Annotated in this window: 51 protein-coding genes (2 of these 51 cut by a window edge); 20 read left to right on the top strand and 31 right to left on the bottom strand. The window is 70.3% G+C overall.

Annotated elements, in window-relative coordinates; translation table 11 throughout:
* A protein-coding gene (locus tag ACIN94_RS04660; RefSeq protein ID WP_400699649.1) for a succinate dehydrogenase/fumarate reductase iron-sulfur subunit crosses the window boundary here: on the top strand, positions 1-588 show its 3' portion. 174 nt of this gene lie to the left of the window's left edge; 588 of the gene's 762 nt are visible here — the last part of the coding sequence; the start codon falls outside the window, past its left edge; it ends in the stop codon at positions 586-588.
* Between the two features lie 75 nt (positions 589-663).
* On the opposite strand, the gene ACIN94_RS04655 is transcribed toward ACIN94_RS04660, so the two are convergent.
* The 11 genes from ACIN94_RS04655 to ychF form a co-directional block, all read right to left on the bottom strand.
* A complete protein-coding gene (locus ACIN94_RS04655; protein ID WP_400699646.1) occupies positions 664-2,004 on the bottom strand; it encodes a hypothetical protein in 1,341 nt (446 codons plus the stop codon).
* Between the two features lie 78 nt (positions 2,005-2,082).
* On the bottom strand, positions 2,083-3,477 hold the full coding sequence (locus tag ACIN94_RS04650) for a hypothetical protein (protein WP_400699643.1): 1,395 nt from the start codon (positions 3,475-3,477) through the stop codon (positions 2,083-2,085).
* Positions 3,478-3,542: 65 nt separating this feature from the next.
* Positions 3,543-3,947 carry a (deoxy)nucleoside triphosphate pyrophosphohydrolase gene (locus tag ACIN94_RS04645; protein WP_400699640.1) on the bottom strand — a complete coding sequence of 135 codons (405 nt, stop codon included), beginning with the start codon at positions 3,945-3,947 and terminating at the stop codon, positions 3,543-3,545.
* A 14-nt stretch (positions 3,948-3,961) separates the two neighbouring features.
* The gene (locus ACIN94_RS04640; RefSeq protein ID WP_400699637.1) at positions 3,962-5,050 is read right to left on the bottom strand and encodes a C40 family peptidase; all 1,089 of its coding nucleotides are present in this window, start codon (positions 5,048-5,050) and stop codon (positions 3,962-3,964) included.
* Positions 5,047-5,718 (bottom strand): hypothetical protein, encoded by a 672-nt coding sequence (locus tag ACIN94_RS04635; protein WP_400699634.1) that lies wholly within the window; start codon positions 5,716-5,718, stop codon positions 5,047-5,049. Before ACIN94_RS04635 ends, ACIN94_RS04640 begins: the two co-directional genes overlap by 4 nt.
* A gap of 2 nt (positions 5,719-5,720) precedes the next feature.
* On the bottom strand, positions 5,721-8,099 hold the full coding sequence (locus ACIN94_RS04630) for a type IV secretion system protein (protein WP_400699631.1): 2,379 nt from the start codon (positions 8,097-8,099) through the stop codon (positions 5,721-5,723).
* Entirely contained in the window at positions 8,096-10,588 is a 2,493-nt protein-coding gene (locus ACIN94_RS04625; RefSeq protein WP_400699628.1) for an ATP-binding protein, read from the bottom strand. The genes ACIN94_RS04630 and ACIN94_RS04625 overlap by 4 nt, the downstream gene beginning before the upstream one ends.
* Before the next feature lie 117 nt (positions 10,589-10,705).
* A complete protein-coding gene (locus ACIN94_RS04620; protein ID WP_400699625.1) occupies positions 10,706-12,733 on the bottom strand; it encodes a TcpE family conjugal transfer membrane protein in 2,028 nt (675 codons plus the stop codon).
* Between the two features lie 47 nt (positions 12,734-12,780).
* Positions 12,781-13,071 (bottom strand): hypothetical protein, encoded by a 291-nt coding sequence (locus ACIN94_RS04615; RefSeq protein ID WP_400699622.1) that lies wholly within the window; start codon positions 13,069-13,071, stop codon positions 12,781-12,783.
* A 136-nt stretch (positions 13,072-13,207) separates the two neighbouring features.
* Entirely contained in the window at positions 13,208-14,242 is a 1,035-nt protein-coding gene (locus ACIN94_RS04610; protein WP_400699620.1) for a conjugal transfer protein, read from the bottom strand.
* Between the two features lie 548 nt (positions 14,243-14,790).
* The gene (gene ychF, locus ACIN94_RS04605; protein WP_400699617.1) at positions 14,791-15,879 is read right to left on the bottom strand and encodes a redox-regulated ATPase YchF; all 1,089 of its coding nucleotides are present in this window, start codon (positions 15,877-15,879) and stop codon (positions 14,791-14,793) included.
* Positions 15,880-16,075: 196 nt separating this feature from the next.
* On the opposite strand from ychF, the gene ACIN94_RS04600 reads away from it, so the two are divergent.
* Both ACIN94_RS04600 and ACIN94_RS04595 read left to right on the top strand, forming a co-directional pair.
* Complete coding sequence (locus ACIN94_RS04600) at positions 16,076-17,389, top strand: DNA recombination protein RmuC (protein ID WP_400699614.1); 1,314 nt, start codon at positions 16,076-16,078, stop codon at positions 17,387-17,389.
* 133 nt (positions 17,390-17,522) lie between these two features.
* Positions 17,523-18,044, top strand: coding sequence for a DUF6542 domain-containing protein (locus ACIN94_RS04595; protein ID WP_400699611.1), 522 nt, complete (start codon positions 17,523-17,525; stop codon positions 18,042-18,044).
* Positions 18,045-18,149: 105 nt separating this feature from the next.
* Here the strand turns inward: ACIN94_RS04595 and ACIN94_RS04590 are convergent, their stop codons facing one another.
* Entirely contained in the window at positions 18,150-19,118 is a 969-nt protein-coding gene (locus ACIN94_RS04590) for a 4-hydroxy-3-methylbut-2-enyl diphosphate reductase (protein WP_400699609.1), read from the bottom strand.
* A 109-nt stretch (positions 19,119-19,227) separates the two neighbouring features.
* On the opposite strand from ACIN94_RS04590, the gene ACIN94_RS04585 reads away from it, so the two are divergent.
* Together ACIN94_RS04585 and xseA are read left to right on the top strand one after the other, a co-directional pair.
* A complete protein-coding gene (locus tag ACIN94_RS04585) occupies positions 19,228-20,049 on the top strand; it encodes a hypothetical protein (RefSeq protein ID WP_400699606.1) in 822 nt (273 codons plus the stop codon).
* A 26-nt stretch (positions 20,050-20,075) separates the two neighbouring features.
* A complete protein-coding gene (gene xseA / locus ACIN94_RS04580) occupies positions 20,076-21,284 on the top strand; it encodes an exodeoxyribonuclease VII large subunit (RefSeq protein WP_400699603.1) in 1,209 nt (402 codons plus the stop codon).
* Here the strand turns inward: xseA and ACIN94_RS04575 are convergent.
* A complete protein-coding gene (locus ACIN94_RS04575; RefSeq protein WP_400699600.1) occupies positions 21,262-21,738 on the bottom strand; it encodes a GNAT family N-acetyltransferase in 477 nt (158 codons plus the stop codon). The genes xseA and ACIN94_RS04575 overlap by 23 nt on opposite strands.
* A 67-nt stretch (positions 21,739-21,805) precedes the next feature.
* Here ACIN94_RS04575 and ACIN94_RS04570 point away from each other — a divergent pair, with 67 nt between their 5' ends.
* Entirely contained in the window at positions 21,806-22,036 is a 231-nt protein-coding gene (locus tag ACIN94_RS04570) for an exodeoxyribonuclease VII small subunit (protein WP_400699597.1), read from the top strand.
* On the opposite strand, the gene ACIN94_RS04565 is transcribed toward ACIN94_RS04570, so the two are convergent.
* Positions 22,033-22,566, bottom strand: a complete 534-nt coding sequence (locus tag ACIN94_RS04565) for a DUF4245 domain-containing protein (RefSeq protein ID WP_400699594.1) — start codon at positions 22,564-22,566, stop codon at positions 22,033-22,035. The genes ACIN94_RS04570 and ACIN94_RS04565 overlap by 4 nt on opposite strands.
* Positions 22,567-22,577: 11 nt before the next feature.
* Positions 22,578-23,210: a TetR/AcrR family transcriptional regulator gene (locus tag ACIN94_RS04560; protein WP_400699591.1), complete on the bottom strand. Its 633-nt coding sequence runs from the start codon at positions 23,208-23,210 to the stop codon at positions 22,578-22,580.
* An 82-nt stretch (positions 23,211-23,292) separates the two neighbouring features.
* Between ACIN94_RS04560 and glpX the strand changes: the two genes are divergently transcribed.
* A complete protein-coding gene (gene glpX, locus ACIN94_RS04555) occupies positions 23,293-24,327 on the top strand; it encodes a class II fructose-bisphosphatase (RefSeq protein WP_400699589.1) in 1,035 nt (344 codons plus the stop codon).
* Between the two features lie 30 nt (positions 24,328-24,357).
* Here the strand turns inward: glpX and ACIN94_RS04550 are convergent, their stop codons facing one another.
* From ACIN94_RS04550 to ACIN94_RS04520, 7 genes are all read right to left on the bottom strand, one after another.
* Positions 24,358-24,960 (bottom strand): DUF1707 domain-containing protein, encoded by a 603-nt coding sequence (locus ACIN94_RS04550; RefSeq protein ID WP_400699587.1) that lies wholly within the window; start codon positions 24,958-24,960, stop codon positions 24,358-24,360.
* A 101-nt stretch (positions 24,961-25,061) separates the two neighbouring features.
* The gene (gene iolD / locus ACIN94_RS04545) at positions 25,062-26,903 is read right to left on the bottom strand and encodes a 3D-(3,5/4)-trihydroxycyclohexane-1,2-dione acylhydrolase (decyclizing) (RefSeq protein ID WP_400699584.1); all 1,842 of its coding nucleotides are present in this window, start codon (positions 26,901-26,903) and stop codon (positions 25,062-25,064) included.
* Between the two features lie 105 nt (positions 26,904-27,008).
* The gene (gene iolB, locus ACIN94_RS04540) at positions 27,009-27,830 is read right to left on the bottom strand and encodes a 5-deoxy-glucuronate isomerase (protein ID WP_400699581.1); all 822 of its coding nucleotides are present in this window, start codon (positions 27,828-27,830) and stop codon (positions 27,009-27,011) included.
* The gene (gene iolC / locus ACIN94_RS04535; protein WP_400699578.1) at positions 27,827-28,885 is read right to left on the bottom strand and encodes a 5-dehydro-2-deoxygluconokinase; all 1,059 of its coding nucleotides are present in this window, start codon (positions 28,883-28,885) and stop codon (positions 27,827-27,829) included. Before iolC ends, iolB begins: the two co-directional genes overlap by 4 nt.
* A 30-nt stretch (positions 28,886-28,915) precedes the next feature.
* Positions 28,916-29,815, bottom strand: coding sequence for a TIM barrel protein (locus ACIN94_RS04530; RefSeq protein WP_400699575.1), 900 nt, complete (start codon positions 29,813-29,815; stop codon positions 28,916-28,918).
* Positions 29,812-30,789, bottom strand: coding sequence for a Gfo/Idh/MocA family oxidoreductase (locus tag ACIN94_RS04525; protein ID WP_400699573.1), 978 nt, complete (start codon positions 30,787-30,789; stop codon positions 29,812-29,814). Before ACIN94_RS04525 ends, ACIN94_RS04530 begins: the two co-directional genes overlap by 4 nt.
* A 124-nt stretch (positions 30,790-30,913) precedes the next feature.
* Positions 30,914-32,356, bottom strand: a complete 1,443-nt coding sequence (locus ACIN94_RS04520; protein WP_400699570.1) for a PLP-dependent aminotransferase family protein — start codon at positions 32,354-32,356, stop codon at positions 30,914-30,916.
* 67 nt (positions 32,357-32,423) lie between these two features.
* On the opposite strand from ACIN94_RS04520, the gene ACIN94_RS04515 reads away from it, so the two are divergent.
* The 11 genes from ACIN94_RS04515 (at position 32,424) to ACIN94_RS04465 (ending at position 45,670) form a co-directional block, all read left to right on the top strand.
* A complete protein-coding gene (locus ACIN94_RS04515) occupies positions 32,424-33,446 on the top strand; it encodes a DMT family transporter (protein ID WP_400699567.1) in 1,023 nt (340 codons plus the stop codon).
* A gap of 23 nt (positions 33,447-33,469) precedes the next feature.
* Positions 33,470-33,664, top strand: a complete 195-nt coding sequence (locus ACIN94_RS04510; protein WP_400699564.1) for a hypothetical protein — start codon at positions 33,470-33,472, stop codon at positions 33,662-33,664.
* A gap of 154 nt (positions 33,665-33,818) precedes the next feature.
* The gene (locus ACIN94_RS04505; protein WP_400699561.1) at positions 33,819-35,471 is read left to right on the top strand and encodes a fumarate hydratase; all 1,653 of its coding nucleotides are present in this window, start codon (positions 33,819-33,821) and stop codon (positions 35,469-35,471) included.
* 43 nt (positions 35,472-35,514) lie between these two features.
* Complete coding sequence (locus ACIN94_RS04500) at positions 35,515-35,931, top strand: TIGR03668 family PPOX class F420-dependent oxidoreductase (RefSeq protein WP_400699558.1); 417 nt, start codon at positions 35,515-35,517, stop codon at positions 35,929-35,931.
* A gap of 241 nt (positions 35,932-36,172) precedes the next feature.
* On the top strand, positions 36,173-37,306 hold the full coding sequence (locus tag ACIN94_RS04495) for a serine/threonine-protein kinase (RefSeq protein ID WP_400699555.1): 1,134 nt from the start codon (positions 36,173-36,175) through the stop codon (positions 37,304-37,306).
* Between the two features lie 34 nt (positions 37,307-37,340).
* On the top strand, positions 37,341-38,783 hold the full coding sequence (locus ACIN94_RS04490; RefSeq protein WP_400699553.1) for a serine/threonine-protein kinase: 1,443 nt from the start codon (positions 37,341-37,343) through the stop codon (positions 38,781-38,783).
* Positions 38,784-38,819: 36 nt separating this feature from the next.
* On the top strand, positions 38,820-40,211 hold the full coding sequence (locus ACIN94_RS04485) for a class II fumarate hydratase (RefSeq protein ID WP_400699550.1): 1,392 nt from the start codon (positions 38,820-38,822) through the stop codon (positions 40,209-40,211).
* 158 nt (positions 40,212-40,369) lie between these two features.
* Complete coding sequence (locus tag ACIN94_RS04480; RefSeq protein WP_400699548.1) at positions 40,370-41,116, top strand: 3-hydroxybutyrate dehydrogenase; 747 nt, start codon at positions 40,370-40,372, stop codon at positions 41,114-41,116.
* A 58-nt stretch (positions 41,117-41,174) separates the two neighbouring features.
* On the top strand, positions 41,175-43,088 hold the full coding sequence (locus ACIN94_RS04475) for a helix-turn-helix domain-containing protein (RefSeq protein ID WP_400699546.1): 1,914 nt from the start codon (positions 41,175-41,177) through the stop codon (positions 43,086-43,088).
* Positions 43,089-43,301: 213 nt separating this feature from the next.
* The gene (locus ACIN94_RS04470) at positions 43,302-44,630 is read left to right on the top strand and encodes an MFS transporter (RefSeq protein WP_400699543.1); all 1,329 of its coding nucleotides are present in this window, start codon (positions 43,302-43,304) and stop codon (positions 44,628-44,630) included.
* Positions 44,631-44,650: 20 nt separating this feature from the next.
* Complete coding sequence (locus ACIN94_RS04465; protein WP_400699540.1) at positions 44,651-45,670, top strand: alpha/beta fold hydrolase; 1,020 nt, start codon at positions 44,651-44,653, stop codon at positions 45,668-45,670.
* Between the two features lie 24 nt (positions 45,671-45,694).
* Here ACIN94_RS04465 and ACIN94_RS04460 read toward each other — a convergent pair whose 3' ends face one another.
* The 8 genes from ACIN94_RS04460 to ACIN94_RS04425 form a co-directional block, all read right to left on the bottom strand.
* Positions 45,695-47,674, bottom strand: a complete 1,980-nt coding sequence (locus ACIN94_RS04460; RefSeq protein WP_400699538.1) for a glycosyltransferase family 2 protein — start codon at positions 47,672-47,674, stop codon at positions 45,695-45,697.
* Positions 47,675-47,734: 60 nt separating this feature from the next.
* Positions 47,735-48,436 (bottom strand): lytic transglycosylase domain-containing protein, encoded by a 702-nt coding sequence (locus ACIN94_RS04455; protein WP_400699535.1) that lies wholly within the window; start codon positions 48,434-48,436, stop codon positions 47,735-47,737.
* Positions 48,437-48,948: 512 nt separating this feature from the next.
* On the bottom strand, positions 48,949-50,292 hold the full coding sequence (locus ACIN94_RS04450) for a PhoH family protein (protein WP_400699532.1): 1,344 nt from the start codon (positions 50,290-50,292) through the stop codon (positions 48,949-48,951).
* 221 nt (positions 50,293-50,513) lie between these two features.
* Positions 50,514-51,281 (bottom strand): isoprenyl transferase, encoded by a 768-nt coding sequence (locus ACIN94_RS04445; protein ID WP_400699530.1) that lies wholly within the window; start codon positions 51,279-51,281, stop codon positions 50,514-50,516.
* 78 nt (positions 51,282-51,359) lie between these two features.
* Positions 51,360-51,836 (bottom strand): hypothetical protein, encoded by a 477-nt coding sequence (locus ACIN94_RS04440; RefSeq protein ID WP_400699528.1) that lies wholly within the window; start codon positions 51,834-51,836, stop codon positions 51,360-51,362.
* Positions 51,837-51,924: 88 nt separating this feature from the next.
* On the bottom strand, positions 51,925-52,557 hold the full coding sequence (locus tag ACIN94_RS04435; protein WP_400699525.1) for a TIGR04222 domain-containing membrane protein: 633 nt from the start codon (positions 52,555-52,557) through the stop codon (positions 51,925-51,927).
* A 75-nt stretch (positions 52,558-52,632) separates the two neighbouring features.
* Complete coding sequence (locus tag ACIN94_RS04430; RefSeq protein WP_400699522.1) at positions 52,633-54,432, bottom strand: phosphoenolpyruvate carboxykinase (GTP); 1,800 nt, start codon at positions 54,430-54,432, stop codon at positions 52,633-52,635.
* 290 nt (positions 54,433-54,722) lie between these two features.
* On the bottom strand, positions 54,723-55,250 hold the full coding sequence (locus ACIN94_RS04425; RefSeq protein ID WP_400699519.1) for a hypothetical protein: 528 nt from the start codon (positions 55,248-55,250) through the stop codon (positions 54,723-54,725).
* A gap of 83 nt (positions 55,251-55,333) precedes the next feature.
* Between ACIN94_RS04425 and ACIN94_RS04420 the strand changes: the two genes are divergently transcribed.
* Both ACIN94_RS04420 and ACIN94_RS04415 read left to right on the top strand, forming a co-directional pair.
* Positions 55,334-56,824: a DHA2 family efflux MFS transporter permease subunit gene (locus tag ACIN94_RS04420; protein ID WP_400699516.1), complete on the top strand. Its 1,491-nt coding sequence runs from the start codon at positions 55,334-55,336 to the stop codon at positions 56,822-56,824.
* Positions 56,802-57,401 (top strand): TetR family transcriptional regulator, encoded by a 600-nt coding sequence (locus tag ACIN94_RS04415; RefSeq protein WP_400699513.1) that lies wholly within the window; start codon positions 56,802-56,804, stop codon positions 57,399-57,401. The genes ACIN94_RS04420 and ACIN94_RS04415 overlap by 23 nt, the downstream gene beginning before the upstream one ends.
* A gap of 142 nt (positions 57,402-57,543) precedes the next feature.
* Here ACIN94_RS04415 and ACIN94_RS04410 read toward each other — a convergent pair whose 3' ends face one another.
* Positions 57,544-57,671 carry the 3' end of a C40 family peptidase gene (locus ACIN94_RS04410; protein ID WP_400699510.1) on the bottom strand. Its footprint extends 1,114 nt past the window's final position, so the window shows 128 of its 1,242 coding nt (coding positions 1,115-1,242); the start codon falls outside the window, past its right edge — the gene reads right to left on this strand; its stop codon occupies positions 57,544-57,546.

Raw genomic sequence — 57,671 nt, 5'->3', positions numbered from 1 at the left:
GGCTCCTGTTCCATGGAGATCAACGGCAGGCCCAAGCTCGGCTGCATGACCCGGATGTCCACCTTCGCGGAGGACGAGACGATCACGGTGACGCCCATGCGGACGTTCCCCGTCATCAAGGACCTGGTCACGGATGTGTCGTTCAACTACCAGAAGGCGCGGGAGATCCCGTCCTTCACCCCTCCTGCGGACGTCAAGCCGGGCGAGTACCGCATGCAGCAGATCGATGTCGAGCGGTCCCAGGAGTTCCGCAAGTGCATCGAGTGCTTCATGTGCAACAACGTCTGCCACGTGATCCGCGACCACGAGGAGAACAAGACCAACTTCGCCGGTCCGCGCTTCCTCATGCGGATCGCCGAGCTGGACATGCACCCCTACGACGTGGCCGACCGCAAGGACTCCGCCCAGGAGGAGCACGGCCTGGGCTACTGCAACATCACCAAGTGCTGCACCGAGGTCTGCCCCGAGCACATCAAGATCACCGACAACGCGCTGATCCCGATGAAGGAACGCGTGGTCGACCGTAAGTACGACCCGCTGGTCTGGCTCGGCAACAAGATCTTCAAGCGCTCCGGCTCGAAGAGCTGACCTCCGCCGACAGCGCCGGCCCGCGTCCACGCGGCCGGCGCTGTCCTTCGGGGCTCCCCCCCGAGGTCGCAGCGGTTACGTGGAGCGGCGGAAGAGGCCGCGCCTCCTCTTGCCCGCGTCCTGACCCGGGAGAGGCTGGATCGCCGTGCTGTCGGGCCCGGGAGGGGGCGGCGGGCCGATGAACGTCTCCTCAGCGTGGCCGCCGGCATACGGCGGTCCCTGCGATTCCCGCAGGAGGGGCGCGCCGGGAAATTCACCGGGCCCCTGCGGGAACGGCTGTCCCGGGGCGGCCGGCGGAACGTCACCGTCGGGGAGGGGGGCCTGCGGTCCGTCCCCGATAGGCCCGTAGGGCGGCTGCCCGTACGTCGGGGAATACCGTTCCGGCTCGTAGCCCGGCTGGGGCGCCTGCTCATGACCCTGGTGGAACGGCTGCTCATGCGTCTGCGGATACCACTCCGGCTCGTAGCCCGGCTGGGGAGCCTGCTCATAACCCGGCTGGGACATCTGCTCGTACGGCTGGGGATACCACTCCGGCGCGTGGCTCTCCGGGTAGACGGAGGGGTACATCTGCATGGGGACGAGGCTGATTATCGGGGCGTACGCCGTACCACCCGGGTAGACGCCGTGCTGGAAACCCGGCGCCGGCCCGTAGCCGGGACCGGCGGGGTATCCCGTCGCGCCCATGAACTCACCGTGCTGCCGGCCCGGGACGCGGGGACCCGCGTGTCGGATGGCCGCGGCGTGGGCCAGCCGGCGCAACCTGCCTTCGAAGATCAGTACGGAGAACAGCACGAGCAGCACGAGGATCAACGCCGGGATGGCGAGCTGGCTGCTCAGCGTGGCCCCGTCGAACTCGGAGCCCGCGTTACGGATCTCATAGGGCACCGGGTCGGGCGTGACGTCCTCGAACGCCGGGGTGCCGCTCGGCACGGGCGAAGCGGTGGGGATCTCCGTCGGAGACTGCTCCGTGCTGGGGAAGACCACCTCCGACTCCTCGGGCGTCGGCTCCGCCGTGACGTCCTGCGTCGGCTCCGCCGTGACGACGGGCGGTGGCTCGACGATGACGGGTGGCGGCGGCGTCAGCGTCGGCGTCGGGGCCGGGGCCGGGGCCGTGGTCTTGGGAGGCTTCGACGGAGGGACGGTGATCGTGGTGGTCACCGTCTTCTGCGGCGCCGGGGGCTCCTCGGGGTACTGGGTAACCGTGACGGTGACGGCCGGTGCGGGTTGCTCCTCACACGGAGCCGCCGGATCGGCGTAACAGCCCGGGATCTCGGAGGGGCTGGCGAGGACCAGCCGTATGGCCGCGTCCGCCGGTGTGGTGGTGGTGAGCGGCGCGACGGCGAGCAGCGCCGCACCAGTCAGTCCCAGGGACATCACAACGGCGGAGACGGCCGCCGTACGCCGTGAACGCGTCACCGGTGCCCTCCGGGGGGATTCTCCGTGCAATAAAGTCAAGGAAAATACTAGTCGGGCAAAGTAACGGCAAAGTGCTTTTTACAACACAGGTCGTGCTTCGCGACGGCGCTGGGCCCTCATCTGCAGCCAGAGCATCCCCAGCAGACCTCCGACCCCGGCTCCCACCACCGGAAGGCCCCGCATGCCGGTCAGGAGCGGACCCGAGTCGGCGATCGACATGATCTCCTGGCTCGACCCGTCCAGATCCCGGGGCAACGGTGCACCCGGCGGCTGCGGTTCCGCCGCCGAGTAGAGCGGGGGCACGGCCGGCGCGGGCACGGCCGGCGCGGGCGCGGCCTGTGGCATCCGGACGGCGGGGTCGTTCCACACCGGGGGGACCTGCCCCTGCCCCTGCCCCGGTCCCTGCCCCGGCACCTGGGGGGCCTGGGGGAACTGCAACGTCTGCGGCATCTGCTCAGGCACCTGCGGCATCTGCTCAGGCACCTGCGGCATCTGCTGCATTTGAGGCATTTGGGGCACCTGTGGCATCTGCTGCATCTGAGGCATCGGTGCGGGGAGCCGGGGCACCTGTCCCGTCAGCCGGGACATCCGCCCCCTCTTGGCCGCCGCCCTCACCCGCGAGAACGACGGTCCGGCCACGACGGCTCGCGTCCGCTCTCCCCGCGGCACCCGGGCCATCCCCCTCGGACCGCTCTGCTTCACGGACTGCGGAGCGCCGGAAAGCTCCGGCTCCACCGGTCCCGCCGGGTGGTCCTCATATATGGAGGCACTCCCCCCGGGCGTCGAGGGCTCCTCCAGGATCATCGACATGCCCTTCTCCTGGGAGGGGTCCTTCGAGTGCTGATCCGGCGGCACGGCCCGCGCCTCCGGCTCTCCCACGACCTGCGGCGCCTTCACGCCCCCCGCGGTGATCCCCGGAGCCCACGGGGGCACGCCGGGAGCGGGCTGGGGCAGGACGGGGCCGGCCGCCTCGACGACCTCGGTCGCCTTGGACGCCGGATTCCCGACCGTGGTCCGCGCCGTGTGGGTGACCCACACGCCCTCGGAATTACGCATCCGGGCCACCGCGGTCAGCTCGACATCCGCGGCCGTCTCCGGCATGGCGAGCAGTACGTCCACGGAACTGCGCGTGTTGACCTCCCCCAGGGAGCACATCCCGGCACCACCGTTGACCGGCGCCTGGGCGTCGGCCTCCTGCGGGCATTCGACGCTCTTGAGCGCCTCGGCGGGCGTCGTCACGACCGCCAGCCGCGCGTCGGTGCCGGATCCCTCCAGCCACACCCGGAAGCGGACCACGTCACTGGTGCTGACCCACTGTGACCAGAAGTTGAGATCCTCGGCTCCGGCCACCCCGACAGGGGGCGTGACGGAATCGTCCGTCCCGGCCGCATGCACCACCGGCCCCCCGCCCAGAATGAGCGCCCCCGTACCCACGGCCGACACGACCCGGGCACGCCGCCACCATCCGGCCACCGCACTTCTCCGATCCCCCGATACGGACGCACGACAACAATGCGTTCAGTAATCGCCATGTTACATCACGTTACCGTCCGCCCCTCATCCAGCTGAACCTGCAGGGCCCGCACGATCGGCAGGTCGGCGGGTAGCCACCCCACCTCGTACAGCTCGCCCATGGACAGCCAGCGCAGTTCCAGATGTTCTTTGGCCTCCGGCTCCCCCTCGACGATCCTCGCCAGCCAGACCCGGAGCACATAGCCGCCCGCCAGCGGCCAGTCGCCGCCGACCTGCTCCCCGGCCTCGACCAGGACGCCGAGCTCCTCCCGGCACTCCCTGATCAGCGCGGTGCGATCGTCCTCCCCCGGATCGACCTTCCCGCCGGGAAACTCCCAGCCACCGGCGAGCTCGGGCGGCTCGGCGCGCTGGGCGGCGAGCAGCCTGCCGGTGCCGTCGACGATGGCGGCTCCTACAACGATCTTGTCCATGACATCCGATTGTGTCAGCCCTGCTCCTTCAATTTGAGTTGCGCGAGAACGTCGGGATTTCGCAGCGGCCGGGTGAACCCCACGATGCCGGTCCGCTCCTTGTACGAGGTGACCTTGATCGGCCCGCACAGGCTGCACCTCGCCTCGACCATCTTGCCCGGCGAGACCACCATGCCCACATGCCCGGGCCGGTCGACCGTGGTGCCCGGACCGGCGTTGAAGAAGACCAGATCCCCCGCCTGCTCATCACCCGGCGCGATCTTCACTCCGAAGGGCCACTGCCCGAAGGTCGTGCGCGGAATGGTCAGGCCGACGCTCCGGTAGGCCATGTAGATGATCCCTGAACAGTCGAAGGCGTCCGGGCCGGTACCGCCCCACAGATAGGGTTTGCCGCGCTGGGCCAGCGCGTACTCCAGGATCCCGGCCACCGTTTCGGTGGGCGCCGCCGCCACCAGAGGCCCGTCGCAGGTGTCCTCCGCCTCCGGCGGGACGCTGACCTCACCGTCCTTGGCGTACTTCTTGGCGATCTCCATGACCTGGTCCACGTACCACCAGGCCCGGTTGTAGACGAACAGCGACCGCCGTACGTCCTCCGGCGCGCCGTTGTGTTTGAGCATCTTCGCCGCGCCCAGGATGGCGTCCGCCGGGTTGTAGACGTCCGCCCAGCCGTCGCCGTCGCCGTCGGAGGCGTAGCCGTTGAACTCCGAAGGAATCTTGATCCTCGCCTTGCCGCCCCAGGTGCTGATCAGGAACTGCATCGGCCCGGCGGCCCCCGCCTCGTTGGTGCCGCTGTGCACCCCGGGAAGATTGGAGCGTCCGTGGTCGGTCTCCCGCTTGCCCACTCCGGCGAGCACGTTCCACTGAACACCGACCTTCTCGGCGTTCTTGCGGTACAGCTTGAGGTAGTCCGCAGGGATGTCCGACACCGCCGTCTCGGACTGCCCCCCCGCTCTCGTGACGGTGTCCTCGCAGTCGGGCAGGCCGCCGCCGGTGAAGGAGGGGAAGACGCTCACCAGCATCAGCGGCGCCATCACCAGCGTGAGCAGGCAGAGCCCCCCGACGGCGAGGACCAGGGCGAGGTAGAGCTTCCTGTTTCCCGTCATCCGACCCCTCCGGCCTGTGCGGACGGGTCATCTCCGTCCTGACCGTCGTCCGCCGGCTGCAGGTCATGGACCCGCCAGTCGGCGCCGACCTCGACGAGCGTGACGGCGTAGTCCTCGACCCGCTCCTTCACCCCACTTCTGGCGGTGACGTTCTGGGTGCCGGTGACCACGAACACCACCGAGGTTCTCTGGATCTGCCGGATCTCCTTCACCTTCGCCTTGCCGACCGAGACGACCTCGTCGGCGCGGTTGGCCTCGATGCTGCCCGGGGAGGTGACCGTACGGAGCAGCACTCCGGCGAACTCGTTCGTGGTGTATCCCCGGAGCCGCTCCCCGTAGGCCGCTGGATCCTCGTCGTAGCTGAAGGTGCCGTACTCGGCGGTGAACCGCTGGGCGTAGTCGGCGGCCGCGGCCAGCTCCCGCTTGGTCATCGGCAGGTAGGAGTAGACGTCGAAGGGCGCGTCGCTGGCCGTCGCCGACGGGCGGGGCGGCTCGACACTCACCGGCGCCTGTGATCCGCGCCCGGTACGGCTCACCCCCACCGGATCGGTCCGGGCCTGCTGCCCGTCGCCGGAGTCGGGCCACATGGTCAGGTAGATCCCGACCAGGGCCAGCACCACGACCAGCACCGCGAAGACGGTTCCCCTGCGGCTGCCCCCTTCGACCATCGTCAGTCCCTGTCGGGGTTGGACGCGCGGAGCCAGAAGGGCGCGGCAGCCTCATCGGCCTGCCTCCCCTGCTCGGGCCGGCTGGGCAGCCAGAGCGGAGGTGCCTCGGACGACCTGTCCGCGCCGCCGCCGTTGTTCCTGCCCCCGCCCGAAGGTCCGCCGAACAGGCTGCCCCCCGATCCCGACGCACTCCGGGAACTCCCGAACAGACCGCCCCCGGATCCCGAGGAGCTGCGGGAGCCGCCACCACCCCGCGAGCCCGAACCCGAGCCCGAGCCGCTCCGCGAACCCGAGCCCGGACCCGAGCCACGTGAGCCGGAGTCCCAGCGCCGGGAACCACCGCCGGGGCCGAAGACGCTCCCGCCCGACCGGCTGCCGCTTCCTGAGGGGGCGGACGACCTGCCACCGGAGGAGGGAGCCGGGGCCGGGCCCGACCCGCCCTGCGGGGTCCAGCCGCCGGAGGGGCCACCGAACCAGCCGCCCCCGCCACCGCGGCTGGGACCGCCGGACCGGGTCGGCGACCCGCCGGCCGCCGACGCACCGCCGGAGAGGTTGAGCGGCGGCGCCGCACCGGCACGGGCGGCGGTGACCGGACGGCCCGTCCCCTTGCGCCGCGCCCCCGGCTGGGCGTCGGTGTCCAGCGGCGCGGGCTGCGCACCGGCCGGGACCCGGGCGCCCGAAGGCGTGGCCGTCGCCCCCGGGGCACTCTCCTCGGCTCCCCCGCGGACCTTGCCCTGGGCGACCGCGGCGGCCGCCGTGGCGACGGAGGCACCACTGGCGAGCGCCGCCGCCTGCAACGCGGGCTCCGCCTTGCGCATCCCCCAGCGGCCCATCCGGGCCGCCGCGACCGGTGGCAGCACTCCCGCCGCGCGCTGCAGGGTCGGCGCGGTGGTCGCGTCGCCCAGCATGCGGGTGGCGAGCGTGTGCCCGTCCATGGAGGCGAACAGGTGCTGGAACGGCCGCCGGTAGAAGAACACCGCGATCGTCAGCAGGGCCATGAACATGACCTGCATACCCCACGGCATCGCCGTGGAGATGATCAGCGCGTAGCCGTACACCAGCACGCTCAGGACCAGCGCCAGCACCGCCTGCCTGAGCAGGGTGCCGATCAGCATCTCCACCCAGCGCATCGCGATGATCCGGCCGGTCCCCGGATGCACGCCGATCAGCAGGAAGACCGGTGCGAGGATCAGCAGCAGCAGGAACCCGACCTTGAGCACCAGCAGCGAGACCGCCACCAGGAAGATCAGCAACCCCGCGACCATCGCGGCCATCAGTGCCCCGATCGCGATGCCCAGCCGGTTTGTCCAATCCTTTCCCTGAAAGAGGAAGAAGACAGGCGTGTTCTCCAGCGGTTTGGCGACCTCCTCCTCATACCTTGCCTGGTGGGCATCTGTATTGAGGACCTGAGAGGACTGGATCTCGGACGCGTCGACCGCCTGAATGTCCAGCAGCTTGGAAGCGTATTTCTGCACTACCGGCGCGGTGGCGTCGGCGGTACCGAACTCACCCATCAGCCAGGGCTTGCACACCAGGGTGGACCAGAGCGCGTCAGCGTTCTGGTCGACGCCCGGGACACCACTCTGGCCGTAACCGCCAGGCTTGACCTGGGGATTGGCGTCGCCCTTGGCCGGCAGACAGGACACCCCGCCCGCGCCTGGCAACCCGGAGAAGGCCGAGTTGACCACCTCGCCGGTCTTGTCCGTGACGATCTTCCCCAGTCCGGTGAAGTCGCCGGGACGGCTGAAGAACCAGACCGCGACGGTGACCGCGAGGACCATCCAGATGACGCCCTCGGCGGTCGTGGTCGCGCGCTTGCGGATGAGGCCGTACCAGGCCAGCCAGATGGCTCCGAGGATCACGATCGGCCTCAGGAAGGGCCAGTACATCGCCTCGGACAGTCTGGTCACGATGTCGTCGGCAACGTCCTTGATCGACTCCAGGGGGCCCTCGGTCGCCGCCGCCTGGTAGGTCGTGATGGTCAGCCGGTCCAGGGCCTTGGCCCAGGAGAAGACCGTGTTCGCCATCATGTTGCCCATCACCGCGGCGACATCGGTGCAGCCGAGCTGGTAGGTGTGCCAGAACTGGCCGCTCATGCCGTAGGTGGCGTAGTTTCCCTGCGGGCCGCCGTCCGGGCTGCCGTCCGGCGCCGGAACGGCCGGCGTCCCCGCCTTGGACGCGTCCGGGGGCGGTGGTTTCAGCAGGCCGTCCACGCCCGAGCCGACGAGCTCGGGAGTCAGGTCCGGCGAGAGGTCACAGGGAGCCGCGGCGGCCGTGGGCACGGCCGCCGGCAGCAACACGGGCAGAGCGAGGAAGCCGGTAAGCGCCACCAGTGTGATGGCGATCCGTCTGAGTAGCCGTCCCTTGCGGGGACCCTTCATGAACGTACCTCCAGCGCCGCGGCCCCCGGCCTACTGACTCTGTCGCCCCCGGAAAGATCATGCACGTTCTCGTCTGGTCTGTCGTGGGTCGGATTCGTGTCGAGCCAGCGCAGCAGCTCGTCGGAGATGAGGTCCACTCCGATACGGCCGGCCCGGCCTTCCAGATCCCGGAAGACGCACTCGCCGTTGCCCAGCGAGCGCAGTATCGCCTTGTGCTCCTCGGAGGGTTCCACCCCGAGCAGCGCCATCACGTGCTCCACCTCGACCCGCTCGGTGGACCGGAACGCGAACACCGACGACAGGCAGTTCGTCACCTGCTCGTTCAGCAGGTCACCGGCGTTCTGCGAGACCAGCACCAGGGCCGTGTTACGGGACCGGCCCATCCGGCTGACCTCGGGCACCAGCTTGGCGCCCTCCGGGGTGGAGGTGATCGCCCAGGCCTCGTCCAGGAAGATCGCCTTGGGCGTCCGCCGGTCCAGGCCGTTCATCAGGCCCCGGGCGAACTGGGCGACCAGGTAGAGCAGCGCCACCGACAGCCGCTGCTCGTAGGAGTAGTCGTCGCGGCCGGTGGAGGCGTCGGGAAGAGTCAGGCCGCCGAGAGTGAAGACCGTGGTCCAGCCCTCGGTGTCGATCTGGTCGCCGCCGGAGGGGTCGAAGCAGAGCCGGGCGAGATGCATGTCCGACATCGAGCGGAGCACCGCGCCCAGGTTCTTGGAGGCGGCGTCCTCGGTCCGCTCCAGGAAGTCGACGACCTTGCCCAGCGAGGGGTTCTCCCCGTTGGAGACCGCCGCGACCGCCTGGATCATCGCCGACTCGCGCTCCTCCGACATGCGCGGGAGCAGCAGCCGCAGCGTCTCGCTGGCCATCGTCTTCTTGGTCGCGAGGTCGTCTCCGAAGGAGAAGGGGTCGAGCAGGCCCGGCGCGGCCGAGCCGAGCGGGATGATCCGCGCCTTCCTGCCGCGCCTCTGCAGCAGCTGGACCAGGGAGTCGGCGTCGCCCTTGGGGTCGATGACCGCGACCGTCACGCCGCGCAACGCCATCTGGTAGATCATCAGCAGTGCCAGCGTGGTCTTGCCGCCGCCGGGCTCGCCGGTGATCGCGATGGCCGTCGGCCGGTTGCGCGTGGCCGCCACCAGCGGGTCGAAGTGCACGATGCTCCGGGCACGGCCCAGGGTCTCCCCGACGTACGGTCCCATCCAGCCGGCCTTGCCATCGTCCGCCCGGTCGCCCAGTTCCACGGTGGCGGTCGCCATACCGCCCGCGATGGTCCGCAGCGGCTGCCGCTGGGCGTAGGCGTTGACCCGGACCCGCTCACCCGGCAGCGCCTCGCAGAACAGCGAGAACTGGTCGCCGGTGGAGTTGACGATGTCAATGCCCATGTCGCGGTAGTGCTCCACGACCGCCTCGACCCGCTGCACGCAGATCTCCTCGGTCGGGGCGGACACGATCAGCCGGTGCCAGCCGTACACGAAGGGCAGGCGTTCCTTGGTGATGCCGTGCTCCAGCATCCGGGCCGCGTCGATCTGCTCGGCCAGCGCCAGCGGTGCCTCCGCACCCGCCTCCCGGATGTGGATGTCCATGTCACGGGCATGGGCGAGCTTGCGAGCCACGTCCTTGCTGGCCTTGATCGGCGAGATCAGCCGCATTCTCGAACTGATCTCCACCGGGAAGGGCAGCTGGTCGGCGAAGTGCATCCACGGCTCGCCGTCGGGGAAGGGCATCATGTCCGGGAACCGGGCGAAGGACAGGTGCGCGACATAGGATTCGCCGTGCGGCTGCTCGATCCGGAGCAACGACCTGCCGTTGTGGATCTGCCCCTCCACCAGGGACTCGATCTCGCCCTGACCCCACCGCCGCTTGGGGCTGGCCGACGCCGGCGGATCGCCGAGGGAGCCGGTCGCGGCGTGCTGGAAGAGCCAGGCGATCTCGGTGGAGGTGGCGTGCCGGGCGTACAGAGCGCTCGCCGACAGCGCCCGGCCCAGCCGCTCGGCCTGCTCGGACCACTTGGTGATCTCCGCCTTGGGGACGTGGTCGTCCTCGATCCCCAGGGCCTTCTCGCTCTGCTGGTAGAAGCCGAAGAGCTGGGCCAGGACCCCGGTGCCGAGCTGCCTGCCGCGCGCGCCGAGCCGTACGCCCAGGTAGACCTCCTTGCTCCAGAAGTCCTTCGCCCAGACGTGCCGGTACATCTCCTCCAGGTAGTCGCGCCAGCCGGGGCCCTCGTCGGAGGTGGCGTTCAGCGCCATCGCCCACTCGGCCGCCGGGTAGGTGCGGTGCGCCACCCGCAGGTGCACCTCGGCGTCCGGCATCCGGATCGTCGCCAGCGCGATCGTGATGTTGGTGGCCAGCGCCTCCCGCTCCTCGGACGTGATGAACTCGTAGCTGACGGTCGGCAGCCGGAAGTAGGCCCAGACCGACGAGTCGGTCAGCAGGATCCGGTCGTCGAAGTATCGGACCGCGAGGCGGCTGCGTGCCCGCGAGGCGCGGCTCACACGACCTCCTTCGCCGGCCGGAGGGCCGGACCGCTGCGACTGACGGCTCGCTCGCCGCGCTCGCTCACACACCCACCTCGTTACGCCCGTTCACCACGTCTCCTCGCGCCCGGGGGATCACTGAGCCAATTCCTCCTCGCTGGATCGAACCGCCTGCGCCGCTCCGAAACCCGCCACCACGACTCCGGCCAGCGCGAGATACGCCCGGCGGCCGGGCGCCCGCAGATGGGACGGCTCCACCCGTTCGGACCTGCCGGGAGCCAGTTCGTCCTCCCAGGGCACCCGCACGATCGCCCGGCACCGGCCCCGCGCGAGCGCCTCGGCCTGTTCCACGTCGCCCATGCTGCGGCGGCTCACCCCGTTGACGACCATGATCGCGCGTCGTCTGAGGTCCGAGCAGCCGTGTCCGTCAAGCCACTCGTAGGTCATCGCCACCGCGTCCGGCCCGTCCTGGCTGGCCGGGACCACCAGGACCAGCTGGTCGGCGTAGGGCAGCACCCGCGCGGCCAGTGCCGCCGCCGGGTCCATGACGATCAGCTTGTAGTGCCGGTCCAGCATGTCCATGGTCTGGCTGAGCCGCCGGTCGGAGAAGAGCGTGCGGTCGGAGAGCCGCTGCTCGGCACCGGAGTCGCTGTCGCCGGCGATGACCTCAAGGCCCGAGGCGCAGCGGCTGGTGTAGGCGCGCATGCCCAGATAGCCGCGGACGTTGTCGAGACCGGTCAGCAGGGAGATCAGGGTCTCGGGCGATTCGCCCTGGATCCGGTTGGACAGGGCGTGAATGCCGACGCCCGCGTCGACCGCGAGCACCCGGTCCTCGCGGTAGCGGGCAAGGGTGTGCCCGAGCATGAGCGCGGTCGTGGTCTGCCCGGCTCCCCCGGTGCATCCCAGCACCACCACCCGGCGGCTGCCGCCGAACACCGCGCTGGCCCGCGCCTCGTCGACCTCCGCCCCGTCCGTACGGCTCGTGCTCCCCGGTCCGATGACCACCTGGGCCAGCCGCCGCCATCCGCCCGAGGAGTCACGGCCGACGACCGACTCCACCCGGCGCACCCTGGTCTCACCCTGGGCGGACCTGGGCACCGCCACCGTGGGCGCCACCGGATCGGCCTTGGCCTCGGCCCCCGAGGGGACCGCCCGGATCGAGACGCCCGCGGGCGTCCCCGCGGGTCGCTCCTGTGGCCAGGTCCGCGATCTCTGTGTCTCGGCGGCCGGTGGAGCGGGCCGGGCCGGAGCCGGAGCGCGTTCGGCCTCGGCCGAGGCGGCGAGCCTGCGCAGGCGCCGCAGCGCCTCGGTGTCGATCGGAACCGCCGGCACGGCGGGCACGGACTCAGCGGGCACGGACGCGACGGGCACGGACTCGGCGGACGCAGGCTCGGGGGACGCAGGCTCGGGCTCAGCGGACGCGACGGGCACGGACTCGGGGCCGGACGGGAGGACCGGAGCGGACGGCTTGGCGGGAATGGGGTCGACCAGGGCCTTGACCAGCGCGGTGGAGGCCGCGGGAGGCGGGGCGAGGGAGACCCGTTCGACCGGTACGGCGGAAACATGTTCCGGGGCGCCACCGGCGGCCACCGCCTGCCCGAGGGCCGGGGCGGTGCCCCGGCGGGGGGCGGGAGCCGCACCCCAGGCGACCGATCCGCGGGCGACCGGGGCCGCGGCCGCCGCCGCCGCTGCGGCGGCCACCGCGGGGCGGACCTCCCTGGAGGACACGGCACGCTTCGACTGCGCGTGCCGGGCCTTGCGTGAGGATCTGACCCGGACCGGGGCGGCCTGCTGGGGCGCGGCCTGCCAGATCCGGCCGGTCAGGTTGATCTCCGAGGGCTCGGCGGTGGGAGCCATCCGGCACCAGGTGCGGGGCTCACCGACGTAGCGCAGCTGCGACTGGAGCAGCTCGGTGAGTCTCTTGCTCTCGATCACCGGCCGGGTGGAGAGCCAGGTGACGATCCCGGGTGGCACCAGGTAGACCACGTGCCAGGGCGCGGCGAGGGGCAGGCCCAACAGGTAGAGCAGCAGCGACCAGGGCACCACCACGCCCACGAACACACCGATCCAGACAATGGGAAGCGGCATCGGTAGCCGTAGGTCGTACAGCTTGTAGAGCCGTTTCTCGATCCGCCAGATATTGGTGTACGTGGGCAGGTCCACGCGCTCCTCCTTTCCGCCTCTCGCTTCTCTGACCGCTACAAGCGATCTCAACCCCCCGTGATGCCCAGTGCGCCCGCGATCGCCTTGGCCGTCACCTCGATGATGTTGGGCACGTAGAAGATCACTCCGATGGCGACCGCCAGGATGATGAACTGCACGAACCTGGTGATCTCACGGGTGAAGAGGAAGAAGAGCGCGACGACGGAGACGACGACAAGGAAGAGCGGGGCGAAGAACTTGCGGAGGAAGTCGGCCAGTCCCTCGGTGTTCACGCCCGCTGGAGGAGCGGCTGGCTGGGCGAGGTCGATCACGCTCAGCAGGATGGTCTTCAGGATCACTTCACGTCCTCCGTGCTCATGATCGCGCTCGGCGGGCGGACACGGGCCCGCGACACGCATGTCCGAACCCGCCCACCGCCGACTCACTGATCAAGGGGGGTCTGTTCACTGCGGCTCGACACCATTCGATCATGTGTTACCCCACAGACCGTTTCGCGCCTCGGATGTCCTTGACATACCACTTGTCGCCCTGCTTGACCACGGTGAGCAGGTAGGCCTGCTCCAGCTTCCCGACGGCGTCCCCGGGATCGGTGGAAGTGGTGTCGGCGGACGGTGCCGTACCCGAGGGCACGCCCCACACGACCGTCGCGGTGACGTCGCGGGTGGCGCCACCCACGAGGGGGACGACGAGGTTCTTGAGCTGCACGAAGGTGAACGCGCCACCGAACCCCTCCAGGGTGACGTCGGGGGCGGCGTAGCGCTGCAGGGAGGCGCTGTCGCTCGCGGCATAGGCCTTGAAGAAGTCCGCCAGCGGCGTACGGAGCTCGGCCTCGGCCGCCTCGTCCCTCTCACCCGCGGGCAACGGGGGCAGGTTCGCCGGCGTCGGAGCCGGCAGGATCCCCGGGCGCCCGGAGACCACGAACCTGTCCGTCCGGCTGTCGTGGAACACCGGTACGGACAGGAGCTGGCGGCGGCTCCCCGACTGGAATGCCAGGGTCACCACGGCGTTCTCCCTGTCGACGATCTCCGTGCCGTACGGCTGGACGGCACCGGCGGCCATCCGGCCGAGACCGTCCCAGCCGAACTGCGGTTCGGCGCCGTCGGGCAGGTAAGGCGCGAGTCTGGACGCCCTTTCCTGGGAACGGACGGCTTCGAAATTCAGATAGACGGCGGCGAACTGGCTGGCGAAAGAGGTCGCCCGGCTGACGGGAAATTCAGTGTCGGCGGAAAGAGGGACCGATCCACCTGCGGCGTTCGGCCGAGTGAAACGTTCAAAAGGTGCACGGACCCCGTTCACCACGATGACTACTATTAACGCCCAGAGAACGGCGCGGCCGGTCCATACCAGCCAGCGCCCACCTCCGCCGGACCAGCGGCCCCGGGACATCACACTCCGCCCACGGGCCGGAGCGCCGTCGAAGCCGGAGTCGTAGGACGCGTCCGCGTACGCCGACGGCTCAGGCTCGCCAGCGATCCGAGGATCACGCTGGACCGTTGCCCTTCGAGCCATCATGCCTCCGCTCGCGCCCATCCCCCGGTCGGCGCGGTGTCGTATTACTTCCGCCCCCGTTAACCATGGTCAAGCACTTACTCTAACCGTCCCGGCGATTGTTCCAGGAAAGCCACGCCTATGCTGCAGGCATCCTCCTGACTGAGCAAACCCGGTCTGGAACCCCGGCGAACCCGTTACCTGGTCACATCCCTAAAAAAGCACGTTATGCCTGGTCGGTGGAGAGCCTGGTTACTCAAACGCCACGCATTGCTGTCCAAACAGCGCCGAGACTGTCGCGACCTGCGCATTTACCAGAAATGCGTCACTCAGCGTAACCAGAAGGGAGAACAGGGCCGATTGGAGGAGGGCCCCAGGGCCTCGGCTCCAGGAGTCCATGAGACGTCGGGGCCGAAGGGCGCGACGGTGGTGTTGACCGGGCTTTCTCCTGTTCCGTTGAGGTTGCCCGTGAAATTGGGGGACAACCCCAGCGGATCAGGAGGCCCGCAGCGGATCGTGTCTCGCGCCTGACCTCTCCGTCGCAGGTCAGGCGGTCTTGTCTGTCATCTTCAGACGTTGAAGCGGAACTCCACGACGTCGCCGTCGCGCATCACGTAGTCCTTGCCCTCGATGCGGGCCCTGCCCGCCTGGCGGGCGGCGGAGATGGAACCCGCCTCCACCAGCTCGTCGAAGGAGACGATCTCGGCCTTGATGAAGCCGCGCTGGAAGTCGGTGTGGATGACTCCGGCCGCCTCGGGGGCGGTGGCGCCCTTGCGGATCGTCCAGGCCCGGGTCTCCTTGGGGCCGGCGGTCAGGTAGGTCTGCAGGCCGAGGGTCTCGAACCCGACGCGGGCGAGCTGGGACAGACCGGACTCCTCCTGGCCGACGGACTGCAGGAGCTCCAGCGCCTCGTCGTCGGGGAGCTCGACGAGCTCGGACTCGATCTTGGCGTCCAGGAAGACGGCCTCGGCCGGCGCGACGATCGCCGCCAGCCGGGCTCGCAGGTCCTCGTCCGTCAGCTCGTCGGCGTCGAGGTTGAACGCGTAGAGGAACGGCTTGGCCGTCAGCAGGTGCAGCTCGCGCAGGTCGGCCACATCGATCCCGGCCCCCTTCGCTCCGGCGTACAGGGTGGTGCCACCGTCGAGGAGCTTGACCGCCGCCTCCGCCGCATCCAGCGTGGACTTGCGGTCCTTGTTGGTCCTGGACTCCTTCTGGAGGCGGGGGATCGCCTTCTCCAGGGTCTGCAGGTCGGCGAGGATCAGCTCGGTGTTGATCGTTTCGATGTCGCGCTCGGGGGCGACGCCGCCGTCCACGTGGGTCACGTCCGGGTCGGTGAAGACCCGGATGACCTGGCAGATGGCATCGGTCTCGCGGATGTTGGCCAGGAACTGGTTACCCCGCCCCTGCCCCTCCGAAGCACCGCGGACCAGCCCGGCGATGTCGACGAACTCGACCTTCGCGGGCAGGATCTTCGCGGAACCGAAGATCTCGGCCAGCTTCTCCAGCCGCGGGTCGGGAACGCCGACGATGCCCACGTTGGGCTCGATGGTGGCGAACGGGTAGTTCGCCGCCAGGGCGTTGGCGGTCTTCGTCAGCGCGTTGAAAAGCGTTGACTTACCGACGTTGGGCAATCCGACGATGCCGATGCTCAGGCTCACATCAGCCGAGTTTACGGGGAATCACCCAGTGCTACCCGCCGCGGGCACGTCACAGGCCGCCGACATCCCCCTCCCGCTCTCCCTGTTCGGAGGGACGCTCCGGGCGACGGAACGGAGTGGCGCGGGAGCGACGCGGAGGCAGGTCCGCAAGGCGTGTCGGGAGGCCAGGATCCACCGGGCCTGCGATCATTCCGGGGTGGACGTCGTGGCACTTGTTTTCCAGCTCGCCGTGGGACTCGCCGCGGGACTCGCGATCGGATTCCTGCTGGGCCGGGCACGTGCCTCCGCGGGAGCGACGGACATGGGGGTGCGCCTGGCCGAGGCCGAGGCGCGGGCAAAGGTCGCCGAGGAGAAGGTCGCCTACGTCGAAGGACAGCTCGCCGAACGCTTCCAGGCCCTGTCGGCTCGCGCGCTCGACGTCAACAACCTGCGGTTCCTGGAGCTGGCCGAGACCCGGCTGGCCGCCAGCCGTACCGAGGCCGCCGGAGAGCTGGAACAGCGCAAGCAGGCCGTCGAGCATCTGATCGAGCCGTTGAAGGACACCCTGGCCCGTGTCGAGACGCAGCTGCGCGACACCCAGTCGGGTCAGCGGGCCGCCCACGCCGAGCTGGCCAAGCACATCGACGTCGTCCGCGAGAGCAACGACCGGCTCCACATCCAGACGGCCGCGCTGGTGCGCGCCCTGCAGCGTCCGGAGGCCAGGGGCCGGTGGGGGGAGCTCCAGCTCCGCAGGGTCGCCGAGATCGCCGGGATGCAGCGGTACTGCGACTTCGACGAGCAGGCGAGCGCCGCCACCGCCGACGGCGTGCTCCGGCCCGACATGGTCGTGCGGCTGGCCGGCGGCAAGAACGTCGTGGTCGACTCCAAGGTCTCCCTGGCCGCCTACCTGGAGGCCGCCGAGTCCGGCGACCCCGACCACCAGGCGGCCCGGCTCGACTCCCACGCCCGGCACGTGCGCGAGCACGTAGACCGGCTCGCCGCCAAGGCCTACTGGCAGGCGTTCAGCCCGGCGCCGGAGTTCGTGGTGCTGTTCATCCCGGGCGAGGCCTTCCTGGCCCCGGCTCTGGAACGCGATCCGGCCCTGCTGGAGTACGCCATGCGGCGGCGGGTCCACATCGCCACACCCACCACGCTGATCACCATGCTCCGCACCGCTCAGTACGCCTGGCAGCAGGCCGCGCTCAGCGAGAACGCGCGGGCGGTCTTCGAGCTGGGCAAGGAACTCTACGAGCGGCTGGGCACCATGGGACGGAACATGGAGGCGATGGGCCGCTCGCTGAGCAGGGCCGTGGAGTCCTACAACCGGACGGTCGGCTCCCTGGAGACACGGGTGCTGGTGAGCGCGCGCAAGCTGAACGACCTGGGGCTGGTCGAGACCGAGCTGGACGGGCCCGGGACGGTCGAGGATCTGCCGCGCGCGCTGACCTCGCCCGAACTACTGGAAGAGGAGAGGTCAAGCTCCTCTCTGATGTCCCGGCTGAACGGTAAATTGACGAACGACCTGCCCTAGAAGCCGTTCTCCTGGGACGTCGACGGCCGGACACTGGAGGCGGAGCGGAGGGGTTGGCGATGAGGGGCCGAGGTCGAGGGGGACGTCTGGTGGGCGAGCGAAGCGACGGGCAACCGCTTGGCGGGGTGATCGCGTGAGTGAACAGAAGCGCAGTGTCGGCATCCGGCTGACCGCTCGGGGCGCCATAGCGTCCATGCTGGTGTTCACACTGGTAGGCAGCGTCCTGCAGGCGTTACTCGGGTCGCCGGCACTGACCGGCGTGGCGTTCGTGGCCGGTTGCGTGGCCGCGGTGTCGCTGGTGAACCGGCGGGACCTGCTCTCGCTGGTGGTCTCCCCACCGTTGGTCTTCCTGGCTGCCACGCTGACCGTCGAGACGGTCCGGGCGCTGGGAGCGGCCTCACTGGTCCAGGCCTTCAGCCTGGGCATGCTCACCAGACTGTCGGCCGGCGCTCCGTGGCTTTTCGGCGGCTCGATCGTGGTTCTGCTCGTCGCGTGGCGCCGCGGCCTCGCCCAGTGCGTCCGCGACCTGCGCGAGGAACTGCGGGCGACCGGCCCGGACATCCCTCGCCCGAGGAGCGGCGGTGCCGGCTACGCCCCCGAACCCGAGGGCTACTTCGAGCCCAAGGTGTACGGCACGCCCCGCGAAGAGCAGTGAGGCCTCCGCGCCGGTGAGGCGCCGCGCCGTCCCCGATCCAACGTTCCGCGGACGGCGGTGAGGCCGTACGGCGACATCCGCCACCGTACGGCCAGGTGGATCGGGTCAGACGGTGGCGCGCAGGTCCTTGCGGAGCTCGTGCGGGAGGGCGAAACGGACGCTCTCCCCGACCGACTCGACCTCTTCGACGTCGTTGAACCCGTGCGCGGCGAGGCGGGCCAGGACACCGACGACGAGCTCCTCGGGGACCGAGGCGCCGCTCGTCACGCCAACCGTGGTGACGCCGTCAAGCCACTCGTCCTTGACATGTGAGGCGTCGTCGACCAGGTAGGAGGCCTCGGCCCCGTGGTCGAGGGCGACCTCGACCAGGCGCTTGGAGTTGGAGGAGTTCTCCGAGCCGACGACGATGACGAGCTGGGCCTCCGCGGCGATCTCCTTCACCGCGACCTGGCGGTTCTGGGTGGCGTAGCAGATGTCGTCGCTCGGCGGGTCGATGAGGTTGGGGAAGCGTTCCTTGAGCCGGGAGACCGTCTCGATCGTCTCGTCCACCGACAGCGTGGTCTGCGACAGCCACACCAGCCGGCTGGGGTCCTTCACCTGGACGGTCCCGACCGAGTCGAGGCCGTCGACGAGCTGGATGTGGTCGGGGGCCTCACCCGCGGTGCCCTCGACCTCCTCGTGGCCCTCATGGCCGATGAGCAGGATGTCGTAGTCCTGGGACGCGAAGCGCCTGGCCTCGTTGTGCACCTTGGTCACCAGCGGGCAGGTGGCGTCGATGGTCTTGAGGCTGCGCCGGGCGGCTTCCTGGTGGACCGCCGGGGAGACCCCGTGGGCGGAGAAGACCACGATGGCGCCCTCGGGCACCTCCTCGGTCTCCTCGACGAAGATCGCCCCGCGCTCCTCCAGCGTCTTGACCACGTGGGTGTTGTGGACGATCTGCTTGCGGACGTAGATCGGCGCACCATACTGCTCAAGGGCCTTCTCGACAGCCTGGACCGCTCGATCAACCCCCGCGCAGTAACCACGGGGCTTGGCCACAAGTACGCGTCGGGTCGCGGGGGTCTGTGAAGTCATGTTCTTATGCTACGTGGAGTGCCCGCTGGGCCGCCCACACGTCCTATGACCTCATACGGCACAGTCTTAACAGACTAGACGCCCAATACAGATCTCCCAGGGAGACGACATGGCAGTCCCGGACATCTTCCGCAACGTCACCAGAAACGTCCGAGAGGCGCTCTCCAGCCGCGAGGAGTTCAAGGAGAAGGCAAAGGAACTGCCGCTCTACGTGCTGCAGTCCACGCTGAGCGGGGTCGGTCAGGCTCTGCTGATCGGCGGCCGCGTGCGGAACTCGATCAAGCGCCTCACCGGCCAGGACGAGAACCCCGACGAGGTCCGCCCGGAGACCGCCGGCAAGCCGGCCGAGCCCGCGGAGAGCGAGAAGGCGGCGGGGAGCGTGGAGGCCGGGGAGAAGCCGGCCCGCCGCGAGCCGGTCATCTTCGCCCCGCGCCCGGAGAGCGCCTCCCCCAAGGAGGTCGCGCCCGAGTCCAACGGCTCCAAGCCCCATCCGGAGCCGGTCATCTTCGCCCCCGCCAAGCCCAGGACGGCCGCCCCCGAGGCCGCCGCCCCCGAGGACACCGGGCCCGCCGAGGCCGCAGGTCCTGCCGAAGCCGCCGAGGCCGTGACTTCCCCGCCCGCGGCCGAGAAGACCGAGGTCGCAGATGTGGAGGCCGCCAAGCCGGAGACAGGTGAGGCCGCGCCGGCGGAGGTCGCCCAGCCGGTCAGCGAGACCGTCAGCGAGCCCGTCAGCGAGCCGGTCAGCGAGCCCGTTGAGCCGATGCCCGGCTACGGCCAGCTGACGATCGCGTCCCTGCGCGCCCGGATGCGCGGTAAGTCCGCCGAGCAGATCCAGGAGCTCCTCGACTACGAGCGGGCCACCACCGCCCGTGCGGAGGTCGTGCGGATGTACGAGAACCGGCTGGCCAAGCTGGCCGCGGCGGCGGAATAGCCGCACCGGCGCGTAGGCTCCCGACCATGACCTCGAAGACCACTCCGGAGCAGCCGCTCCCGGTCCGCACGGTGTTGCAGATGGTCGGCGGCTGGATCGGCAAACTCGGCACCGTCTGGGTGGAGGGGCAGATCACCGAGCTGACCGCCCGCGGCGGCACGGTGTTCCTGACGTTGCGTGACCCGGTGGCCAACGTGTCGGCCCGGGTCACCTGCCCCCGCGGCGTCTACGAGGCGACCGTCCCCCGGCCGGTGGACGGCGCCCGGGTCGTCATGCACCTGAAGCCGGACTTCTGGGTGAACAAGGGGTCCTTCGCCTTCACCGCGCTGGAGATGCGGCCGGTCGGCGTCGGTGAGCTGCTGGCCCGGCTGGAGCGGCTGCGCCAGGTGCTCGCCGCCGAGGGGCTCTTCGGAGTCGACCGCAAGCGACGGCTGCCGTTCCTGCCCGGCACGATCGGGCTGATCTGCGGCCGTGACTCGGCCGCGGAGCGCGACGTGCTGGAGAACGCGCGGCGCCGCTGGCCCGCGGTGCGGTTCACGGTCGAACCCGTGGCCGTGCAGGGGCCGTACGCGGTCGGAGAGGTCATCGAGGCCCTGCGGAGGTTCGACGCGGACGGCGAGGTCGACGTCATCGTGATCGCGCGGGGCGGCGGGTCGATGGAGGACCTGCTGCCCTTCTCCGACGAGTCACTGGTCCGGGCGGTCGCCGCGTGCCGGACCCCGGTGGTCAGCGCGATCGGCCACGAACAGGACAACCCGCTGCTCGACCTGGTCGCCGACCTGCGGGCGTCCACGCCCACGGACGCCGCCAGGAAGGTCGTGCCCGACGTCGGCGAGCAGCTCACGCTCGTGCGCCAGCTCCGCGACCGGGGGCGCCGGGTGGCCGCCGGCTGGCTGGAGCGGGAGACGGCGTGGCTGGCGGCGACCCGGTCCCGGCCCTCGCTTGCCGATCCGGTCCGCGAGATCGAGCGCAGGGCCGAGCAGGCCGAGCAGCTCAGAGAACGGGCGAGGCGTTCCCTCACCGCCTCCCTGGACCGCGCCCAGGACTCCCTGGGGCACCTGCGGGCCCGTCTGGTCGCCCTGTCCCCCGCCGCCACCCTGGAGCGCGGCTACGCGATCGTGCAGCGCCCCTCGGGCGAGGTCGTACGGCTGGCGGGCGACATCGCCCCTGGGGACGAGCTGACGATCCGGTTCCCCGACGACAGGGTGACGGTCAGGAGGGATGCCGCCACGTGAGCGAGGGGTAGAAGTGGCCGTCGGTGACGAAGCCGAACTCGCGGTAGAGCGGTTCCGCGTCCGACGTGGCGTGCAGGTCCACCCTGCGGATCTCGCTGTCGCGGTACCACTGCATGAGCATGGACATGATGGCCCGGCTGTGTCCCCGGCGCCGGTGGCCGGGGTCGGTGGTCATGCCCTGGATGTAGCCGTAGCGGCCGTCGGGGAGGCTGGGGCCGGGGAACCGCTCGAAGATGAGACCGATCCCGCAGGCGGCCAGGCCGTCCTCGGGGGCGTCCACCACGTAGACGGCCGTGTCGTCGCTGCCCAGCCGCTCCCGGAGGCTGTCGGCATAGGCTTCCTGCCAGTGGCCGTCGACAGGGAAGCTGCCGTCCTGGGCCATCCGGTCGGCCAGGATCTCACGTAGACGGACCAGTTCGGGGATGTCCTCGGGGGTCGCGTCGCGAACACTCATCCATGAAGTGTCCCAGTCCTGTGGTCCGGAGCTTTCAACGGAGCGGGCGCACCCTAGGGTGGTGGGTGTGGCCGATGAGAAGACACCGTCGTACGAGCAGGCACGCGAGGAGCTGACCGAGGTGGTCCGCCGCCTGGAGGCGGGCGGGCTCACGCTGGAGCAGTCGATCGAGCTCTGGGAACGGGGCGAGAGGCTGGCGTCGCTGTGCGAGGAGTGGCTCCAGGGCGCCCGGGTGAAGCTCGCCGCCGCCATGGCGCAACGCCGGCAGCCCGACCCCTCCGGCGACGCGCCCTTCTAGGGGGCCGTTTCCGTCTGCTGCTTGATGGATCCGGCCAGGGCCGACAGCTCGTCCCACTGGGCGGTGCCGGTGACGACGACGGTGACGTCGGGCAGGAGCCGGACGAGGGAGCGCTGGTCCTTGTCCTTGCGGAGGCGTTGCTCCCAGGTCACACCGCCGATCTGAACGCTGCCGACGACCTCGCTGGTGTTGGCCATCCGGTTGGCGAACTCGGCCGCGGGCTTCTCGTCGCTCTGGGCGAGCATCGCGTGGGAGCGCTTGGCGGTGGCGAAGCCGAGCCTCCAGCTCACCACGCCCTTCTCGCTGGTCATCCGGGAACTCGTCGGAATCCAGCCGGCGGGCACCGGGTCGGGCGACCACACCTGGTAGGGCGCGGAGTGGCGCATGTTGGCCACGTCGATCGAGAAGTCGACCTGGGGGATGTGCTCTTCCCTGCTCTGCGGTGCGATCAGCAGAAAGACGCCGACACCGGCGAGGCAGACCAGCATCGCGATCGCATAGCCGTAGAGACCCTGAGTGAACCGTTCCACGTCTGTCGACACTAGCCGTTCGTGGGCGCGCTCCCTCCCTCAGGGCGCCGGATCTCCCCGATGATGGCCAGCACGCCCTCGACGAGGTCGCGGGAGGCGGCCTCGTCCTCGGACAGGGCGATCTCGGAGACGGCGGCGGCGAGCGCACCGGTGAGGACCACGACCAGCGCGCCTTGGTCGCCCTCGAACAGGGCGGCGTTGCGCTTGGCCCACTGACGCAGCCGGTCGCGCATGATGACCTCGAACCCGGGCGGTCCGTCGCCGCACAGGAACAGCGCGGAGATCTCCCGCTCGGCGAGGCAGCCCTCCAGGTAGGCGCGGGCGCCGGCGACGAACAGCCGCATCGGGTCGGTCTCGCCCCCGGCGCGGACCTCCTGGACCGCCTGCCTGGTCCGCTGGGTCTGCCGCGTCTGGAACTCGTCGAAGAGCGTCAGATAGAGATCGGCTTTGCCGGAGAAATGATGGTAAAGGCTGCCCACGCTCGCCCCTGCGCGGGAGACCACGTCGGTGACCCCCGCCTCCGCGAAACCGCTCGTGACGAAGACCTCTCGTGCCGCGTTGAGGAGTGCGACGCGCGTGGCGGCACCCCGCTCGGAGGTCCGTGCAGTCACGCCTTTCACCTGCCGATCCATGTCGCTGCTCATGGTGGGCACATTATCCCCCGGTACCCGTGAGAAGGGGGGCAACTACGATCGTTGGAGTAATCCACGAGAGGGGCTCCTCGTCATGTCCGATCAGACATCAGTACCCGCCGCACTCGCCACGGGCGCACACGCCCCTGATCGCAACCTTGCGCTCGAACTGGTCAGGGTGACCGAGGCCGCCGCGATGGCGGCGGCCCGCTGGGTGGGCCGCGGCGACAAGAACGGCGCAGACGGCGCCGCGGTGAACGCGATGCGCCAGTTGATCAACACGGTGTCGATGAGCGGCGTGGTGGTGATCGGCGAAGGTGAGAAGGACAACGCGCCGATGCTCTACAACGGCGAACAGGTCGGGGACGGCAGCGGCGCCGCGTGCGACGTGGCCGTGGACCCGATCGACGGCACCCGGCTCACCGCACTCGGCATGCCCAACGGCATCTCGGTCATCGCGGTCAGCGAGCGCGGCTCGATGTACGACCCGTCCGCGGTCTTCTACATGGACAAACTGGTCACCGGACCCGAGGCCGCCGCGTCGGTGGACATCAACGCGCCGGTGGCCGACAACGTCGCCGCCGTGGCCCGCGCCAAGGGCGGCAAGCCCTCGGACGTGACCGTGGTCATCCTCGACCGGCCACGCCACGACAAGATCATCAGCGAGGTCCGGGAGGCCGGCGCGCGGATCAAGCTCATCACCGACGGCGACGTGGCCGGAGCGATCATGGCCGCCCGCGTGGGCACCGGTGTGGACCTGATGCTCGGCATCGGCGGCACCCCGGAGGGCATCATCGCGGCCTGCGCCCTCAAGTGCCTGGGCGGGGTCATTCAGGGCAGGCTGTGGCCGCAGGACGACGCCGAGCGCCGCCGGGCTCTAGACGCCGGCCTCGACCTGGACGCCACGCTGAGCACCGACGACCTGGTCCGGTCCGACGACGTGTTCTTCGCGGCCACCGGGATCACCGATGGCGAGCTCATACAGGGGGTCCGCTACCGGGGCGGCTACGCGGTCACCAGCTCCCTGGTCATGCGCGGCCGTTCCGGCACGATCCGCAAGATCGAGAGTGAGCACCAGCTCGCGAAGCTGCGCGCCTACAGCGCGATCAACTTCGACAGCGCGAGCTGAGCGGCCCGGGGGTGCCGGTGGCCGGGCCGCTCAGCGGCGGAACCACGGGCGGCGGGGGCGTTTGGGCGGCTTGGCGAGGATGGTGCCCAGGGCGACTGTTCCGGTGATCTCGATGACCGGACCGTCGGGCGAGGGGGGCACCTGGTTCTTCTTGCCCGACATGAAGCTGGAGGCGGGCATCTCGATCCGGACGCCTTCCGGGACGATCAGGGTGAGGGTCGCGGCCACCACGGTGACCTGGAGGGTCACGTGGCCGGACTGGAGCAGCGCCTCGCGCATGTCGAGCGTGACGTTGGCGCAGATCGCGGTGGCGGAGAAGCGGGTGGGCACCACCCAGCGGCCCGAACGCTCGTCCGAGCCGAAGAAGGCCATGACCGGGCGGACGTCGGTCCGCAGTGGCTGAGCCTCGGGCGGGAGCAGGTCGGCGGTGAGCGCGGCGAGTTCGCCCAGCGTGCGGGCGTGGTACAGCGCCGCGACCCGTTCCTCGTGTTCCTCATGGTTCAGCCGGCCGTCGGCGAGCGCGTCGCCCAGCACGGTGGCCACCCGTTCCCGGTCGGCGTTTCCCGCCCGCAGATCGCCGGGGCGCGGCTCGCCCGCACCATTACGCATGGCCGGAGTCTGGAAGCTGTCCACCCTTTGACCATAATCCCCGGAGGGACTCCGGCGGCAGGCCATTGACCGCCGGAGATGGCGCCACGCCGTGTGGAGCGTCCAGTTGGAGCGGGGCTCGCGGATCAGAGGTAGGGGCGCTGGGCCCGCTTGGCGCGCTCGTAGACGAGCCGGGCCCGCCGTGCCTCCGGCAGGTCCGACACCTCGGCCACCGGGACGTCCCACCAGGCGGTGGTGTCCGGTCCCGGACCGGGGACGGTCTCGACGTGGACGACGGTGGTCCGGGCGGACTCGCGGGCGTTGGTCAGAGCCACCCTCAGGGACTCGGGACCATCGGCGCGGAGCACGTCGGCGCCCAGGCTGGCCGCGTTGGCGGCCAGGTCCACCGGCAGGAACGCGCCGTCCAGCTCGCCCGTGGCGCCGCGCATCCGGGAAGCGGTCCCCAGGCGGCGGCCCCCGACCGACTCCGACAGGCCGCCGATGGAGGCGAAGCCGTGGTTGTCGACCAGGACCACGACGAGCTTGACGCCCTCCTGCACGGCGGTGACGATCTCCTGGGCCATCATCAGGTAGGACCCGTCGCCGACCAGCACGAAGACCTCGCGTTCCGGCGCGGCCAGTTTCACACCGAGCCCTCCGGCGATCTCGTAGCCCATGCAGGAGTAGCCGTACTCCACGTGGTAGGTCCCGGGGCCGCCGGCCCGCCACAGCCGGTGCAGGTCGCCGGGCATCGACCCTGCCGCGTTGACCACCACGTCCGCCGGCCGGGCCACCTCGTTGAGCATGCCGAGCACCACCGGCTGGGTCAGCGCGTCCCCAGTGGTGAGCAGGGAGACCTGCTCCTGCCAGTCGTGGGTCAGCTCCGCGGCCCCGGTGGTCCAGCCGGGGTCGGCTGTCCAGTCACCGGGATCCAGGGCCCGCAGCGCCTCGCGGGCGTCGGCGACGAGCGTCTCGCCGGAGTGCTTGGCCGCGTCGAAGGCCGCCACGTTCACGTTCAGGAAGGCGGCTGAGCCGAACAGGGTCCGGGAGGCGGTGGTGAAGTCGGTGTAGCGGGTGCCGACGCCGATGACCAGGTCGGCGTCGCGCGCCAGGGCGTTGGCGGCGGCGGTCCCGGTGTGCCCGACCGCGCCGACCGAACAGGGATGATCGTACGGCACTGCCCCCTTACCCGCCTGGGTCTCGGCCACCGGTACGCCGTGCCGGGTGGCGAAGGCCGCCAACTGCTCCGACGCCTCGCTGTAGATCACCCCGCCCCCGGCCACGACCAGGGGGCGCCGCGACCGTCGCAGCAGCTCCAGCGCCCGGGCCAGCGCGGCCGGTTCGGGCACCGGGCGGGCCACGTGCCACACGCGCCTGCGGAACAGCTCCTCCGGCCAGTCGTACGCCTCCGCCTGTACGTCCTGGGGCAGCGCCAGGGTGACCGCGCCCGTCTCGGCCGGGTCGGTCAGCACCCGCATGGCGGCCAGCAGTGCCGAGGGGAGCTGCTCGGGCCGGTTGATCCGGTCGAAGAACCGCGATACCGGCCGCAGGGTGTCGTTGACGGTCACGTCGTAGGAGCGGGGGTCCTCCAGCTCCTGCAGCACCGGGCTGGCGACCCGGGTGGCGAAGACGTCGCCGGGTAGCAGCAGCACCGGGATCCGGTTGATCGTGGCCAGCGCCGCACCGGTGACGAGATTGGTGGCGCCCGGGCCGACCGAGGTGGTGCAGGCGAAGGTGGACAGGCGGTTGCGCGTCCGGGCGTAACCGACCGCGGTGTGCACCATGGCCTGCTCGTTGCGGGCCGGATAGTACGGCAGGACGTCGGCCGTCCCGGCTCCCTGCTCTGCCAGCGCCTGTCCGATGCCCGCCACGTTGCCGTGGCCGAAGATGCCGGAACAGCCGGCCACCAGCCGCCGCTCGACACCGTCGCGCTCCGACCACTGGTTCCCGAGGAACCGCACGAGCGCCTGTGCCACCGTGAGTCTCATCGAAATCCTCCAGCGTGGAGAGCTCGGGCTCCGGCTCCTACCACCGTGAGTCTCATGGGAATCCTTCCACCGAGGAGATCTCGGGCTCCGGCCCCGGGGAGGATGTCAACGTGGCGCCTCCGTCATGGGGAGGCGGAGGTCGACCACCTGCTCCGCCCAGGAGGAGCGGACCCAGGCGTGCCGGGGGTCGTCACTGAAGGCCATGGACCGCTTCGGGGAGGGCCCCGCCAGCACGTTGAGGTAGTAGAGGTCGTAGCCGGGGGCCGCCATCGACGGGCCGTGGTAGCCGTGCGGGACGAGCACCGCGTCGCCCCCCGCCACCTCGGCCAGCGTGTCGTGCGTGCCGTAGACCCGCTGGTAGCCGGGGCCGCCCTCGAAGTAGTAGATCTCCTCCAGCACGGCCTCGTACCCGGAGGCGGTGTCGTGCTTGTGCGGCGGGTAGGACGACCAGTTGCCGCCGGGGGTCAGCACCTCGACCGCGATGAGCTTGTCGCAGTCGAAGGCGTCCGGGGCGCAGAAGTTGTTCACCTGGCGGCTGGCCTGGCCGGCGCCGCGTATCTCGACCGGGACCTCGCGCGCCGGGCCGTACCGGACGGGGAAGCTCCTGCTCGCCCGGGCCGCGGGGAACGCGAAACGGCCGGTGCCGGTGATCCGGGCGGTCGCGCCGACGGGCAGGTAGGCGAAGTCGCTGACCGCCTGGAAGACCGAGGCCCGGCCGTGGAGCGTGAGCCGTACTCCCTCGCACTCGACCACACAGGATCCCGACAAGGGCAGGACCAGCATCTCCTCGTCGCCCGTGGTGAACTCCACGCTCTCGCCGGACAGGCAGAGCAGCCGGAGCCCGGCGTAGGCCCACCCGGCCGACTCCGGGGTGATCAGTAGCGCCCAGGGGGCCAGCGCCGTGCTGCCGGCGGGAATGAAGGTCATGACCTCTCCTCCTCTCGCGGGCCGCCGGGACGTGATGTTCCGGCACCGTGTCCGCACGGTCGCTCGCTCATGTAGCCTCCAGCATCGCCGCGGCGGTGTCGACGGCGTTGCCACGTCGGCTGCTCCGCGCCGAGCACGGCTCCCACCTCGTCGAGGGTGGGCATCGCGGGCGCGCAGGCCAGCCGTCCCGCGACGATCGCGCCCGCGGCGTTGGCGAAGCGCAGCGTGTCCGCGAGCGGCCAGCCTTCGAGCAGCCCGTGGCAGAGCGCCCCGCCGAAGGCGTCCCCCGCGCCGAGCCCGTTGACCACCTCGATCGGCACCGGCGGCACCTCCGCCGTCTCGTCCGAGGTCATGCCGAGGACCCCGCCGCCGCCCTGTTTGACGACCGCCAGCTCGACGCCGGCCTCCAGCAGCGCCTTGGCCGCCTCGTACGGCCTGCGCGTGCCGGTGGCGACCTCGACCTCGTCGAGGTTGCCGACCGCCGCGGTGACCTGGCCGAGCGCCCTGCGCACCTGGGCACGGGCCGCCGTCATGCTCGACCAGAACATCGGACGGTAGTCGAGGTCCAGCACCGTGTACGGCCTGCGCCCCCGCACCCGCCAGGCGGCGAAGTGCGCGCTCCTGGACGGTTCCTGGGACAGGCCGGTGACGGTCGCCCAGAACAGCCGGGTCGCGGCGATGACGGGAAGGTCGAGCTCGTCGGGGAGGATCTCCAGGTCAGGGGCCTTGGGATAGCGATAGAAGTAGAGCGGGAAGTCCTCCGGGGGCCGGATCTCGCAGAACGTCACCGGGGTGGGCAGACCCGGCACCGCGGTGACGTAGCGGTCGTCGACCCCGTACTCGCGCAGCGCGTCGTGGACGAACAGGCCGAACGGGTCGGCCCCGGTGCGGGTGATCACCCCGCTGGAGCGGCCCAGGCGGGCGGCGGCCACGGCCACGTTGGTCGGGCTGCCGCCCAGATACTTGCCGAAGGTCTCCACCTCCCGCAGGGACAGCCCCACCTGCAGCGGGTAGATGTCCACCCCGACCCGTCCCATGGTCAGGACCTCGATCATCGCGCACCTCCAGTGTGGAGCCCCCGGGCCTCAGCCGTGGGGAGGCTCTCCGGCAGGCCTCTCCGGAGGGGGCGCACCGGCGAGCCCCCTCAGATACGCCAGGCTCGTGCGGACGTTCTCCTTGGGGTCGGCGTCGCTCATGGAGCCCAGGACGACGTCCTGTTCCAGGACGTACCACCCGTCGTATCCGGCGGCGGTCAGGCCCGTGACGATGCCGGAGACGTCCACGTCACCGTGGCCGAGCGGGCGGTAGAGCCCCTTCCCGACCGCCTGGGTGTAGGACAGCTCACCCGCCCCGACCAGCTCGGCGAGCCCGGCGTCGACGTCCTTGAGGTGGACGTGCGCGATCCGCTCCGCGACACGGGCGACCAGCTCGCCGGGGTCCGTGCCGCCGATGAGCAGGTGGCCGGTGTCCAGGCAGAGCGGGACCGCGCTGCCGTCGAGCACCCGCTCCACTTCGCCGGGGCCCTCCACCACGGTCCCCACATGCGGGTGCAGGGTGACCGTGATGTCGAACTCCCCGGCGTTCCTGAGGATCCGGGCCAGGTTGGCCGTCAGGGTCTTCCAGCCTCGCGCCTCCAGGGCGGGTCTGGCGTCGTAGCTCTCGCCGCCGGTGGCGGCGGCCAGCACGATCACCTCGATGCCGCCGTCCCTGAAGGCGCGCATCGCGGCCCGCACCTCCGGGAGCGGGTCGTGGTGAGGGTCGTGCAGCACCACGGGGACGAACCCGCCGACCGCGCGCAGGCCGTACGCGGCGAGCAGGGAGCGGCAGCGTGACGGCGAAGGCGGCAGGAACCCCTGAGGCCCCAGCTCGGTGGCCGTGAGGCCCAGCTCCCGCATCTCTGCGAGAACCTGCTCGCGGTCGAGCTGCAGGCCCCAGTCAGGGGCCTCGCAGACACCCCAGGAGATCGGTGCACCAGCCGTCTTCAACGGACCACCTCCGTCATGTGTACAGGACGTCCTTCGTGTCGGGAGAGTTCGGCGGCCTCCGCGAGGTAGAGCGCGGCCAGCGCGTCCTCGACGGTGCAGGGGCTCTCCGTCTCTCCGCGTGCGGCGCCGAGGAACGCGCCGAGCTCGGCGACGTAGGCGGCCTCGAACCTGCTGGCGAAGTCCGGCCACGGCTCGCCCGGCGGCTGCAGTCCCTCGGCGCTGGTCAGCGGCGTGCGCGGATCGAGGCCGACCGCCTGGGTCCTGCGGGTGCCGGCCAGTTCCATCCGCACGTCGTACCCGGCGCCGTTGTAGCGGGAGCCCTGCAGGGTGACCAGCGTGCCGTCGTCCAGCGTCAGCAGCGCGGCGCTGTTGTCGACGTCGCCGACCTCGGCGAAGATCGCCTCGCCCCGGTTGGAGCCGGTCGCGTAGACGGTGTCGGCCTCGCGGCCGGTGACCCAGCGCAGGATGTCGAAGTCGTGGATGTGGCAGTCGCGGTAGATGCCGCCGGACGTCGGGATGTAGCCGGGAGCGGCTGGCCGGGGATCGGCGGTGATCATGTGTACCCGGTGCAGCGTGCCCAGGTCGCCGCCGCGCAGAGCGTTCCTGGCCTGCACATAGCCAGGGTCGAAGCGGCGCTGGAATCCGATCTGCACGACCGTCCCGCTCTGCCTGGCCGCCTTGAGCACCCGGAGCGTGTCCTCCACGCCCGTCGCGACCGGCTTCTCGCAGAACACCGGCACCCCCTGGGCACAGGCGCGCATCAGGAGCTCGGCGTGGGTGGCCGTGGGGGTGGCGATGACCACGGCGTCGGTGTCGAAGGCGTCCCCCACCCTGGCGCCCAGTCCGGCGGCGACCTCGGCCGCCCGCGCTCCGTCCGCGTCGGCCACCACCAGCTCGTCGACCCAGGAGTGCGCCGCCAGCGTCGCGGCGTGGAACGCCCCGATCCGGCCGAGCCCCAGCAGACCAACACGCATGACACCTCCGAGGAGATAGCGGCTGACCTTCAGTTCTAACAGAACTAAGCGGAAGAATCGAAAGTAGTCATGATTTGTCAGAACATATAGATGATCTATCGGTCCGAGACGCGCGTCGTCGCCGTCAACCGCGTGGGTGCGCCGCGAAGGCACGGATGGCCTGGTCCGCGCGGTGGACGGGGAGTCGGGCGAAGCCCATGACCAGGGCGGGCGGCCCCGGGGAGCTGCGCATCGGGCCCACCGGGTCGGCGGCGAGGCCGCAGGCCTGGGCCGTCGCGGCCTCCGACCGTTCGTCCCAGCCACCGGGCAGCTCGGCGAACAGGTGCAGTCCAGCGGAGACACCGTGCACCGTGACCTCGGGGAGGTGCTCGGCCAGCGCCCGTACCAAGGCGTCGCGCCGGGCGCGGTACTCCCGGCGCATCCTCCTCAGATGCCGGTCGTAACCGCCGGTCCCGATGAGGTGCGCCAGCACGTACTGCTCCAGGACCGGCGATCCCAGGTCCAGTTCGCCGCGGGCCAGCCGTACCGACTCGGCGATCCCGGGCGGAGCCACCACCCAGCCCAGCCGGAGTCCCGGGGCCAGGGACTTGCTCACGCTCCCCGCCAGAACCACCCGGTCGGGGGCGAGCCCCTGCAGACAGCCCACCGGATCGCGGTCGAACCGGAACTCCGCGTCGTAGTCGTCCTCAAGGATCATCGCACCGGTCGCGGTGGCCCACTCGATCAGCTCGGCGCGGCGTCGGGGGGAGAGCACCACTCCTGTGGGGTACTGGTGGGCGGGGGTGAGCAGTACGGCCCGCACCCCGGACATGGCCAGGGCCGCGACGTCGACGCCCTCCCCGTCCACCGGGACCGCGACCAGGTCGGCCCCCGCCGCGCGGAGCAGCGGGAGCTGGCGCAGGCTGCCCGGATCCTCGACGGCCAGCCGGACCCGGCCGGAGGACGGCGCCGGATACGCGATCCGGTCGACGGACCGGTTCAGGTCGTGGCCGGCCCCGCCCTCGGGGAGTTGCCCTGCGAGCGCCCGGACCGTCAGGCTCAGTCCCTGCGCCACCCCGCCCACGATCACCAGGTTGCCGGGGCTGACATCCGCCGCGCGGACCCTTCTCAGGTAGGCGGCCAGTTCCTCGCGCAGGTCCGGGACGCCACCGGGGTCGCCGTAGTCCAGTCCGTCTGCGGGCAGGGTGGCGAGTACGTCCCTGATCGAGGCGAGCCACCGCTCGCGAGGGAAGGCGCCCAGGTCGGGAGAGGTGGGGCGGTGCCCGTAGTAGGGCTCACGGGCGGGCGGCAGGGGATCGCGAGTGGCCGCCACCGGCCTGCCCGCCGCCGGCGCCACGCTGGTGCCGGCGCCGACCCGCGCGACAAGGAAGCCCTCCGCGACGAGTTGTTCGTAGGCCTCCACGACCACGCCGCGCGACAGCCCGAGGTCCCTGGCCAGCTCCCGGCTCGCGGGCAGCCGCTCGCCCGCCACCAGCCTGCCCTGTCGTACGGCCTCCCGCAGCTCACGGGCGATCTGCCCGGCGATCCCCCCCGCCCCCCGGTCGACGGTCAGATGCAGGTCGGCCAATTGGTCCTCTTTTTCAGCGCTTCATTGGACCCGTGAGGGGAGCCATTGCCTTCCTAGCATTGCCGACATGAGCGCGGATGTCAGCACTGCCGCCCCTCGGACACGCACCCGCGGCCTGGTCCAGGCTGCGGGGGCCATGTTCCTGGTGGGCACCCTGGCCGGGGTGTCCGGCATGATCCAGAGCTACCCGGTCTATGGCGGCCAGGCCCTCCGCTACCTGCTCGGTGCCGCCGTCCTGCTCACCGTCACCCGGGTCGCGGGCCTGCGTTCCGTACGGCTCACGCCCCGCGAGAGCGCGCTGCTGGCCGCGCTGTCGCTGTTCGGATTGGTGATCTTCAACATCTGCGTGATCGAGGCCACCCGGCACGGCGGTCCCGCCCTGGTCGGCACCGTGCTCGGCACCGTTCCCCTGGCGCTGGCCCTGCTCGGCGGCCGTCCCTCGCCACGCGTCCTCGGGGCGGCGACGGTGGTGGTGACCGGTGCGACGCTGGCCACCGGGCTGGGCAGCGGTGACCTGCCGGGGCTGATGTGGTCGCTGGGCGCGCTGTTCTGCGAACTCTGCTTCTCGCTGCTGGCCATCCCGCTGCTGCCCAGGCTGGGGGCGGTCCGCGTCTCGGCCTACTCGGCCGCACTGGCCGTGCCGCTGCTGACCGTCGCCGGCCTGCTCCTCGACGGCACCGCGATGCTGCGCGTGCCGACCCTCCCCGAGGCCCTGGGCCTCGGCTACCAGGCGATGATCGTGACCGCCGTGGCTTTCTTCCTCTGGTACGACGCGCTGCCCCGGATCGGCGCCGGGACGGCGGGGCTGTTCGCCGGGCTGATCCCGGTCGGCGCCATCACCACCGGGGTGGTCCTGGGCCTGGGCACGCCGTCCGTGCCCGACCTGCTCGGGGCCGTCCTGGTCGTGGCCGGGATCGCGATCGGCCTCAGCGGCGCCGGTCCGCCTCCGCCTGCGGCAGGCTCGCACGCTGCTGGGGGACGTCGATTTTCTCCGGGGCGTCGTCCTGCGGCGAAACGTCGAGCTGCTGCGGGTGCTGGTGCGCCGGGGGCTCCGGCCAGCTCACCGGCCACTCGGGAGGCTGCCCGTTGATCTCCCTGATGTTCCTTAGCGTGATGACGATCAACGACACGGTGAGGCCGGCGATGATGATAATCCCCACGATCGCAAGCATGACGATGTTGCTGCTCATAATGGTGTTACCGATGTCCATGATGCCCTCCGGCTCCACCGGATACGCGGCCCTGTCTCTTTCCAGCTTCCTCTGTGTCTTCGGGCACATGGGAAGAGGGGACGCCATGGGCGGCTAATGCTTCTCCCAAATAATTATTTTTCATCTCATACCACCCTGCCGTCCGCGATACGAGGCGAGACGCCTCCCCCTCCGGACCTCGGCGACCTCGCGCGATCGGGAGGCCGTACCCTCTAGGGACCGAAGGCTCCCCGCACGGAGGATCGAAGACGATGCCCGAGTTCGACTACACCGACCTGCTCCCCATGGGACCGGATGAGACGCGATACCGTCTGATCAGCGCCGAGGGGGTGCGCGTGGTCGAGGCTGCGGGCCGCAGGTTCCTGGAGGTCGACCCCGAGGCGCTCCGGCTGCTGACCGAGACGGCGATTCACGACATCTCCCACTATCTCCGGTCGTCTCACCTCGCCCAGCTCCGCAAGATCATTGACGACCCCGAGTCCAGCGGGAACGACCGCTTCGTCGCCCTCGACCTGCTGAAGAACGCCTCGATCTCGGCCGGCGGGGTGCTCCCCATGTGCCAGGACACCGGCACCGCCATCGTGATGGGCAAGCGCGGTCGCCACGTCCTCACCGACGGCGCCGACGCCGAGCACATCTCGCGCGGCGTCTACGACGCCTACACCAAGCTCAACCTGCGCTACTCCCAGATGGCCCCGATCACCATGTGGGAGGAGCGGAACACCGGCTCCAACCTCCCCGCGCAGATCGAGCTCTACGCCGAGGACCCCGGCGGCCACGCGGACGAGTACAAGATGCTGTTCATGGCCAAGGGCGGCGGCAGCGCCAACAAGTCGTTCCTCTACCAGGAGACCAAGGCGGTCCTCAACGAGAAGCGGATGCTCCAGTTCCTGGAGGAGAAGATCCGTTCCCTCGGCACCGCCGCGTGCCCGCCGTACCACCTGGCCGTCGTCGTCGGCGGCACCTCCGCCGAGTTCGCCCTCAAAACGGCCAAGTACGCCAGCGCCCGCTACCTGGACACCATCCCCACCGAGGGATCCCCCAGCGGTCACGGTTTCCGCGACACCGACCTGGAGGCCAAGGTCTTCGAGCTCACCCAGAAGCTCGGCATCGGCGCGCAGTTCGGCGGCAAGTACTTCTGCCACGACGTCCGCGTCATCCGCCTCCCCCGCCACGGCGCCTCCTGCCCGGTCGCCATCGCGGTCTCCTGCAGCGCCGACCGCCAGGCCCTGGCCAAGATCACCTCTGAGGGGATCTTCCTGGAGCAGCTGGAGACCGACCCGGCGAGGTTCCTCCCCGAGACCACCGACGAGCACCTGTCGGACACCGTCGTGGACATCGACCTCAACCGTCCGATGCGGGAGATCCTCGCCGAACTCACCAAGTATCCGGTGCGGACCCGGCTGTCCCTGACCGGTCCCCTGGTCGTCGCCCGTGACATCGCCCACGCCAAGATCGGTGAGCTCCTCGACGCCGGCGGCGAGATGCCGCAGTACCTCAAGGACCACGCGGTCTACTACGCCGGCCCCGCCAAGACCCCCGAAGGCTACGCCTCCGGCTCCTTCGGGCCCACCACCGCCGGCCGCATGGACTCCTACGTCGAGCGCTTCCAGGCCGCGGGCGGATCCATGGTCATGCTCGCCAAGGGCAACCGCTCCAAGCAGGTCACCGACGCCTGCGCGACCCACGGCGGCTTCTACCTCGGCTCCATCGGTGGCCCCGCCGCCCGCCTCGCCCAGGACTGCATCAAGAAGGTCGAGGTCCTGGAGTATCCCGAACTCGGGATGGAGGCCGTCTGGAAGATCGAGGTCGAGGACTTCCCCGCGTTCATCGTGGTGGACGACAAGGGCGAGGACTTCTTCGTTGATCCGGCCGGTCCGGTCCTCTCCATCGGGCGCCGATGACCCGCCGGCCGTAACCGGCCCGCCCTGTTGGTTGAATGGCCGGATGGACGAGCTTCAGGCCCGCGCGAGGTTCCAGGCCGCCCGGGTCGCCCGGCTGGCCACGGCGGACGCCCGGTGCACACCGCACCTCGTGCCCGTCACCTTCGACGTGGACGGTGACACGGTCGCCTTCGCGGTCGACCACAAGCCCAAACGCACGACCGACCTCCGCCGCCTGCGCAACATCGCGGCCAACGACCGGGTGTGCCTGCTGGCCGACCACTACGACGACGACTGGTCGCGGCTCTGGTGGGTACGCGCCGACGGGAGAGCCCGGATAGCCGAGGAAGGGGCGGCCAGGGAACGGGCCGTCGCCCGTCTGACGGAGCGCTACCCGCAGTACCGCGACCACCCGCCGCAGGGCCCGGTGGTCCTCATCGAGGTGGAGTCCTGGACGGGCTGGTCCTACGAGGGCGGGTAGCGGCGGACGGCCGCGACGCCGGACGCGCGGGCCCTGCCGGCGGCGGCCTGGCCGGGGTGTCGCACCACCACGGCGGTGCGGTTGCCCCGGCGACATTCCGGGGCTCTGTGTGCCCGTCAACGGGATGAATGTCACGCAGTGCTTATCAACAGTTACGAGCATGAAAATCTGACTGAAGAACGCAAGAAGATTCGGCCCGGTCTCTACTGGTCGCATTACGCAAATAGGTAAGCTGCCCCACATGCGTGCGCCGTCCGGATACCTCCTTGCAGCGCGTTACCGGCTGTCAGAACCGGTTGGGCGCGGCGGCATGGGCACCGTCTGGCGGGCGTACGACGAGTTGCTGGGCCGCGAGGTGGCGGTCAAGGAGGTGCGGCTTCCTCTCGTTCTCGACGAGGAGCTGAGGGCGGAGCTGTGCGCCCGGACCGAACGCGAGGGCCGGGCGACCGCGATGGTCGCCCACCCTTCGGTGATCACCGTCTTCGACGTCGTCACCGAGGACGAGCGTCCCTGGATCGTGATGGAGCTGCTCCGGGCCAGGTCCCTGGAGCAACTCCTCCAGGAACGGGGCCCGTTGCCGCCCCGCCAGGTGGCGGAGATCGGGCGGCAGGTCCTGGGCGCGCTGCGGGCCGTGCACGCCAAGGGAATCCTGCACCGCGACGTCAAGCCCAGCAACGTCCTGGTGACCGACGACCGGGCGGTGCTCACCGACTTCGGTCTGGCCGCGCTCGAAGGCGACGTGTCGATCACCCAGGCGGGCATCGTGCTCGGCTCTGCCGGATACATCGCCCCCGAGCGCGTGCTGGGCGCCAAGGCCCACCCTTCCGCCGACCTGTGGTCGCTCGGCGCGACCCTCTACACCGCCGTCGAAGGCCGCGGCCTGCACGGACGCCGTACGGCTGCCGCCGCACTGGCGGCCCTGACCAGCGGTGAGCCCATTCCGATGGAGAGGGCCGGCCCGCTGACCCCGGTGCTGCAGGGCCTGCTCACGATCGATCCGAACAGCCGGCTCGACTCGGTGCGCGCCGCCATGATGCTCGCCCGGGTGGCGGCCGGCGTAACGGCCGAGGAGCCGTTCGCCCGGAGCACGAGCAGGCCGGTCAGGAACTCCGCCACGATCACCGTCCCCTCGTTCAGCCGACGGCCCTCGCATCGCGGGATGCACCGGGTCGGCTCCGCACCGGTCCCCGACCCGCTGCCGGTGTCGACTCCGGTGCCGCATCCCCGGGGACACCGGCGTCCGGCCGAGGGGGTGCACCGCAAGTCGGTGGAACGACCACCCGTTCAGCGCCCGTTCATCCGGTTCTTGACGCCTTTCATCCGGTTGATGCTCCCGCGCCTTCTATGGCCGAGAGAACTTCGTAAGCGCGGATAAAGCGTTCCTCAAGAAGGATAGATATCTTCTTCTCATGCCGGAACAGCAGACGCGCGTGCTCGCTGACCGCTACGAGCTGGTCGCACCGATCGGCAGGGGCACCATGGGCACCGTTTGGCGTGCCTTCGACCGTGCCCTGGGCCGCGAGGTCGCGATCAAGGAGATCCGCCAGGAGTCCGGGCTCAGCGGGGCGCAGCGCGCCGAACTCCGCGAGCGGATGATCCGTGAGGGTCGTACGGCTGCCCGCATCAGCCATCCCTCCGTGGCCACCGTCCACGATGCGATCATCGAGAACGGCAGCCCGTGGATCATCATGGAGCTAGTGCAGGCACGCTCCCTGGAGCAGGTGGTCGAGGAGGAGGGCCCGCTGCCGCCCCGGCTGGTCGCCGAGATCGGCGCGGACCTTCTCGGGGCGCTGCGCGCCGCCCACGCCCAGGGGGTGCTGCACCGCGACGTCAAGCCCGGCAACGTGCTGATCACCGAGAGCGGCAGGGTGGTGCTCACCGACTTCGGCATCGCCAAGGCCGAGGGCGACACCAACCTCACCAAGACCGGCATGGTGATCGGCTCTCCGGGATACACGGCGCCCGAGCGGGCTCGCGGGGAGCACACCGGACCGGAGTCGGACCTCTGGTCGCTCGGGGCCACCCTGTACTTCGCGGTGGAGGGCCGGCCGGCCTACGAACGGTCCACGGTGGCGGAGACCCTCGCCGCGCTGATGACCGACAGAGCCGACCCCCCGGTCCAGGCCGGACCGCTCCGTCCCGTGCTCGAACAGCTCCTGGAGCGGGACCACACGGTACGGCTGGCGGCCGCCCAGGCCGCGGTGATGCTCCGGACCGTGGCCGACACTCCGTCCACGTCCGCGTTCGCCTCCGCGCCGGCCCCCGTCGCCCCACCGGCACCGGCTCCCGGTGCCTCGCACAGACCGGCTCCCCGGCCCGTCGTCCCACCGGTACCGGCTCCCGTGAACCCCGTACCGGCTCCCCCGCCCGTCATCCCCCCGGCGGACGAGGAGTTCGACGCCGACCGCACCATGCTGGTCATCCGTCCCAAGAGTGGCCTCCCCCTCCCCCCCGGGGGCCCGGTGCCCGGCCCCCGCGTGGTGCCCCCGGCGCCGCCGCCACCTCCGCCACCCGCTCCGGACTCGGGGCAGAGGCCGCCCGCCGTACCGCCGCGGGGGTTCCCCGGCGCGGTGAGACCGGCCATGGAGGACACGCCGGCGCGCGGGGTCCCCGAGCCGCCGGGAATCCCCGGCGGCGATCCCCCTCGTCCGGCGGGACTGGAGACGCCCGGCCGGGGCGACGCGCGGTATCCGGGCCTGGGGACCGACCTGTTCGCGATCGCGGGACAGGGCGGCAAGGGCGAGCAGACGACCACACCGGCCAGGACCAGGGTCGGCCTGATCGTCCTCATGGGCGTGGCGGCCGTCTCCCTGGTGGCCATAGTGATCCTGGCGTTCGCGGCCTGGCGCTGAACCTCCGCTTTATCACCCAGGACGCAGACTGGACCCATGAGCGACTATCGGATCGAGCATGACTCGATGGGTGAGGTGCGGGTCCCGGCGGATGCGAAGTGGCGGGCGCAGACCCAGCGGGCGGTGGAGAACTTCCCCATCTCCGGGCGCGGGCTGGAGAGCCCGCACATCGCCGCCCTCGGCCTGATCAAGGCGATCGCCGCCGAGGTCAACGCCGGGCTGGGGGTGCTGGACAAGGAGCTGGCCCAGGCCATCGCCGAGGCCGCCACCGACGTCGCGGAGAACGAGTGGGACGACGAGTTCCCCATCGACCTCTTCCAGACCGGCTCCGGGACCTCCTCCAACATGAACGCCAACGAGGTGATCGCCACGCTGGCGGAGGAGCGGCTGGGCCGTCCCGTCCACCCCAATGACCACGTCAACGCCTCGCAGTCCTCCAACGACGTCTTTCCCACCTCCATCCACGTCGCCGCCACGACCGAGGTGACCTATCACCTCATCCCGTCCCTGAGGCACCTGGCCACCGCGCTCCGGGACAAGTCACTGGAGTTCGACCAGGTGGTCAAGGCGGGCAGAACCCATCTGATGGACGCCACCCCGGTCACACTCGGCCAGGAGTTCGGCGGGTACGCCACCCAGATCGACAACGCCATCGCCCGGGTGCGCAGCTCGATCCCCCGTCTCGCCCAGCTCCCGCTGGGCGGTACCGCCGTCGGCACCGGTGTCAACACCCCGGCCGGCTTCGCCTCCCAGGTCATCGAGAAGCTCCGGGAGGCCACCGGGCTCCCGTTCTCCGAGGCTCCCGACCACTTCGAGGCCCAGGGGGCCCGGGACGCCGTCGTGGAGCTCTCCGGCCAGCTCCGCACGGCCGCGGTCTCACTCAACAAGATCGCCAACGATCTCCGCTGGATGGGGTCGGGCCCGCGCGCCGGACTCGGTGAGATCAACCTGCCCGACCTCCAGCCCGGCTCGTCGATCATGCCCGGCAAGGTGAACCCGGTGATTCCCGAGGCCGTGTGCATGGTGGCCGCGCAGGTCATCGGGAACGACACGACGATCGCCTTCTCCGGAGCCTCGGGCAACTTCGAGCTCAACGTGATGCTGCCGGTCATCGCCCGCAACGTGCTGGAGTCCATCCGGCTGCTCGCCAACGCCTCCCGGCTGCTCGCCGACCGCTGTGTCCACGGCATCACGGCCAACGCCGACCGCCTCCGTGAGTACGCCGAGTCGTCGCCGTCGATCGTCACGCCGCTCAACCGGTACGTCGGCTACGAGGAGGCCGCCAAGATAGCCAAGCAGGCTCTGGCGGAGCGCAGGACCATCCGCGAGGTCGTCATCGAGCGCGGCCACGTCGCCCGGGGCACCCTCACCGAGGAGCAACTCGACGCCCTCCTCGACGTGCTGTCCATGACCCGGCCGCCGTCGTAGGACGGAGCACCGGAGAAGACGCGGGCCGTCATCCGCCGTCCCGTCGCCTCGCGATGACGGTCCTCGCAGGAGAGCCGCCTCGCACACATAGATAACCTCAGGACTATGGGGGCTGGCGACATGGGCCGGGATTCGGCTGATTGCCTAGATTCGGCAGCATGATTGACCTAACGGGGCGGCAGGCCGTGGTGACCGGAGCGGGCAGCGGGATCGGGCGTGCCTGCGCGCAGCGGCTGGCCGCGGCCGGAGCGCATGTGGTGGTGGTGGACATCGACGCCGAGGCCACGGTGAAGGTGGCCACGGAGGTCTCCGGGACACCGGTCGTCGCCGACCTGTCCGCGCCGGACTTCGTGAACGCGCTCCCCGCCGACGTGGACATCGTGGTGAACAACGCCGGATTCCAGCATGTGGCGCCGATCGAGGAGTTCCCGCCGGAGGTCTTCGCGAAGATCATCAAAGTCATGGTGGAGGCACCGTTCCTGCTGGTCAGGGCCACTCTGCCGGGTATGTACGAGCGAGGCTGGGGGCGTGTCGTCAACATCTCGTCGGTCCACGGGCTCCGCGCCTCGCCGTACAAGTCGGCGTACGTCACCGCCAAGCACGCGCTCGAAGGGCTGTCAAAGGTCATCTCCCTGGAAGGCGCACCGCACGGCGTCACCTCCAACTGCGTGAACCCCGCCTACGTCCGCACCCCGCTGGTGGAGGACCAGATCGACGCCCAGGCCGAGGCCCACGGAATCGGCAGGGACGAGGTCGTCGAGCGGATCATGCTGGCCCCCGCCGCGATCAAACGCCTGATCGAGCCCGGGGAGGTGGCCGAGCTGGTCGCCTACCTGTGCGGCCCGCACAGCTCGTTCATCACGGGGACTTCCCTGCCCGTGGACGGCGGCTGGATGGCACGCTGAGCCGCGACGCGCGGCGTGGCCATAAGATCGCCATGAGATCGCCATGAGAATGGAAGACATGAGCGCACGGGTCTTTCTCGAACTGCTGGCCAGAGAGGCGTCGGCGGTGGAGTTCGAGGGGCCCATCCTGGCGGCCCGGACCGGCGGGGTCGACGCGGCGACGCTGGCCGAGCTGGAGGACGCCAAGCTCGCCGCGCTGAAGGTGCGGGCGCTGCTGCGGCGCAGGGCCAAGCGCGAGGCCGAGCTGTCGGCGCTGTTCGACACCGCCGGTGACCTGGCCGGGCTGCGCGACCTCGACGCCGTGCTGGAGGCCATCGTGCACCGGGCCAGGCAGCTCCTGGGCACCGACGCCGCCTACATGACGCTGCACGACCCCGAGCGCGGCGACACCTGGATGCGCGTGACGGACGGGTCGGTCTCGGCCAAGTTCCGTTCGATCCGGCTGCCCATGGGCGCCGGTCTCGGCGGGCTGGTGGCCCAGACCGCCACGCCGTACTCGACGGCCGACTACTTCGCCGACGAGCGCTTCCGCCACAAGTTCGACATCGACGACGCGGTGCACGAGGAGGGCCTGGTCGCCATCCTGGGCGTCCCTCTCAAGCTGGGCGCGCGGGTCATCGGGGTGCTGTTCGCGTCCAACCGGAGCGTACGGCCCTTCACCCAGGACGAGGTGGTGCTGCTCGGTTCGCTGGCCGCGCACGCGGCGGTGGCGATCGACAACGCCCGGCTGCTGCAGGAGACCCGGAGCGCCCTGGAGGAGCTCAGCGAGGCCAACCGGCAGATGAACGCGCACAGCGCGGCCGTGGAGCGGGCCGCGCTCGCGCACGACCGGATGACCGGGCTGGTGCTGCGCGGCGGCGGGGTCGAGGGCGTCGCCGCCGTGGTCACCGAGGTGCTCGGTGGCTCACTGGTCGTGCTGGACGACACCGGGCGGCCGATCGCCGGAGACGCGAGCGGGCTGACCGGGGACATTCCGGAACGGGAAGGCGGGCCCGCGGACGCCGGCCGGGAGCCCGAGGCGACCGCGGCCATGATCGCGGATGCCGCGCAGACGTCCCGGACGCTGGGCCGTACCGTCAGGAAGGGCAACCTGCTGGTCGCCTCGGTGGACGTGGGCGCGGAGCCACTGTGCACGCTCGTGCTGCGGGCCGAAGGGCAGGTCGCGGACACCGACCAGCGCATCCTCGAACGGGCCGCGCTGGTCACCGCGCTCCTGCTGCTCTTCCGGCGCACGGTGGCCGAGGCGGAGGGCCGGGTCAGGGGCGAACTGCTCGACGACCTGATCTCCCGTCCCGGCCTCGACGGCCTGGGCCGGCGGGCCCGGCGGGTCGGGGTCGACCTGGATGCCGAGCACGTGGTGGTCGTGGTCCGCCACGGCGGCCAGCGCGAGCGTGCCGCCTTCTGGGCCTCGTCCCAGGCCACGATGAGCCACGGTCTGGCGGCCCTGCGCGGGGACGAGGTGGTGCTGTTCCTCCCCGGCGACAGACCCGGCCACCTGGCCAAACGGGTGGCGGCCGAGCTCAGCCTCTCCCTTGGCCATCCCGCCACGGTGGGCGCCTCCGGACCGGTGCGCGGCCCGGCCATGATCGCCGCCGCCCACCGCGAGGCACAGCGCTGCGCCGACGCGCTGCTGGCCCTGGGCCGGGCCGGTGAGGGCGCGAGCGCCGCCGAGCTGGGTTTTGTCGGGTTGCTCATCGGCGACGGACGCGACATCGAGACGTTCCTCGGCTCGGCGCTCGGCCCGGTGATCGACTATGACGCCCGCCGGGGCACCGCCCTGGTCCGCACTCTCACCGCCTACTTCGGCTCCGGCGGCTCGCTCTCCCGCACGGCTGACGCCCTCCACATCCACGTGAACACCGTCACCCAGCGGCTGGACAGGATCGCCCAGCTCCTCGGCGCCGACTGGCAGGAGCCGGATCGCGCCCTGGAGATCCAGCTCGCCCTCCGCCTGCACCGCCTCAGCCGCTGACCGCCCCGGGGCCGCTCCCCGGCACGTGACCGGCCATACGGACCGTGCGGCCGTACGGTCATGCCGTCCACCGGCGACTATTCCGCACGGTAATCCCACGTATCCACATAGACCGGTCAGCCGATATGGCGGCCGAGGCCATAGGAGTGACGCCGGTCACTACGTACCGTGAGCCAACATCCCCCCCAAAAGCGATACCCCTTGGTGAGTGAGATGTCAGAGAAAACACGGACCCCCATCGGGAAGATCGTCGCAGCCAGCCTGGTCGGCACGACGATCGAGTGGTACGACTTCTTCCTGTACGGCTCCGCCGCCGCACTGGTCTTCCCCGCCCTCTTCTTCCCCGAATCCGACCCCCTCACCGGTACCCTGCTGGCCTTCCTCACCTACGCGGTCGGCTTCGTCGCCCGGCCCCTGGGCGCGCTGGTCTTCGGCCACTACGGTGACCGGCTCGGCCGCAAGAAGCTCCTGGTCGTCAGCCTGCTGATGATGGGCGTCGCGACCTGCCTGATCGGCTGCCTGCCGACCTACACGGCGGTCGGCGCGCTGGCCCCGCTGCTGCTGACCGCGCTCCGGCTCGTCCAGGGCTTCGCCCTCGGCGGCGAGTGGGGCGGCGCGGTGCTCATCGTCTCCGAGCACGGCGACACGGAGCGGCGCGGATTCTGGGCCTCCTGGCCGCAGTCCGGCGCTCCGGGCGGCAACCTGCTGGCCACCGCGGTCCTCGCGGTCCTGGCCGCCGTCCAGACCGACGAGGCGTTCCAGAGCTGGGGCTGGCGCATCCCGTTCCTGCTGTCGGGTGTCCTGGTGGTGATCGGCCTGTGGATCCGGCTGTCCATCAGCGAGTCGCCGATCTTCCAGCAGGCCGTCGCCAACGCCGAGCCCACCAGGAGCATGCCCATCGTGGAGGTCTTCCGGCACCACTGGCGGGACGTGATCACCGCGATCGGCGCCCGCTTCGCGGAGAACGTCTCCTACTACGTGATCACCGCGTTCGTGCTGGTGTACGCGACGACCTCGGCCGGACTGTCCAAGCCCATGGTGCTCAACGCGGTGCTGATCGGGTCCGCCGTCCACTTCTTCTCGATCCCCATGTGGGGCGCGCTCTCCGACAGGCTCGGCCGCCGCCCCGTCTACCTGCTCGGCGCGGCCGGGGTGGGCCTGTGGTCCTTCGCGTTCTTCCCGCTGATCGACACCAAGGACTTCGCCGCGGTCACCCTGGCGGTGACGGTCGGTCTGATCCTGCACGGCGCGATGTACGGCCCGCAGGCGGCGTTCTTCTCCGAGCTGTTCGCCACGAGGATGCGCTACTCGGGCGTGTCGATCGGCGCCCAGCTCGCCTCGATCATCGCCGGCGGCCTGGCCCCGCTGATCGCGGTGGCCCTGCTGCAAGCCTACGAGTCCGCGTTCCCGGTCATGCTCTACGTGGTCGGCGCGGCCGTGGTCACCCTGGTCACCGTCGCCGTCTCCCGGGAGACCAGGGGCCGTGACCTCGCCAACCTCGACGGAACCGCGGACACCCCCGCATCCTCCACAACCTCCTGAAACCGTACGGAGAACACTTGATGCGCCTCGACAACCGGCGGGTACCCACCGCCCGGATCACCCAGAACGTGCTGTCGGTCAGCGAGACCGGGGGTGAGGTGGTGCTGTTCGTGCACGGCAACGTGTCGAGCGCCGCCTTCTGGCGGGAGACGCTGCTCGCGCTGCCCGACGGCTACCGGCCACTCGCGGTGGACCTGCGCGGCTTCGGCGACACCGATCCCGCACCGGTCGACGCCACCCGTGGCCTGCGGGACTACTCCGACGACGTGCTCGCCCTGATCGACGCCCTCGCCCTTCCCGGCGTGCACCTGGTGGGCTGGAGCATGGGCGGCGGGGTGGTGCTCCAGGCGCTGCGCGACCGGCCGTCCGCGGTGAGGAGCGTGACGCTGGTCAACCCGGTCTCCCCGTACGGCTTCGGCGGCACGCACGGGCCCGACGGCGCGCTGAACCATCCCGACGGGGTCGGCGGTGGAGCGGGGGCGGCCAACCCCGACTTCGTGAAGCTGCTGGCGGCCGGAGACCGTTCCGGCGACTCCCCGCTGTCGCCGAGGAGCGTCTTCCGGAGCACGTACGTCAAGGCCGGGGCGGTGTTCAGGGACGAGGACGAGGACACCTTCGTGGAGTCGATGCTCTCCACGAAGATCGGCGAGGACCACTATCCGGGTGACGCCGTCGCCTCCGAGGTGTGGCCGGGGGTCGCCCCCGGGTCCCGGGGAGTGCTCAACGCGATCGCGCCCACGCACTTCCGGCTCGACGACCTGGAGGCGATCGACTCCAGGCCGCCGATCCTGTGGATCAGGGGTGAGGCCGACGTGATCATCTCCGACACCTCGATGCTCGACCTGGCCCACCTGGGTGCCCTCGGCGTCGTCCCCGGCTCGCCGGGGACCCCGGCGCAGCCGATGGTCACCCAGACCCGGACCGTGCTCGAACGGTACGGAAACCACAGCGAGGTCGTCCTCGACTGCGGCCACAGCCCCCACATCGAACGGCCGGAGGAGTTCCGCGCCGCCCTCATCGACCACCTCAGGCGGAGCTGACCGGATACCCGCACCGGACGGGTGTCAGCTCGGCAGGTAGCGCTCCCGCACGGCCCGGACGAGCCGGGCCGTGCTCCGGGCCCCGGGGATCCGCAGCGCGACGCGTCTGAGCAGCGAACGCCGGGGCTCGGGCGCTCCCGCGGCGGAGCCGCGGATCTCCACCCGGCCACCGCGGCCCATTCCGACCTTGAAGCGGAGCTCGACCTCCTTGTCGTCCACCCGCAGGAACGGCACCCAGTCACCCGGAGAGAGAGCACCGTCGCGGCGGGTCAGCCGGATGGGGACCTTGGCGACCAGCCGCCCGGGGTGCTGCCCGGGCACGCCCGGCTCGACCAGGGCGGGCGCGCAGACCTCCTCGCGATCCCCGCGCAGCGCGGGGCGCAGCACGAGCTCGGCGGGCGGCCCTCCGCTCGGCGGCACGTACGGCACGGGCACGACGACGAAGACATGCTCGCGCTGCCGGGTGATCGTCGCCCCTGCCGAGACCAGGACGATCGACTCGGCGAACGAGCGAGGCTCCACGCAGATGCCCAGCTCACCCTGGTCCGACCACCAGGGGATGACCAGCCGCTTGGAGTAGTCGGCCAGCACGCCGGTGCAGTTCAGCGGGGAGCCGGTCACCCGGGTGCGCACGTGGTGGGCTCCGCCGTACATGCGCACGTGGATCTCCCAGAGCCCGGGAGGCAGCGGGTGACCGAGCGCGGCGGAGGCGACGTCCAGCCTGGCCGCGCCCGTCACCTGCAGCCTGACCCCGTTACGGTGGCGCGAGCGCATCATCGAGCAGGCCACCGGGAGGAAGTAGACCAGCCCGGTGTCCTCGTGCCTGACGTAGACCTCGAAGCGGGCCCGTGCGGCGGCCTGGGAGACGTCGGCCAGCTCGGGGTTGAGGCGGAGCCCGTCGAGGGGCACAGGCGGTTCCCAGAGCAGGCCGTCCTCGCCGTACGGCACGAAGCGGGTCGGGGCCCCGTCACCGCGCACGATCTCCACGGTGAGCCCCATGATGAACGTGCCGTCCTCCCAGACGACGTTTCTGAGGTCGGCCTGCAGCCGGGTGCCGCGCATGGCCTCGGCCAGCACGACCAGCTGGTCGAGCCGGCCGGCGCGGAGCAGGGCGGCGCGGGCACGGAGGTGAACGGGCAGGTAGCGGTCGAGGCGCGGGGGGAATCGCTGGACGGTCAGTTCGCGCAGGGTCGTGAAGGTGGCCGCCCGCTCCTTGGCCGAGGCCGAGGCGAATCGGCCTCCGCCGAACCGGCGCAGCACCGAGGTACGGAACCAGTGCGCGTACATCCGGTCGCGCTGGCGTCCCGCGGGGACCTCGACGTCGATGATGTCGAGCAGTTCACGCAGCTCGGCGCCCCGGACATAGGGGTCTCCCGGCGGTTCCGGCCGCTCCTCGACATGGCAGCAGACCTGGTCGGCCAGGATGGCGATGACCTTGGCCCGCAGGTAGGACCGGATGGCGAAGGCCTGCTCGGACAGACGTCCGCCGAGGTCGGGGAAGCTCAGCGCCTCGGCGTCCAGGAAGGTCCTGCGGTAGAGCTTGTGCGGGGTGAGAAGTGAGAGCAGCCGGTCCCTGAAGATGTCGGCGCGCTCCCGGTTGCCCTCGAACACGGTGGAGGGCGGGCCCTGGTCGTTGACCAGCCTCCCGATGAGGATGTCGGCGTCGGTCTCGACCGCCCGCGCGTACATCCGCTCCAGGGCGACCCGCTCCAGGCGGTCCGTCTGCTCCATCAGGTACACGTACTCGCCCTTGGCGATCGCCATACCGATGTTGCGCGCGCGCGCCGGTGAACTGTCGGGGCCCAGATGGAGCACCCGCACGTTCGGCCGCACCGCCGCGACGGAATCAAGACGCTGCTGGATCCCGTCGTCCGACCCGTCATCGGCGAAGATGACCTCGTACTCCTCCGAGGACATCGACTGCTCCAGCACCGAACGGATACACGCGTCGGCGCTATCACCGGGGTTGTGCACCGGCACCACCACGCTGACCTTCACATCCATACGGCCAAGCGTGCGATGCCCGGGGCCGGGAGACGGCCAGACTTGCCGAGTCCTGGTGTCTCAGTACCAGCCCTTGGCCTGGGAATGGCCCCAGGCACCACATGGCGTGCCGTAGCGGCCCTTGATGTAACTGAGCCCCCACTCGATCTGGGTGGCCGCGTTGACCTGCCAGTCATTGCCGGCGCTGGCCATCTTGTGGCCGGGGAGAGACTGGGGGATGCCGTAGGCCCCGCTGTAGCGGTTCATCGCCCGCTCGTTCCAGCCGCTCTCCTTCATCCAGAGCTTCTCCAGGCAGCCCCACTGGTCGCCCCAGCCGCGCGCCTCCAGCATCCGCTTGCCCAGCGCCTTGTTGCCGGTCGGGTTGGCGGTGCCCGGCGGGAGTGTCTGTGGATCGAAGCCGCCGCCGCCGGGCGCCTGCTTGGGGATCACGATCGGGTCCAGCGCCTTGCGCTTGCCGCGCTGGGCCGCCAGCTTGTCCGCCCTGAGCGCCTGGGCCGCCTGGGCCTTCAGGATGTCGGCCTCCGGATCGGGACCGAAGGGGTCGCCGCCGAGCATCTTCGACAGTTCGTCCAGGCTGAGCGCCGGGGTCGCCGGGGCGGAGGCGTTCTGGATCGCGGTGTAGACGGTGAAGCCGCCACCTCCCACGAGGATCACGGCCGTGGTGCCGAGGATGAGGGCGCGCTTGGGGGTCAGCCATCCCCGCTTCCTGACCTTGGCCTGCTTGGCCGTACGGCGGGGGCGGGGAGCTGAGCGCTCCTTCACGTGCGGTGGTCCTGAACTCACGACCTATGAGCTTGCCGTGGACAGGGGGGTGGTCCGCAACCCGAACGGAAGAGTTGATTGGGGTTCCTTGGCACGCCCACTGAGTTTTTTGCCGCCTATTGACTGGTTACCTGGTCTTTCTTGATATTTGGCGACGTAGATGTGATTTTCGTCACATATTCAGGCAAGGGTCGCCCCGGCGTGCCCCCGTGCCGGGGGAAGCCCCTGCTCAGGCTCTCAGCCGGCTGAACGTGATCATCACGGGCGAGGGCGCGATCATCAAGGAGGGTCTCGCCCAGATCACCTGCACCATCAGGCAGAACAAGCAGGAGAGCATCTGGAGCGTCGAGGTCACCCGGCTGTTCCCGGGCGCCCCGGAGTCGCTCGGCGAGCACACCTGCTTCGAGTATCGGAAGCTCGCGGCGGAGGGCGTGCGCCTTCCCCGTGACCGGGCGGGATCCCGCTCCCGCGATCGGCCGGACAGCGCCTTCCGGGGGAGCGGGATCCGCGGCCTACATCGTGACGTCCTCCAGCATCTCCGTGACCAGGGCGGCGATCGGCGAACGCTCCGAGCGGGTCAGCGTGACGTGCGCGAACAACGGATGGCCCTTGAGCTTCTCCACCACCGCCACCACGCCGTCGTGCCTGCCGACCCGGAGGTTGTCGCGCTGGGCGACGTCGTGGGTGAGCACGACCCGGGAGTTGGCCCCGATCCGGCTCAGCACCGTCAGAAGCACCCCGCGCTCCAGCGACTGCGCCTCATCCACGATCACGAAGGCGTCGTGCAGGGAACGGCCGCGGATGTGGGTGAGCGGGAGCACCTCCAGCATGCCCCGGTCCATGACCTCCTCGATCACCTCGGGCGTGGTGACCGCGCCCAGGGTGTCGTAGACGGCCTGCCCCCACGGGCTCATCTTCTCGTTCTCGGAGCCGGGCAGGTAGCCCAGCTCCTGACCGCCCACGGCGTACAGCGGGCGGAAGACGATGACCTTGCGGTGCTGGCGGCGCTCCAGTACGGCTTCCAGACCCGCGCAGAGGGCGAGGGCGGACTTGCCGGTGCCCGCCCTGCCGCCCATCGACACGATGCCGACCTCGGGGTCCATCAGGAGGTCGAGTGCGATGCGCTGCTCGGCGGAACGGCCGTGCAGGCCGAACACCTCCCGGTCGCCGCGGACCAGCCGCACCGATTTGTCGGGCAGCACCCGGCCCAGTGCCGAACCCCGGCTGGACAGCAGCCGCAGGCCCGTGTGGGTGGGCAGGTCACGGGCGTCGGCCAGATCGGCGGTGCCGTGCTCGAAGAGCGTCTCGACGTCTTCCGCGGTCACCTGGAGCTCGGCCATGCCGGTCCAGCCGGACTCGAACACCAGCTCGGCACGGTACTCCTCCGCGGCGAGGCCGATGGAGGCGGCCTTGACCCGCAGCGGCAGGTCCTTGGAGACCAGCACCACGTCGCGTCCCTCCGCGGCGAGGGTCCGCGCCACGGTGAGGATGCGGGTGTCGTTGTCGCCGAGCCGGAAGCCGACGGGCAGGATCGATGGGTCACTGTGGTTGAGCTCGACCCGTAGGTAGCCCTCGCCGATCGGCATGGGCTCGTCCAACCGCCCGTGTGTCACCCTCAGGTCGTCAAGGTATCTCAGCGCCTTGCGCGCGAAGTATCCGAGCTCTGGATGATGGCGTTTGCCCTCCAACTCGGTGATGACGACGATCGGGAGGACGACCTCATGCTCGGCGAAGCGGCTCATCGCCGCTGGATCCGCCAGCAGTACCGAGGTGTCCAGGACGTACGTACGCCGGCTGGTGACCGGCGACGTGGGTGAGGACGAAGGGTTTGCCACGCGTTCTCCCCCGGGCGCCATACGGGGCGCCCTGCCATGAGCTGGGATGCGGACCGGACCCGGGCCCACGCTCGCGGCTTGCCGAGGGGGTGCCGGTATCCGGCCCTCCTTGGCAGTCGTGACGCAAAGGCGGGCCCTCTCCGGAGTAGGCGGGCTGTGCCCACCTACTTGTTACGGTACGTCCTGAATACCCAGCTTCCAAAGGGACAAGCCTGTCCGAAAGGGGGTGTTCATGTGATGTTTCAGTTTCCGTACCGCCGGTGCCGCGCGGCGTACGAACGGAGAGCCCGCAAGAAATCGACCCTGCGGAAATCAGGCCAGTAGGCCTCGCAGAAGTAAAATTCGGAGTGGGCGCTCTGCCAGAGCAGGAAGCCGGAGAGCCGCTGCTCTCCCGAGGTCCGGATGACGAGATCCGGGTCGGGCTGACCGCGCGTGTAGAGATGCTCCGCGATGTGCTCCACATCGAGAACCTCGACCAGGTCCTCAATGCTCGCGCCCTTGCTGGCGTGCTCCTGGAGAAGGGAGCGCACCGCATCAGCGATCTCACGCCTTCCTCCATACCCAACGGCAACGTTCACAATCAAACCTGGACGGTGTGATGTTGCTTCTTTTGCATTTTTCAGGACATGGGCCGTGTGGTCAGGGAGAAGATCGAGCGCGCCCATGGGGTTGATGTGCCATCCGTCGGCGACGAGCTCCTGGACCACATCCTCAATGATCTTCATCAGGAGGTCCAGTTCGTCCTTGGGCCGGTTGATGTTGTCACTGGACAGCAGCCACACGGTGACGACCTCGACACCGGCCTCCCGGCACCAGCCGAGGAGCTCGGAGATCTTGTCCGCGCCCTTGCGATGACCCCGGCTGACGTCGTCGAGACCCATCGAACGCGCCCAGCGACGGTTACCGTCCACGATGACACCGACGTGCCGGGGGACCATCTCCTTCTGGCGGGACAGCTTCATCTCCAGCCGCCGCTCGTACAGCCGGTAAACGAGATCGCGCACGCTCATTGGAGCCCCTCCCCCAACGCCCGTCGTCGAGAGCGCTGACAGGCAATTATCGCCGCCCGGAAGACCCCTCCACCCCGTCTAGCGGGTTCTGGTTGAATTTCCGGACTTCTGCGGCGACAGGCACTCCTCCGCTTCGGTGATGAGCGCTCCCACGAAAGCGCCCAGCTCAGCTGAGGTCAGAACAGCCCGCATTCCCATTCCGCCGCGACCCCATGCCTCCACGAAAGCCCTTCTGGTCAATCGCCATTCGCCCGCCGCTCCGCGCTGAGCGGGAATCCAGATCGGTATGGTGCGCAGCTGACATCGGAGTTCGCCCCCACTGACGACCCCGTTCCTGGTCCGGTAACGGAAGGCGAACAGTTCTTCCTCGTCGGGAAACCGGTCGTCAGGGTCGGGCCACTGCGCCGCGAAATCGGCGCGGGCCTCGGCAACGCCCCTGGCCAGCCGGACCAGGAGCCAGCCGCACCGCTCTCCCACCGTTCCGTAGAGCGTGCCGTCGCGATGGAGTTCGAGTGTTACCTCGTACGGCAGGCCGACACTGTCCCGGCACGCCACCGGCGTAACGGTCAGATACGACCCATCAAGACAACGCAGTCCCCCCACCTCACAGAGGGTATCCCCGGCACAGCCTGCTAAAACGTTCCTAACGCCAGCCGGGTCCGCGCGGCGGCGGGCTGCTCAACGACAGCACCCCGGCCACTTCCCGGTCCTTCATCTGGCTCAGGCCGTACAGGGCGACCCCGAAGAGACCGAACTCGCCGCCGGAGGTACGGTCCCGAGGTCGTGGAGGCAGGATCCTCTCCTCGCGGTGGCGCAGGCGGTAGTGCGCCAGGGCGGCCTCTCCCAGGCGTGTGGGGGCCAGCCGCGTGCCCTCGTCCTCGAGCAGTCCCAGCTCCTGCAGCCGCTCGACCAGCCCGGCCACTCCGGAACCCCGGAGGGCGACCTCCGCTCTGACGTCCCAGACCATGACGCCGTCGGGCCGGGCATCGAGCATGGCGAGGATGTCGGCTTCCACCGGGTCCACGGCCTCTTCGGACGCACCGGCCACCCTGGTCAGCGTCCCGTCACGCTGGGTCCGGATCAGCTCCCTGGCGGCCAGCGAGGCCAGGGCGGTGTTCGCCACCCGGAACCGCCCGCCCGCCAGCTGGGCCAGCTCGTAGACGCCCACCTCGGGCCCCTTGTAGACCTTCGGGGCACGTATCGCCAGTCTCAGCGCGATCAGACCTGCCACCACCACCAGGGCGATGACCACAACGATGATCAGAGTGGACACCATGGCGACTTCCGGAAGCGGGCCCCGGCGTCGTGGAGACGCACGGGGCCACACGGAACCTATCGGCGGACGGCCCTCTCAGCCCAGGCGCTCGACCAGCGCGTTGTACTCATCCCAGAGCTCCTTGGGGAGGTGGTCGCCGAAGGTCTCGAAGAAGGCCGGGATCAGCGACGCCTCCTCCTTCCAGACCTCCCTGTCCACGCTCAGCAGGGTCCGCAGGTCCTCGGCCGAGATGTCGAGCCCCTCGGTGTCGAGCTCGGCGGGGAGCAGGCCGATCGGCGTCCGCACCGCCTCCGCCTCGCCGTTGAGGCGCTCGACGATCCACTTGAGGACGCGGCTGTTCTCCCCGAAGCCGGGCCAGATGAACGTGCCCTCGTTGTTCTTGCGGAACCAGTTCACGTAGTAGATGCGCGGCAGCCGGACGTCCGCGCGCTGGCCCATCCTGATCCAGTGAGCGAAGTAGTCGCCCATGTTGTAGCCGCAGAACGGCAGCATCGCGAACGGGTCGCGGCGCAGCTCGCCGACCTTGCCCTCGGCCGCGGCGGTCTTCTCCGAGGCGATGTTGGCTCCGGTGAAGACCCCGTGCTGCCAGCTCAGCGACTCGGTCACCAGGGGGACCGCGGTGGCGCGGCGTCCACCGAACAGGATCGCCGAGATCGGCACGCCCTTGGGGTCCTGCCACTCGGGGGCGATCGTCGGGCACTGCGCGGCGGGCACCGCGAAGCGGGCGTTGGGGTGTGCGGCGGGCTCCTCGCTGTCCGGGGTCCAGGAACGCCCCTTCCAGTCGGTCAGGTGCGCCGGAGGCTCCTTGGTAAGGCCCTCCCACCACACGTCGCCGTCGTCGGTGAGGGCGACGTTGGTGAAGATGCTGTTACCCCAGAGCGTCTTGATCGCATTGGCGTTGGTGGCCTCGCCGGTGCCGGGCGCCACGCCGAAGAAACCGGCTTCGGGGTTGATGGCGTACAGGCGGCCGTCGGCCCCGAAACGCATCCAGGCGATGTCGTCGCCGACCGTCTCGACCTTCCAGCCCGGGATGGTCGGCTGGAGCATGGCCAGGTTGGTCTTGCCGCACGCGCTCGGGAACGCCGCGGCGACGTAGCGGGTCTCCCCGGAGGGCGGGGTGAGCTTGAGGATGAGCATGTGCTCGGCCAGCCAGCCCTCGTCACGGGCCATCGTGCTGGCGATGCGCAGCGCGTAGCACTTCTTGCCGAGCAGCGCGTTGCCGCCGTAGCCCGACCCGTAGGACCAGATCTCCCGGGTCTCGGGGAAGTGGCTGATGTACTTGGTGGAGTTGCACGGCCACGGCACGTCGTGCTGGCCAGGTTCGAGCGGGGCACCGACCGAGTGGACGGCCTTCACGTAGCTGCCGCGCTCCTCGATGAGCCGCAGCGCCGCCGCGCCCATGCGCGTCATGACGCGCATGGAGACGACCACGTACGGCGAGTCGGTGATCTCCACGCCGAGCTGGGAGATGTCACCGCCCAGCGGGCCCATGCAGAACGGCACGACGTACATGGTGCGGCCGCGCATGCTGCCCTTGAAGACCTTGCCGAAGGTCTTGCGCATCTCGGCGGGCGCGATCCAGTTGTTGGTCGGCCCGGCGTCCTCCTCGCGCTCGGAACAGATGTAGGTCCGGTCCTCGACGCGGGCGACGTCGCTCGGGTCCGAGGCGGCGTAGAAGCTGTTCTGCCGTTTGACCAGGCGCTTGAACGTTCCCTGCTCGACCAGCAGGTTCGTCAGGCGCGTCCATTCGATCTCCGAGCCGTCACACCATTCGATCCGGTCGGGCTGGGTGAGCTCGGCGATCTCCTTGACCCACGCCTCCAGCTCTTTGTGGCTGGTCGGGTTGGGGGTGGTTACGTCTACGATAACGGACACTGCTGGGGCTCCTTACACTTCTCAGGGCCAAAACATCATTGACCGAAAAACCGCATTCAATCCAATTGGCGTAGACCATTGAATACGCGCGGCTGGGCGTCGGGCCGCCCTCGGTCCGCCCGCCCCGTAGGACATACGGGCTGGCAGAAGCCGTTGACATCGTGAGAACCTACCCAGAAGAAGAGAAAATAAAGAAAGCCGTTGCGGCAGTGGTATAGGCCATTGGCAGAGGTCTAAACCAATGATCGAATAGGTTCAGACCAATTTTCGGACGTTTTCCCTGACCAGCCTCAGGAGTTCACGTCCGGGCCCGAGGCCCGCACCCGGTCGACATGCTGAAGTGCGTCCCGCAGATCGGTGAGCCAGGTGTCGGTGTTCCTGCCCACCAGGCGCACGCACCACGCCAGCGCGTCACTCCGGCTGCGGGCCACTCCGGCGGCCACGAGCGTGTCGAGCACCCGTCGCTCCGACTGTCGCAGCCGGGTCATGACCGGCACCGACAGTGTGGTGAACATCACCGTCCTGTCACCGACCACGACTCCCCAGGAGACCTTCCGGCGGAAGCGGCGCTCCGCCTCCAGCGCGATCTCGATGCGACATTCCCTGGTCTCCTCCCGGAAACGCTCCACGCCCCCCTCCACGGCGGCGGCCCGCTCCACCTCGGAGACGTCGTCACCGAACGCGGGGGCCCGGAGCCTGCCGATCACCGCGATCTCCTCGCGGTCCGGCACGATCTCCGGCTCCCCCTCGAACCACTCCGCGGGCAGCCGGCCGGAGAACCATCCCCGGAGCTTCTGCACTGCTTCTTTGCTTTCCATGTAATCAAGATTACGCCCGCCTCTTCGGGGAGGCCAGGAGCGGATATTGACATCAACTAGTTTTTGAGAGTTACTTTCAAATTATGGATACTTTCACTTCTTCGAGGCGCTGGTGGGCCCTGGCCGCACTGGTCCTCAGCGTCCTGCTCATCGGGCTGGACGCCACGGTCCTCAACGTCGCGCTGCCCACGCTGGTCGTGGGACTCGGCGCCACCACCAGCGACCTGCAGTGGATCGTGGACGCCTACCTGATCCCGTTCGCCGCCCTCATGCTTCCCGTGGGGGCGTTCGGCGACAGGTTCGGCCGCAAGCGCCTGCTGCTGGCCGGGCTGGCCCTCTTCGGCACGGCGTCGGTGGCCGCGGCCCTGGCGACCGGGTCGGCGACACTGATCGCGGCCCGCGCGCTCCTCGGCGCCGGCGCGGCCCTGATCATGGTGCTGTCGACGTCGATCCTGCCCAGCGTCTTCCCCCCGCACGAGCGCTCCAGGGCCATCGCCGTCTGGTCCGCGGGCATGGGCCTGGGCCTGCCCCTCGGCCCGATCATCGGCGGCTACCTGCTCGACCACTTCTGGTGGGGCTCGATCTTCCTGATCAACATTCCGGTGGTCGTGGTCACCCTGGTCGCGTCGGCCATGCTCCTGCCGGAGTCCAGGGATCCGGCCCGTCCCGCCATCGACGTGCCCGGCACGCTGCTGTCGGTCACCGGGCTCGCCGCCCTGGTCTACGGAGTGATCGAGGCCCCCGCGCGCGGATGGACCGACCTCGGCGTACTCGCCGCCGTCCTCTCCGGAATCGCGCTGATCGCGGTGTTCGTGGTGGTGGAGGCCCGGTCGAAGGCGCCGATGATGGACCTCCGGCTCTTCCGCGACCGGGTGTTCCTGCCGGGTGCGCTGGGGGCGACCCTCGTCTCGCTGGGGATGATGGGCGTGCTGTTCGTGGTCCCGCTGCACCTGCAGGCCGTGCTCGACCACGACGCGTTCGGCACCGGTATCCGGGTGGTCCCCATGGTGCTGGGCCTCATGGCCGGGGGCCTGGCCGGCGAACGGCTCCTCAAGGTGGCCGGACTCCGTGTGATCATGCCGATCGGCCTGCTGGTGCTCGCCGCCGGGCTGGCTCTCGGCGCCCTCACCGACGTCTCAGCCGGGTACGGTCCCATGGCCGTGTGGCTGTCGATCGCGGGCGCGGGTGTGGGCCTGGCGATGGTCCCGGCCATGGACGGGGTCCTCGCCGTACTGCCGGAGGACAGGGTGGGTGCCGGGTCCGGCGTCCTGCAGACGCTCCGGCAGACGGGCGGAGCGCTCGGCGTGGCCGGGCTGGGCAGCCTGCTGTCGGCCGTCTACGTCAACGGGCTGCCGGCCGGGGTGCCGGAGGTCGCCAGGGACTCGGTGACGGCGGCCGTACGGCTCGGCGACGCGGCGCTCACCGCGGCGGCCAGGCAGGCGTACACGCTGGCGATGGACACGGTGCTCGGGGTCTGTGCGGTGCTCGTGCTGGTGAGCGCGGGGCTCGTGTCGGTGTTCATGCGCGCCGCCGAGCCGCGAGAATCGGCACATGAGCTCACCTCCACGCCCTGAGGGCCTGCGTGAACGGAAGAAGGCCAAAACCCGGCGGATGATCCAGGACCACGCCCTGCGACTGTTCGCCGAGCAGGGGTACGAGGCCACGACGGTCGAGCAGATCGCCGAGGCCGCGGAGATCTCCCCCAGCACCTTCTTCCGCTACTTCCCCACCAAGGAGGACGTCGTCGTCCAGGACGACTACGACCCCCTCCTGATGTATATGCTGGCCGCGCAGCCGGCGGACCTGGCGCCGGTTCCCGCTCTCCGCGCCACCCTGCGCGGGGCGTTCGAGCAGATCCCCCAGGAGGAGGAGCTGCAGATCCTGGCCCGCACCAGACTGCAGCTCAGCCATACCGCGCTGCGCGCCAGGGCGGTGGACAACATGATGACCACGATCGACATGCTCGCCGAGGGCGTCGCCCGGCGCCTGGGGCGCGAGGCCACCGACCCGCTGAGCCGCACGGCCGCCGGAGCCGTGGTCGGCGCGATGATCGCCGCCCTGTTCGCCTGGGCCGAGGCCAACGGCACCAGACGCCTGGCCGACGCCGTCGACGAGGCCCTCGGCCTCCTGGAGGCGGGCCTGCACCCCTGAGCGCCCCGCGCCTCCTGGAGGCGGACCCGCACCCCTGAGCGCCCCGCGCCTCCTGGAGGCGGACCCGCACCCCTGAGCGCCTCGCGCCTCCTCCGAGAGGGCCTGGGCGTTCGGGGCGCTGCCCTCCCCCGATCCCGGTGCGTCAGCGGACCCGGGCCGCGATGTCCGGGCTGATCCGCACGGCACCGGCGAAGTTGCGGGTGCTGACGGGGACGAGCTTGACCACGTCACCGGTCCTGGGGGCGTGCAGCATCTTGCCGTTACCCCAGT

The organism is Streptosporangium sp. NPDC087985 (assembly GCF_044741965.1).
Lineage (GTDB): Bacteria > Actinomycetota > Actinomycetes > Streptosporangiales > Streptosporangiaceae > Streptosporangium.
The sequence above is the reverse complement of the archived record's forward strand: the minus strand, read 5'-3'. Positions and strand labels throughout refer to the sequence as shown.

What these genes read in the sequence shown, in the direction of transcription:
- ACIN94_RS04645 (WP_400699640.1), bottom strand. Translation starts at nt 3,947, where the DNA reads ATGGACAAGATCGTTGTAGGAGCCGCCATCGTCGACGGCACCGGCAGG.
- ACIN94_RS04640 (WP_400699637.1), bottom strand. Translation starts at nt 5,050, where the DNA reads ATGACGGGAAACAGGAAGCTCTACCTCGCCCTGGTCCTCGCCGTCGGG.
- ACIN94_RS04635 (WP_400699634.1), bottom strand. Translation starts at nt 5,718, where the DNA reads ATGGTCGAAGGGGGCAGCCGCAGGGGAACCGTCTTCGCGGTGCTGGTC.
- ACIN94_RS04630 (WP_400699631.1), bottom strand. Translation starts at nt 8,099, where the DNA reads ATGAAGGGTCCCCGCAAGGGACGGCTACTCAGACGGATCGCCATCACA.
- ACIN94_RS04610 (WP_400699620.1), bottom strand. Translation starts at nt 14,242, where the DNA reads ATGGCTCGAAGGGCAACGGTCCAGCGTGATCCTCGGATCGCTGGCGAG.
- ACIN94_RS04590 (WP_400699609.1), bottom strand. Translation starts at nt 19,118, where the DNA reads ATGACTTCACAGACCCCCGCGACCCGACGCGTACTTGTGGCCAAGCCC.
- ACIN94_RS04585 (WP_400699606.1), top strand. Translation starts at nt 19,228, where the DNA reads ATGGCAGTCCCGGACATCTTCCGCAACGTCACCAGAAACGTCCGAGAG.
- xseA (WP_400699603.1), top strand. Translation starts at nt 20,076, where the DNA reads ATGACCTCGAAGACCACTCCGGAGCAGCCGCTCCCGGTCCGCACGGTG.
- ACIN94_RS04575 (WP_400699600.1), bottom strand. Translation starts at nt 21,738, where the DNA reads ATGAGTGTTCGCGACGCGACCCCCGAGGACATCCCCGAACTGGTCCGT.
- ACIN94_RS04560 (WP_400699591.1), bottom strand. Translation starts at nt 23,210, where the DNA reads ATGAGCAGCGACATGGATCGGCAGGTGAAAGGCGTGACTGCACGGACC.
- glpX (WP_400699589.1), top strand. Translation starts at nt 23,293, where the DNA reads ATGTCCGATCAGACATCAGTACCCGCCGCACTCGCCACGGGCGCACAC.
- iolD (WP_400699584.1), bottom strand. Translation starts at nt 26,903, where the DNA reads ATGAGACTCACGGTGGCACAGGCGCTCGTGCGGTTCCTCGGGAACCAG.
- iolB (WP_400699581.1), bottom strand. Translation starts at nt 27,830, where the DNA reads ATGACCTTCATTCCCGCCGGCAGCACGGCGCTGGCCCCCTGGGCGCTA.
- iolC (WP_400699578.1), bottom strand. Translation starts at nt 28,885, where the DNA reads ATGATCGAGGTCCTGACCATGGGACGGGTCGGGGTGGACATCTACCCG.
- ACIN94_RS04525 (WP_400699573.1), bottom strand. Translation starts at nt 30,789, where the DNA reads ATGCGTGTTGGTCTGCTGGGGCTCGGCCGGATCGGGGCGTTCCACGCC.
- ACIN94_RS04515 (WP_400699567.1), top strand. Translation starts at nt 32,424, where the DNA reads ATGAGCGCGGATGTCAGCACTGCCGCCCCTCGGACACGCACCCGCGGC.
- ACIN94_RS04510 (WP_400699564.1), top strand. Translation starts at nt 33,470, where the DNA reads ATGACGATCAACGACACGGTGAGGCCGGCGATGATGATAATCCCCACG.
- ACIN94_RS04505 (WP_400699561.1), top strand. Translation starts at nt 33,819, where the DNA reads ATGCCCGAGTTCGACTACACCGACCTGCTCCCCATGGGACCGGATGAG.
- ACIN94_RS04500 (WP_400699558.1), top strand. Translation starts at nt 35,515, where the DNA reads ATGGACGAGCTTCAGGCCCGCGCGAGGTTCCAGGCCGCCCGGGTCGCC.
- ACIN94_RS04495 (WP_400699555.1), top strand. Translation starts at nt 36,173, where the DNA reads ATGCGTGCGCCGTCCGGATACCTCCTTGCAGCGCGTTACCGGCTGTCA.
- ACIN94_RS04490 (WP_400699553.1), top strand. Translation starts at nt 37,341, where the DNA reads ATGCCGGAACAGCAGACGCGCGTGCTCGCTGACCGCTACGAGCTGGTC.
- ACIN94_RS04485 (WP_400699550.1), top strand. Translation starts at nt 38,820, where the DNA reads ATGAGCGACTATCGGATCGAGCATGACTCGATGGGTGAGGTGCGGGTC.
- ACIN94_RS04480 (WP_400699548.1), top strand. Translation starts at nt 40,370, where the DNA reads ATGATTGACCTAACGGGGCGGCAGGCCGTGGTGACCGGAGCGGGCAGC.
- ACIN94_RS04475 (WP_400699546.1), top strand. Translation starts at nt 41,175, where the DNA reads ATGAGCGCACGGGTCTTTCTCGAACTGCTGGCCAGAGAGGCGTCGGCG.
- ACIN94_RS04470 (WP_400699543.1), top strand. Translation starts at nt 43,302, where the DNA reads ATGTCAGAGAAAACACGGACCCCCATCGGGAAGATCGTCGCAGCCAGC.
- ACIN94_RS04465 (WP_400699540.1), top strand. Translation starts at nt 44,651, where the DNA reads ATGCGCCTCGACAACCGGCGGGTACCCACCGCCCGGATCACCCAGAAC.
- ACIN94_RS04460 (WP_400699538.1), bottom strand. Translation starts at nt 47,674, where the DNA reads ATGGATGTGAAGGTCAGCGTGGTGGTGCCGGTGCACAACCCCGGTGAT.
- ACIN94_RS04450 (WP_400699532.1), bottom strand. Translation starts at nt 50,292, where the DNA reads ATGGCGCCCGGGGGAGAACGCGTGGCAAACCCTTCGTCCTCACCCACG.
- ACIN94_RS04445 (WP_400699530.1), bottom strand. Translation starts at nt 51,281, where the DNA reads ATGAGCGTGCGCGATCTCGTTTACCGGCTGTACGAGCGGCGGCTGGAG.
- ACIN94_RS04435 (WP_400699525.1), bottom strand. Translation starts at nt 52,557, where the DNA reads ATGGTGTCCACTCTGATCATCGTTGTGGTCATCGCCCTGGTGGTGGTG.
- ACIN94_RS04425 (WP_400699519.1), bottom strand. Translation starts at nt 55,250, where the DNA reads ATGGAAAGCAAAGAAGCAGTGCAGAAGCTCCGGGGATGGTTCTCCGGC.
- ACIN94_RS04420 (WP_400699516.1), top strand. Translation starts at nt 55,334, where the DNA reads ATGGATACTTTCACTTCTTCGAGGCGCTGGTGGGCCCTGGCCGCACTG.
- ACIN94_RS04415 (WP_400699513.1), top strand. Translation starts at nt 56,802, where the DNA reads ATGAGCTCACCTCCACGCCCTGAGGGCCTGCGTGAACGGAAGAAGGCC.